Here is a 57671-nt window from a genome sequence, read left to right on the forward strand (position 1 = left end):
AGCTTGTACGGGAGCAGCGAGTGGCCGAACCTACGCAGCCCAAGCCACCCACACCCGAGGCCGAACCTGCCGCGCAGGAGCGTCGGGGATTTCTCGCCAGGCTCGGCCCCGGCCTCGTTACCGGCGCAGCGGATGACGATCCCAGCGGCATCGGCACCTACAGTCAGGTCGGCGCGCAATTCGGCTATGGTCTCGCCTGGGCGTTGTTTCTCAGCACCCCGCTGATGGTCGTCATCCAGCAAATCTCCGCCGAAATCGGTCGCGTGACGGGCGCCGGCATCGCGCAGAACCTGCGCCGCCATTATCCCCGCCCGTTGCTCTTCGCGATGGTGACGCTGCTGCTGCTCGCCAATGTCGTCAATCTCGGCGCCGATCTGAGCGCGATGGGCGCGGCGCTCAAGCTGCTCGTCGGCGGCAACGCCACTTACTACACCATCGGCTTCGGCATCTTATGCGTGGTGCTCGAAATCACGTTGAGCTATCCGCGCTATGCGGCGATCCTCAAATGGACGACGCTGTCGCTGTTCGCTTATGTCGCGGTGGTGGCAGTCGCCGGCGTGCCCTGGCCGCTCGCATTGCGCTCGCTGGTCGTCCCCGGCACGCAATGGACGCAAGCCTATGCGACGTCGCTCGTCGCGATCCTGGGCACCACGATCAGTCCATATCTCTTCTTCTGGCAAGCCGCGCAGGAAATCGAGGAACAGCACCGCCGCTATGCAAAACCCCTGTGCATCGCACCGGGCGATGCGGAAGCCGAGTTCCGCCGGATCAAGACCGATACGCTCGTCGGCATGGTGTTCAGCAATCTCGTCGCGCTGTCGATCATCTTCGCGACGGCCGCGACGCTGAACGCGCATGGCATGACCGACATTGCGACCTCATCCCAAGCTGCCGAGGCACTGCGGCCGATCGCCGGGCAATTCGCCTTCGCCCTGTTCGCGCTCGGCATTATCGGCACGGGGATGCTGGCGGTACCGGTGCTGGCGGGCTCGGCGGCCTATGCCGTCACCGAGATGGTCGGCCTCGCCGGCAGCCTCAACGCCAAGCTCCACGATGCCCGGCTGTTCTACGCGACGATAGCGGTAACGACGCTGGCGGGTGCCTTGCTCGACAATATCGGCATCGATCCGGTGCGCGCGCTCTATTGGGCTGCCGTCGTCAACGGCGTGCTCGCCGTGCCGCTGATGGTGGTGATGATGCTGATCGCCCGCAACGGCCGGGCGATGGGCCGGCTGATTATCGGCTGGCGGACGACGGTGCTTGGCTGGATCGCAACGTTGGTGATGCTGGCGGCAACGGTGATTTTCTTCTGGTTTTCAGCGTAGCGACGCGCGCATGGCAATCGCCGAGCATTGGCGCTAGAGGCTGGCGCCATGCCGCGCCTCACTAAACCGCACCCCTTTTACTCGATCCACCGCCACGGACTCGTCCGCGTGGCAGCTGCCACACCACGGGGCACCGTCGCCGATCCGGCGGCGAACGCAGCCGAGACGATCGAGCTCGCCAAGCAAGCGCATGCCGTTGGCGCCGACCTGATGGTCTTTCCGGAGCTCAACCTCTCGTCCTACGCGATTGACGATCTCCACCTGCAGGCAGCGCAGCATCGTGCGACCGAGGCCGCCATCGCGTCGGTGGTGAAAGCCACCGCCAAGCTGAAGACGGTGCTGGTCGTCGGCGCCGCGCTGCCGCGCAACGGGCGGCTCTATAATTGCGCGCTTGCCATCGCGCGCGGGCGCATCCTAGGTGTGGTCCCCAAGACTTTCCTGCCCAATTATCGCGAATTCTACGAGAAGCGCTATTTCGCGAGCGGCAAGGGCTTGAGTGGCCTGAGCATCGATGTCGCCGGCGAAACCGCGCCTTTCGGCACCGACCTCATCTTCGCCGCCGGCGACCTAGGCCCCTTCATCTTCCATATCGAGATTTGCGAAGATTTCTGGTCGCCGACCCCGCCCTCGATCGACGGTGCGCTGGCGGGCGCGGTCATCCTCTGCAACCTCTCCGCCTCGCCCAGCCTGATCGGCAAGGGTCGCGCCCGCGCCTCGCTCGCCGCCGCTCAGTCCGAGCGTACGATCTCGGCCTATTTGTTCTCGGCGAGCGGCCCCGGCGAGAGTACCACCGATCTGGTGTGGGACGGCCAGAGCCTGATCCACGAGAACGGCCAGCTGCTCGCCGAATCGCAGCGCTTCCGCTGCGAGGCGAACATGATCGTCGCCGATGTCGATGCCGGTCGCTTGATCCAGGAGCGGATGCGCAACGGCACCTTTAACGACGCCGCCGCCTTTGCCGGCCATCCTGAACAGCGCTTCCGCCGCATCGCCTTCGAGCACAAGCCCGATTTCGCCGATATCGGCCTGCGCCGGAGCGTCAGTCGCTTCCCTTTCGTGCCGAGCAATCCCGAGCGGCTCGACGCCGATTGCTACGAGGCTTTCAACATCCAGGTCGAGGCGCTGCTGCAGCGGATTGCCGCGAGCGGGGTTAAACGACTGGTCATTGGCGTGTCGGGCGGGCTCGACTCGACGCATGCGCTCATCGTCGCGAGCAAGGCGATGGACCGGCTCAAGCGACCGCGCACCGACATCCTCGGCTACACCATGCCCGGTTTCGCGACGAGCGACATGACGCGCGGCAATGCCTGGCGGCTGATGCGCGCGCTCGGCGTGACCGGCGACGAAATCGATATCCGCCCGGCCGCCGAGCAGATGCTGCGCGACATCGACCATCCCGTGGCGCGCGGCGAGAAACGCTACGACATCACCTTCGAAAATGTGCAGGCGGGCCTGCGCACCGACTATCTGTTCCGCCTCGCCAATCGCCATGAAGGCATGGTCGTCGGCACGGGCGACTTGTCCGAGCTTGCCTTGGGCTGGGCCACTTATGGCGTCGGCGACCATATGAGCCATTACGGCGTCAACGCCGGCGTTCCCAAGACGCTCATCCAGTATCTCATCCGCTGGACGATTGCCTCGGACGCGTTCGATGCCGAGACCGACCATGTGCTGCAGGCGATCCTCGATACCGAGATTTCCCCGGAGCTGGTGCCAGCGGATGGCGGTGCCGTACAATCGACCGAGAGCATCATCGGGCCGTATGAGCTCCACGATTTCTTCGTGAATTTGGTCGCGCGTTGGGGGCTGGCTCCGTCAAAGGTCGCGTTCCTCGCCTGGCATGCCTGGAAAGACGCCGAAGCCAGTGAATGGCCGGCTGGCTATCCCCTAGCCGCCCGCAAGGCTTATGATTTGCCGACGATCGCCAAATGGCTGGAGGTCTTCGTCACGCGCTTCTTCGCGACCAGCCAGTTCAAACGCTCCGCCTTGCCCAATGGGCCAAAGGTATCCGCCGGCGGCGCCCTTTCGCCGCGCGGCGACTGGCGCGCACCATCGGACGGCACCGCGCAGCCTTGGCTCGATGAGTTGAAGGCGAACCTGCCGGTCTGACGAGCAAGATCAATCCTCATATTGAGTAAGACTGACCGGTCATTAACCCCGTTCAGCGACACCTCATTAGTGATGTTGGCGCATTCCGCGATGATCAATTGCGGGGAACATAGACATGACCGTCCATTGCATCGCGTATCGCAGCATTCCCGTCTTCACCGGCCCAGTCCGTGACTATCTGGTTGAGGTCGATCGCATGCTGGCGACTGCCCGCCGGCGCAACCCGGAAGTCGGTGTAACCGGCGCGCTCCTGTTCAACGAGGATTGGTTCGTCCAGATTCTGGAAGGCGATCGCAACGCAGTCTACGCGACGTATAATCGCATTGCTCAGGATGCGCGGCACGAAGGAGTTGAGCTGCTGGTCGACACGACCAATCCGGCGCGGCTTTTCCCGGAATGGTCGATGGGCTTTGTCGGCGACGCGCCCGCCATCCGCCAGCGCTTCAATCAATCACCGCTCGCGGGCAAGGATGTCGTGCTGCGCGACGAGACGATCATTGATTTCATGGTCGACATCGCGCGCGGCGAGCATCGCGCGGCCTTGGCGGCATGAACGCCTCGGTAACGCCGATCGGCAAGCGCCGCCGGTCGACGAACATCGCCAACCAGGAATTCACGATCGCGGTCAGCGATTGCCGCTTTGCTGCCGTCGAAAATCGCGATTACGTGGTGCTGGACGATATGCTGCGGCTGTGGCGGCGCAATAACATCGAGCTCAGCCTGACCGGCGCGTTGCTGCTGTGCGATGGCGCATTCGTCCATCTGCTCGAGGGGGACAGCAGCGACGTCGAGCGCATGTTCAGCCGCGTGCGCGCCGACCCGCGCCACGAAAATGTTCGCTTGCTGGAGCGGCGCCCCCTGGTGCGACGGCGCTTCGCCAACTGGCCGCTGGCTTATGTGGGACCATCGCGCTGGGTAAGCCGAGCCCTGCACGGGCATGATCTCGCCGAAATCTCGGCGGAAAATGCCGACGAAGCCGGCTATCTGATCGACTTGATCCTGAGCTTCGTTGGCGACGACCCCGGAGAGGCCACCGCGCTGTCGTTGAGCGCGTGACGAGCGGCGGTTGCAGCGGAGGAGTGGCCGCCTAAGCCGCCACCTTCTCCCGCCTCATCACTTGCGCGGCAAAGCGCTCCATTTCCTCGGCCTGCGGGCTCATCTGGAGCAGCAGCAGGTCAAGGCCAGCTGCTTCATATTCCTCGATCCGCTCGCGCAACTGCTCGGGCGTGCCGACCAGATTGGGGCGCAAGCCGCGGTTGGAGACGGCATATTCCTGGATCTTCATCTCGCGTTCGAGCTGCGTGCCCGACAGCCATTGGTCGAAATTGGCGTAACCAGCGGGCAGTTCCTTCACCTCGGTGATGCGCGCCAATTCACGCTGCGCCTCAGCCTCGCTGTCGCGGACGATGGCATAGGCAGCCATGCCATAGTGCATCGGCGGCTTGCCCAGCGCCTCGCGCCGGGCGGCCATATCGGCAATCTTGGGCGCGATCGCCTCGACGGGATCGCCGTGCATCACATAGGCATCGCATTGTTCGGCGATCAGCGCTTTCGCCGCCGGGCTCTCGCCGCCCGCGTAAGTAACGGGCTTGCGCGCCGGCTTGGGCGAGCAGACCGCGTGGTCGGTCTGGTAGAATTGCCCGGAGAAAGTGAATTCCTCCTCGCTCCACAACCCCTCAACGACCTTCAGCCATTCCGACGTGCGGGCATAGCGATCGTCATGCTGGTCGAATTGCAGGCCATAGCGCCGCGCCTCGTCCGCCCACCAGGACGACACGACGTTGAGCGCAAGGCGCCCGCCGGCGATCTGATCGATGTTCGCGGCCGCCTTGGCGAACAAAGCCGGCTGGTGGAAATTGGGGCGCACCGCGACCATCAGCTCGATCGTCTCGGTCACTGCCGCCAGCGCCGCCGCTGTCGACCACGCATCGAGCGTCGGCGCGCCGACACCCTTGATGTCATTCATGTTGAGCTCGGCGATCAGCGTCAGGTCATAGCCCCAGCGCTCGGCATTCACCGTCAAGTCACGGCTATAGGCCCAGCTCGCCGCCATGCCCTCATCGGGCACATTGCGCAGCCAGCCGCCAAACACCGGCATCCAATAGCCGAACCTCATGCAAACTCTCCCTGGCGCGCGGCGCGCGCGATTTCCTGTTCCAGATAGTCGACCAGTTGCTCATGCGGGTCCCAACCCAGCACCTCGAGCGGCTTGGCGACGAAATTCGACAATCCGTTGATATCGTAAAAACGGGGCACGTCGTCGCGATCGTCGATCATCACTTCAACCCCGCCAATATCGAGCCCGGCCGCCTGGGCGATCCGCTCGGCAGCGTCGATCAACTCGGGCGCGGGATCGGCCTTGGTCATGGTGATCGGCTTGCCGTCCGCAAGGCAGGCGTCGGCGGGGCAAAGATCGAACTGGCCGCCGCCATCGATGTCGATCGCGTAGAGATAACGGCCCGCCAGCGTCTCGATACGGGTGATGCGGCCACCGCGCGCCGGCACATATTCCTGGACCAGCAGCACGCCGTCGATGCTGGTCGGCAGGAATTTGTCGGCGACCGCGAGCGCGAGTTCCTCCGCCGTTTCGTAGCGCATGATGCCCGCGCCGGCGCCGCCGATATTGGCTTTGACCACGATCGGGAAGCGCAGCTCTTGCGCCGCGCCGGGAATATCCTCGGCGCGATGCACCACGCGTGTTGCCGGCACCGCCAACCCCAGCGCAGCGATCAACGCCAGCTGTCGCGCCTTGTTGGCATCGACCGCGAGCACATCGGCCCCGTTGATGACCCGCGCGCCCTGCCCCGCCCAATGCGCGAACAAGGCCGGCGCGTAGAAAATCGCATGCTCGGCCGAGCGCAGGAAGCTCGACATCGCCAGCCGGTTGAACACCACCGGCGCTGGCGGCGGCGATCCGGCGGGATCGAAGCTGTGGCCGGCAATGGGCAAGCGGATATAATCGATACCGCGCCGGTCGAGTGCCGCGAACAGCGGTTCAAACCATTGCGGGTGCTCATAGAAAATAGCTAGATCGGGCATTGGCGCTCATTCGTAGGACGAAGCGCGTTGGTTACGCGCAAGCCCCGGCGCTGTGAAGGGGCTTGCGCATCATCGCACCAAAGCTGGCCATTCCCAGCCTCCCACCGCCCCATGTTCCGCGAGCGCCTTGCGGCGCGCCGATCAGAGTTTCTTACTGATCGACGCGCGCAGGGTGCCGGTGCGGGTATTTTGGGCGCCGCTGAAGTCCATTTCGATGTCGAACGCCCAGCCATTGCCGAACCCGAACCGCGAGCCCAGGCCCAGCTGATACTGGTCGCGGGTCCAGCCGATCGGGTTGAGCGCGTAGAACGCCGGGCCCGAGACATCGGCATAATCGAGCGCCTGGATCGAACCGTCCTGGAACTCATGCCGCCACTCGCCGCGCAGGCGCGGGGTCGCGGTGATCCCGCCCCAGGTTGCGGTGTAGCTGATCTTGCCGCCGAGCACGCTCGTCACCGATACCAGCGAGCGCGACAGGAAGCGCAGATTATACCGATCGGCGCCGGTTTCCGCATAAGGGTTGAGCGTCCCGTCGATCCACTCCAGGCGGCCATAGCCCGACCAGTCGATCACCTTCGACGTGCGATCGATGCCGAGTGCTGCCGCGCCGAACCACATATTGCCCGAGCGGCTGCCGAGTGCGGTCAACCCGTTCTCGCGCACCAGTCGCCGGGTCGCGAAGTCGAGGCTGCCATAGCCCACCGTCACGTCGAGGAACGTGTCGGGGAACGGCGACACGCTGCCATAAGCCGCGACCACTGTGCTCTGCGTGCGGACATGCCCCGTATCGCCACCGATCTTGTTGGTCTCGGCGCCATAGCCGCCGCCGATACCGACGGTCGCATTGGGCGCGAGCTTGACGTCGATGCCCGATGACAGACCGGCGGTGCTGATCGTGATCTTGTCGCGACCGGTTTCACGGTCCCGCGTGCCGATCCCGATCGAGCCGCCCGACCAGATCACCAGCGAGCCGACCTGCCGCTCGCCATTGCCGCCGCCATCAGCCTTGGCACCCAGCGCGGGGGCATTGCCCACCGTGCCGCCCGCACCGCGCTGGCCGATGCCGCCGCGCGCACCCAGGCCCGAGCCGGAGCCTGTGCCGCTGCCGGCAAAGCCCTGCGACGGATCGTCATCGCTGATGCCCAGCGTGCTGACGCCGCCACCGCCCAGCCCGCGGCCGAACCGCAAGCCATCACCCTGTGGACCCCGCCAGCTGATGCCATTGTCGTTGCGGTCAGCCAGCGCGCGCGGATCGTTGCTCGGGAAGCGCTGGTTATTGGCAAGCTCGACCCGGCCGCCATTGAGCGAGACAAGCTGGATGCCCTGGACATTATGCGCACTGCCGCCGCCATGGTGGAGCGCTTCGGCGCGGCGCATGAAGTTCTGGATCTGCGCGCGCGCCAGATCGCGCGCCGCTTCCGCCTGGGCATCGCTGATCGCCTGGATGTCCGGGTTGAGCGTCGGATCGGGCCGCGCCGTCACCGTCACCGTCACCGTTGCCGGCTGCGACGCACCGAACTGGTTGCTGACCGTATAGGTCACCACCACCGTGCCGCTGTAATGCGCCGCCGGCGTGACGGTCAGATGGTAGAGATGGTTGCCCACCGCCCCGCTCTCGACCAGCTGCGCGGTCGCCTGGCCCGACGGCGTCACCGATACGATCGCCGCTGTCGTGAACGGCCCGTCGGTCGCGCCCGCCGTTAGGTCGACATCGACGCCCTGGTTGTCGCCGGTATTGGCCGTCTTGGGCTGGATCGTCGGCGGACGGCCGGTCACCGTGATCGTAACGGTCGCCGGCGCCGAGGTGCCGCCCGGCCCCACCGCGACGAACTGGAAGGTGTCACGGCCATAAAAGCCCGCATTGGCGCGGTAGGTCGCGGTGATCCGCGGCACTGCCTGGCTCGTCTGCGTCCCCGGCACAGCGCCGGTCGGCAGATTAAGCGTCACCGTGCCATTCGTCGGCGGCGTGCTGATCTGGATCGTCCCATATACACCCGTCACCAACGACGACAGGTCAACATCAACACTCCCACCGCCAACAACCGTCGCCGACGAGGTCAACGTCGTGCTCGTCGGCTGCGCAACCGGCGCGGGCGGGGTTGCGACCGTCAACGACACCGTCGCTGTGCCCGAGATCCCGCCTGGGCCGGTTGCCGTGTAGGTGAAGCTGTCCGCCCCGAAGTAATTGGCGGCCGGCGTATAGGTGACGGTCGAGCCGCTGATCGTTGCCGTGCCATGCGCGGGTGCCGTGCCGATCGCGATCGACGCATAGACGCCGCTCACATTGCCCGACAGATCGATCGCCGTGCCGGTGCTGTTATACCCGATGCTGACGCCGGTCCTGTCGCTCGCCGTCGGCGCTGGCGGCGTCGCCACCGTTAGGCTGACCGTCGCCGTGTTCGACGTGCCGCCGGTGCCCGACGCGCTATAGGTGAAGCTATCGGTGCCATAATAGCCGGCGGTCGGCGTGTAGGTCACCACATCGCCCGCGATTGCCGTGGTGCCGTGCTGCGGCGCTGTCCCCACGGCAATGCTGCTATGTGGTCCACCGGTGATCGAGCCCGAGAGATCGATCGCCGTGCCGGCGCTGTTATACGCAACCGTAACGCCCGTCTTGTCCGCCGCAATCGGCGTGTCGATGAAGGTGAAGTTTACCCCGCCCGGCGAGGTCTGGCCATTGACCGTGGCCGTCACCGACACCGTGCCCGATCCGGCCGAGGGCGCGGTTACGGTGAGCGTCGTCGCGGTGGCTGCGGTCACCGTCGCCGTCGTGCTGCCGAAGCGCACGATGTTGTTGGCGACGGTGGTGTCGAAGCCGGTACCGGTCAGCGTTACCGTCTGGCTGGGACGGCCCGAAGTCGGGTTGATCGCGGTCACCGTCGGCAGCACCGCAACGCTGCTGCTGCTCACACCCGGTGTTGCCGGATAGCCGGTCGGCGTGAAGCCGCTGAGCGTGAAGCCCGACAAACTGCCAGCGGTCGTGCCTGTATAGTTGAACGTGATCGTGCAGCCACCCGACGGCACCGTCACATTGGTAAGCTGAATCGTGGTTTGCGTCGGGATGCTGGCCGAGCCCACGGCACAGGTCCCCCCGGGGGCGCCGATGACGCGGGTTAGGTTGCTCGGTGAAGTGAGCAGCGTCGAGAACAGCGGTGCGGTCGATGCGTTGCCGTTGGTGAAGCTGATCGTCACAGTGCCGGTGGCGCCGGCGTTGAGCGGGTTCGCGGCGAAGCTGACCGATGCGCCGATCGCTTGCGCCGCGCCGACCGCAAAGCTCTGCTGCAGTTGCGGCGCAGCGTTCCAGTTGCCGTCACCCGCCTGGTTGGCATCGATCCGGCAGGTCCCGGTCGAGGTGAACGTCACCGTGCTGCCCGACAGCGAACAGCCGGTGCTGGCACCATCCAGCGTGAAGGCCACGGTCAGCCCCGAAGTCGCGGTCGCCGTGACGGTATAGCTTGCGCCGCCAACCGCCGCACTGGCAGGCGCGGTCGAGGTAAAGCTGATTGTCTGGTCGCCCTTGTTCGTCGATACCGAATAGGCTTGCGAGCCGGTATACGGGCCAGTGCCGGTCGAACTGTCTGTTGCCGTCACCGTGAAATTGTAGCTCCCCTGCGCCGTCGGTGCGCCCGTTAGCACCCCTGCGGTCGAGAGTGTCAGACCTGCCGGCAGCGCGCCGCTGGTTACCCGGTAGCTAAAGGGCGCGGTGCCACCGGACGCCGTGAACGTCTGGTTCACCGCCGTGCCGACCGCGAGGCTCGTCGCCAGCGTCGATGGCGCTACAACGATCGTCGGTGCGTTGACCGTCAGCGAATAGGCCTGCGCGCCAGCAAAATGATTGCCGTCGGTCGCGGTAATGGTGAAGTTGAACGTACCCCCTGCGGTCGGCGTGCCCGACACGGTGCCGCTGCTCGACAGCGACATGCCTGCCGGCAATGCGCCGGCCGTGATCGAATAGCTATAGCTCCCATTGCCGCCGCTCGCGCTAACCGTCTGGCTGGTCGCGACCCCGACGGTCGCCGCCGTCAGCGACGCCGGCGAAAGCGCGATCGTCGGCGCCGATACCGTCAGGTTGAACGTCTTGCTGCTCGATTGCGACGCGGCATCGGTTGCGGTGACCGTGAAGACGGTGCTCGTGAACGTCACCGTCGGCGTGCCGGACAGCACCCCGGTGGACGTGTTGAAGCTCAGCCCGGTAGGCAACGAACCGCCCGACAACGCATAGCTCACGCTGCCATAGCCGCCGGTCGAAGTAACCGGGGTCACCGACAAGTTGGTGCCCGCAACGCCCGTCACTGACGCAATCGCCTGAGTGGTCGAGGGCCCGGCGACATAGCTGTAGTGGTCAGCCGCTGTGATCGCGCTCGATCCGCTCGGCGTCGTCACCACCACATCGACCGTTCCCGTCCCGCTCGGCGCGGTCACGGTGATCGAGGTTGCGGTGTTGGCGGTGAGCCCCGTCGCAGCCGTGCCGCCAAACGTCACGCCGGTCGCGCCGGACAAAGCCGTGCCGGTGATCGTCACCGACGTGTTGCCATTGCCGGGCCCGGACGTCGGCGAAACCGAGGTAACCGTCGGCGCAAAATCGTCATTGACGATCGTGCCGGTGCCGGACCCGCTGGCCGTCGCGCCACTCACGTTGCTGACGTTCACCGTGAAGGTCTTGTCGGGCTCGACGATCGTGTTGCCAACGACCAAGACCGAGAATGTATAGCTGCTCTGCCCGGCAGGGATCGTCTGCGCGGTCAGGGATTTGGCGATATAGTCGTTGTGAGCCGTCGTCGCGGTGCCGTCTGCAGTCGCGATGTCGAAGGTCACGCCGCCAGCGCCAGCCGGCGTGCTGAGCGACACGGTAAAATCAAAGCTCGTCGTACCCGAATTACCCTCGTTGTGCGACACGTTGCTGATCGACAGCGTCGGGGGAGTGACTGACAATGTCACTTGGCTTCCACCGACACCCGTCAGACTCAGCGCTTGACCATTCGCGCCCGCCGCAGAGGCGGCCGATGGGGTGTAGTTATAAGTGCCAGGCGATTGCCCGCTCGGTATATTGATGACGATCGTGCAGCTGCTGTTGGCATTGATTGTCGCGCCGGCGACGTTGAATGGACCGCTAAACCCGACGGGGCTGCAGGTACCCGAGCCCAGAGAAATGCCAGTCAGGCCATTCAGCATCCCAGCAAACGTCACCGTATTGAGGGGCACGGTATTTGCTGACGGGTTGGTAATCGTCACGGTAAGCGTAGTCGACTGAGCCGTCGTGATAGAACTGGCACCAAATGCAGCCGAAACGGTCGGCGGCGCGACCACATATTGCGAGATCGTGCTCGACGTCGATCCGGCATAGCCGCTCGTCCCGGAATAGACCGCACTGATCGAATAGGTGCCCGCGGTGGCGAAAGACGTCGTGCAGGTCGCGGTGCCCCCGGTCACCGATTGCGTGGCGCAGGTCGAAATGTTGGTACCGCCGCTACGGAACGCGACCGTGCCACCGGTCGGGCTGCCCGAAATCGTCGCGGTGAAGGTCACAGAGCCGCTGACGGCCTGGGTCGCCTGGCCCGAGCTAACCGTCGTGGTGGTCGTGGCGGTGATCGAATCGCTATCCGTCGCCGAATTGTTGCTCGAATTGTTGTCAGTCACTCCGGACGGTGCCGTGACGGTCGCCGTGTTGGACAAGGTGCCCGTCGCCGATGACGAGATCTGCGCCGCGACCGTAAACGTCACCGAACCACCGCTCGGCAGATTGACGGACTCGTTGATATTGCCGGTGCCTGACGCATTACAAGTTCCGCCGCCCGCACCGACGCATGTCCATGATGCCGAGCTGATCGAGCCCGGCAGCGTATCGGCGACGGTGGCGCCCGATGCGTTGCTCGGCCCGCTGTTCGACGCGGTGATGGTGTAGGTTGTTGATCCACCAGCACTGACCGAGGTGACGCCGTCCGTCTTGGTGATGGCAAGATCGGCAACGCGGTTGACCGTCAGCGTCGCTGCCGTTGTCGTCGCGCTGTTGGCACTGTTGGTGAAGACCGCGCGGTATTGATAGTTGTTTTGCGAATAGCTGACGCTGTTCAACGTCAGTGTCGTTGATGTCGCGCCGCTAATATCAGTGAAGGTCGAGCCGCCATTGGTGGATTGCTGCCACTGCACCGTCGGCGTCGGCGAGCCCGAAGCAGCCGCCGTGAACGTCGCGGTCGATCCCTCATTGACCGACTGGTTGGTCGGATTAGTGGTGACCGTCGGCGCTGCGATATTGGTCACGCTGAAGTTGGCCGACGCAGAACCCGATGTCGCCGAGACATTGTAGCTCCCCCCCGTCCCGTTGGCGGTAAAGGTGCTGGCGGTCGCAACGCCCGAGCCGTTGGCGGTCACCGTCTGGCTGTTCGTGCCACCCGTCGCGAACGTACCGCTCGCGCCGGACGCGGGCGCCGTGAACGTAACCGACGTGCTTGGGATCGCCACGCCGCCGGCATCCTTCACGGTCACCTGGAAGGGCATGGTAAAGGCGGTATTGATATTGGCCGACTGGTTATTGCCGGCATTGATGGTGACAGACGCGGCCACCTGATTGACCGTCGTCGGGCTGGACGCGCTGGCGGTTGCAGAGGCTCCCCCGCCTGACAATATGACGCTCGGCGTCAGCGATGTCGCCGCATTGGCCGCAATCGCGGTGATGAGCGTTAGTGGTGGTCCTGGGTTGCTCGGCCCGAAAGTATAGATCGTGCCGCATCGGAATGTGTTGTTGCCGACTGTTCCGTTACACGTCCAGCCCGTGCCGCTGAAACTGCTGAACGTCATGCCGGGCGGCAGCGTGAAATCGGCGAACACGTCTGCCGAAGTGTTGGTAGTCGTCGCGCTCGGGGTGATCGTGTAGGCGAGCGTCTGGCCCTGCGTGCCGTTGCCGCTGTGCGTCATGGTGACGCCGAGGACGGGAGCGTACGGGTTACACGTTGCCGACAGGACTTTGATGGTCCCGCTTGAGGGGGTGACATACCCAGCCTGGAGTATAATTATTCCATACTGGCCATTAGTGTAATCTGCATTATCGTTCGCATCAACAGTATGGCTGATAGTATGAATGGTCGACGAAGTCGATTGGTCATTGCCATTAGGATTGTCTGTGGAGTATGTAGTACTTTCCGCAAAATTTACGCTTCCCGAAGAGCTTCAGAGATCGAAACTTAGACTTAACGAGCCATGACCCGCCGTAACTTGATACGTTACGGTGTACGTATCGCCTATTGTGAAGGGGCCTGTAGCGTTTATCTGCGCCGCACTAAAAGTTGGAACGTCATAATTTCCAATTATATTAGGAACCGTCGAGTTAGCCGTATCTAATGTGTGGTTATTGAAATTTGTGCAGGTTGCCGATGCCATCGCAGCTGACGGCGCGACCATCATCCCGCCAAAAGCGATGGCCGCGACGGCCGAGACGAGCGGACGACGCGTCGGCAGCCGGGAGACAAACCAATTGAGGCTGGAGCGTACGCCCCCGGCCGAAGTTGGCTGCGCCAAGCCTTCGATCGCATTGCGGCTCGGCCGCACAAAGGAAGTGCTCATATCCGGATGGTCGGCGCTCGCGCATGTCGGCAAGCCGCCGCGCGAAGACCCACCAAATGGCAGGCGTCGCAAAGAAAAATGCCGAACCAACCGAGAAACGATGCGCCCCATTAATACCCCCCAAGGCGATCCGCGCGACTCACCCTTGCAGCAGCGGTAGCGCCTATGCGAGTAATCCGTAAACCCGTTTCAGTCGACCAAGCGCTCAAATCCGTTTCGTTATGACCCGGAAGGACACAAAGCCGAAGGAATATTTCCACGCCAGCGGTCAGGTGACATCCTACTGAAATATTAACACCAAACCGGTGTAAAATTCGGCGCGCCGAGCAGATCATTGCTTGCCTGTCTCGACCGATTTCGGCCACTTTGTCTACGCCGCAGCGTATTCCGCGGTGACACAAGCGAGTCGGCGCCGCATGTATCGGTCCGCTTCGCCACCAGGAATGCAGGAGACACAAAATGGCCGATCCCTTTATCGGGCAGATCATGCAAGTCGGGTTCAATTTCGCGCCTAAAGGTTGGGCGCAGTGCGCAGGGCAGATAATGTCCATCCCGCAAAATTCGGCGCTATTCTCGCTGCTCGGTACCACCTTCGGTGGCAATGGCGTGCAGACTTTTGGTTTGCCCGATGCGCGCAGCCGCACTTTTGTCGGAGTCGGGCAGGGCTTGGGCTTGTCCAACTATGTTTGGGGCGAAGTGACCGGCACCGAGAATAATACGATTCTCGTCAGCAATATGCCGGTGCATAACCACCCCGCGACATTCCAGGGTATCCAAGGCGCGACGACGGCGACGGGTTCGCTCGCCGCTTTGTCGAATGCAACCGGCCAACAGGGTGTGCCGGCTTCAACAGCAAACCAGCTCGCCAATATTTCACCTGCTGGAAGCACCGGCGCAAAAATCTACGCGCCTGCCGGAAACGGTGGTACCTCGGTCAATTTAGCCGGCCTCACCATCAACGGCGGCAACTTCACCCCGCAAGGCACTGTAACCGTCGGCCCTTCGGGCGGCAGCGTTCCGCTCAACAACATTCAGCCGGTGCTGGCGGTGCAGACCAATATCTCGTTGCAGGGCATCTACCCCACGCGCAACTAATCTAGCTGAAGTTCGCCTGATACAGCCGGGGTTGACCCGGCCTCGGCTGTATCTGGCTGATATAGATGTCGTGGGGGCCGCCCTTGCCGCAATCCATATTGTAGGTTTCGTCGAGCAGGTAGATTTGCTCGGGCGATTCGAAGATGAGCGTAAAGGGCTCGCGAAATTCGTTGAGCAGATGCGGCTTGCGCTCGATCCTGAGCAGCGTGATCTCGATCGGCTCGGGCACGGTGCTCAACCGTATTTTCTTGCCGACCCAGGGCTCGAAATCTTCGGGCGTCGGCAATTTCATGGGAAAGTCTCCTGGATCGACGGGCACGTCGCGGTTTGATACGCAGCGATGATAACCCGCAAGGCGCAAGACGCAACCATGCCGGCCAAAGTAAAACCAGCAAATAACACGTCCGCCGCCGGTGCGCGGGCCAAGCCCCTGCCCCGCTTCCCCGTGCCGCGCCACGCGCCGCCGGCGCTGTCGCCGGGGCTGGCGGCCGCTGGCGTTCGGCTGCGCGCGGCGACGATGGACGACCTGCCGTTCCTGCGCCAGCTCAACCGCGCGATCCTGGCGCCGGCCTTCGCGCTTGCACCCTGGTCGGCGGCCGAGCGCGACGCGGTGATGACCGAGCAGTTCGATCTCCAGCACCGCCATTATCTCCAGCATTTTCCGCGCGCCGATTATTGGATTATCGAGCGCGCCGGCAACGCGGGCGCCAAGCCGATCGGCCGCTATTATCTAAATCGCCACGGCACATTGTGGCGCGCGCTCGACCTGGGCTTCCTGCCCGGCAAGCGCGGCTTTGGCGCGGCGCTGCTCAATTGGACCAAGACGCTGGCCGCCGCTGCCGGCGCCGATGGCTTCGACTTCCACGTCGCGCACGACAATAGTCGCGCGCATGCGCTATATCTGAAGCTGGGGTTCGAGGATGTCGACGCCCCGCTCGCCACGCACCAGCGGATGATCTGGCGCAATCCGAAGGCGGGATCGCGCGGGCCGTCGAGCCGCTGAGCGCGCTTGCTCGCGCCGCGCCGCGCGGGCATGACCCTGCCCAAACAAAAGGCGGAGGGTAGGCATGGCAGGCGCGCTAGTGGGGCTGAGGATCATCGAATTCGCCGGCATCGGCCCCGGGCCATTCGCGGCGATGATGCTGGCGGACCATGGCGCGGACGTGATCCGCATCGATCGCCCCGGCGCCCGCCTCGACCCGCGCGACGCCTTGTCGCGCAATCGCCGCTCGGTGATCCTCGACATGAAGACGCCCGACGGCATCGCTGCCGCCCGCGCGCTGTGCCGCACCGCCGACGCGCTGATCGAGGGCTATCGGCCCGGCGTGATGGAACGGCTGGGGCTGGGGCCGGAGGTGCTGCTCGCCGACAACCCGGCGCTGGTCTATGGGCGCATGACCGGCTGGGGGCAGACGGGGCCGTACGCGCAAGCCGCCGGCCACGACATTAATTACATCGCGCTATCGGGCGTGTTGCATGGCATCGGTCGCGCGGGCGAAAAGCCGGTGCCGCCGGTCAATTATGTCGGCGATTTTGCTGGCGGCGGCATGATGATGGCGTTCGGCATCCTCGCCGCGCTGATCGCGGTCAGGAACGGCGCGCCCGGCCAGGTGATTGACGCGGCGATGACCGACGGCTCGGCGCTGATCGCGGGGATGAGCTGGCATTTCCTCGCCGCCGGGCTCAACCGCGATCAAGCCGGCGTCAACATGCTCGATGGCGCAGCGCCATTCTACGACACCTATCGCTGCGCGTGCGGCGGCTTTGTCGCGGTGGGCGCGATCGAGCCGCAATTCTACGCATTGCTCCGTGAGCATCTCGGCATCGCCGACGACGACGCCTTTGCCGCACAGCATGACCGCCGCAACTGGCCGCAGCAAAAGGAGAAAATCGCGGCGATTTTCGCACAGCGGACGCGGGCTGAATGGTGCGCGGTGATGGAAGCGACCGACGCGTGCTTCGCGCCCGTGCTGTCGATGACCGACGCGCCCAACCATCCGCACAATCGCGCGCGCGACACCTTCATCGAACTAGGCGGCGCGATCCAGCCGGCGCCCTGCCCGCGCTTTTCGGCGACGCCTGCCCCGGAAGCGCGACCCGCGCCGGAGCCGGGTGCCGATACCGAAGAAGTACTGCGCGCGACCTCGGTTAGCGCTCAGGCGTAGGCGTAAGGCCCGCCTTTGCTAAGCGCCGTCTGATAAGCCGGGCGTGCGTGGATCATCTCGAGCCACGCAATTGTTGCGGGTCGTGACCCGTCGAGGCCTGCGCGCGCGCGCGCCGCTTCGAGCGGGAAGCTCATCATCACATCGGCCGCGCTGATTTCGTCGCCGGCGAACCAGGGGCGGCTCGCCAGTTCGCCTTCGACATAATCGAGATGGACCTGGAACATCGCATTGATGCGCTTGCGGATGCGCTTGCCGAACAGGGGCACACGGCTGGCGACCAGCATCACCAGCAGCGGCGGCATCAGCGAGCCCTCGGCATAATGGAGGAAATGGCGATAGCGCAGCACCGCGTCGCGATGCGCCGGCGGCCCGAAACGGCCATCGGCCTTCTCGACAAGATATTCGACGATCGCGCCGGTCTCGGCAACGACGCTGCCTGTATCGGTATCCTCGATCACCGGTGACTTGCCGAGCGGATGCACCGCGCGAAGCTCTGGCGGCGCGAGCATGGTCTTTTTGTTGCGCGCATAATGCCGGATTTCATAAGGCAGGCCGACCTCTTCGAGCAGCCAGATCACCCGCTGCGATCGCGAATTTTCGAGATGGTGGATGATGATCGTCACACGTGCCTCCCCCGGGTCAATCTGGAATCGCGTACCATAGCCATGCCGCAGCGGGAAAGTCGACTGCATCGCCCGAGCGATGTCGCTCGAGCAACGCGCGAAGGCGCGCGACCATCGCCGGTCGCTCGGCGTCGTCGGCAGTGCGGAACAATCTGGCGGCCGGGCCGATGCGCGCGAAAAATGCCATCGCGTCCGCCACCGGATCGGCACCCGCCCCGGCATGATAGATGTAATCGACTGGCTGGGGCGCCGATGGAGACCAACCGGCCGCGCGGAGAAGGCGCACGACATGATCGGCGTCGGCGAATGCGAAAGGGCCCGGCGCAGTTCCGGCATCGACAGGCGGGGGTCCCCCCGTTGCCGCAGCAATCAATTCGGCGGCCCATGGATTGGCCGCGATCGACCGGAAGCACGAAAACAGCAGCGGCGCGCGCGGCGCGGCGGCGCGACGTAGCTTGGTGAACGCGGCAACCGGATCGTCGAAGAACATCACGCCATGGCGCGACATATAGCCGTCGATCGGCGCCAGCGTCGCCACCGCCTCGTCAGCAGCAGCGATAAGGAAGTCGAGGTTCGCGAGACCTGCGGCGCGCTCGCGCGCGACTTCGACCAGCGGAGCCGACAAGTCGATGCCGGTAATGCGCGTATCGGGCCGCGCCGTCGCGAGCGCGATTGCGGTGCTGCCCGCGCCGCAGCCGATATCGACGACCCGCGCTGCATCAGCCGGCAAATGCGCGAGGATATGCTCGTTCAGCATCGCGCCCAGGTCGGCAAAACTGCGATCGGTGCGCTGCCATTCCGCCGCCCAGGCATCGCCAACCGGGCCGATCCATTCGCTCGCTTCCATGGAGTTCCTCCGCAACGGCGCCGACCGGCGGCAACCGCCGGCGAACGATGTCGGTCCGACATATCGCGCGCGCCAACAATGGCAAAGCGATCGAGGCCCCGGCGAAACAGTGGCCATAGGCACTCCCCCCTAAGCAGAACCCGACCAGATCAAAATGCATGAAAGGCCCGCCAGGGGGGAGTGGCGGGCCTTTCCGAGCGTGCGACGGGAGAAAGCGTCGCGATAAGCTTAAGCCTTACAAGTCCTCGTCGGCATCGCCGTCGGGACCAGTCATCATTTCCTCGGCGACCTTATCCATTCGGTTGCGGATCGCGGTTTCCAGGCGGTTAGCCACATCGGGATTTTCGGTGAGATAAGTCTTGGCGTTCTCACGCCCCTGACCGATGCGGACGCTGTCATAGGAGAACCAGGCGCCCGATTTCTCGACCAGCCCGGCCTTGACGCCGAGATCGAGCACTTCGCCGATCTTGGAGATGCCCTGGCCGTACATGATGTCAAACTCGACCTGCTTGAATGGCGGCGCGACCTTGTTCTTGACGACCTTCACGCGCGTCGTGTTGCCGATGATATCGTCGCGATCCTTGATCTGGCCGGTGCGGCGGATGTCGAGACGAACGCTCGCGTAGAATTTGAGCGCATTGCCGCCGGTCGTGGTTTCGGGATTGCCGTACATCACGCCGATCTTCTGGCGAAGCTGGTTGATGAAAATCACCATGCAGCGCGAGCGGCTGATCGAGCCGGTCAGCTTGCGCAAAGATTGCGACATCAGTCGCGCCTGCAAGCCGACATGGCTGTCGCCCATCTCCCCTTCGATTTCCGCGCGCGGCACCAAAGCCGCGACCGAATCGACCACCAGCACGTCGATCGCGTTGGAGCGCACCAGGGTATCGGTGATTTCGAGCGCCTGTTCGCCGGTATCGGGCTGCGAGACGATCAGCTGATCGATGTCGACGCCGAGCTTGCGCGCATAAACCGGATCGAGCGCGTGCTCGGCATCGACGAACGCCGCCATGCCGCCCTGCTTCTGCGCCTCTGCAATCACGTGCAGCGCCAGCGTCGTCTTACCCGAGCTCTCCGGACCGTAAATCTCGATCACGCGGCCGCGCGGCAGACCGCCGACGCCGAGCGCGATGTCGAGGCCGAGCGATCCGGTCGAAATCGATTCGACCTGCATCGCTTCCTTCTGCCCCAGCCGCATCGCCGAGCCCTTGCCGAAGGCGCGATCGATCTGCGCCAGCGCCGCATCGAGCGCCTTTTGGCGATCGCTCGCCGCCTTGTCGTTGGTTGTTGCCATGGTACCGTCGATGACCTTCAGAGATGTCGCCACAAGAGCCTCCACCGCTAGCCGGTCGGCACGACCGGTTCAATCTGTTGGAAGCGATGTACATGGAATGTTCCACCAGAACAAGAGTGGAACAGTCGATTTTGGATAATTTATTTCCTGGGGCGGCAACTGAGGCGCCGATCGCGCCGCTTACGCCGCCTGGAGATGGTCGAGCGCGCGCGCAATTGCTTCCATGGTGAAGGGCTTGACCAGGATCGGCCGGCCGCGATGCCGCTCGGGGATCACCCCCTCGTCGCCGCCGCTGGCGAAGAGGAACGGCCGTCCCGCATCGCTCAGCGCATCGGCGATCGGCCAGCTTTTCTCACCGCCGCGCAGATTGACGTCGAGGATCGCGGCATCGACGCCCGAACCGACATAGGCAAGCGCCTCGGCAACGGTATCGGCGGTGCCGACATGCTGGTGGCCGAGCTCGACCAGGAAATCCTCGATCATCATGGCGATCAACGGCTCGTCCTCGACGATCAAGATTCGATGCCCCATGGGCGGTCCCCTCCACATCCGCGCAGCGGATTAACTGGTTTAAACGCGGTAGCGCCTATTTGGTTGCAAGCGCGATCCGCGCGGCCTCCGCCAGCTGCTGCACCGAGAAGGGCTTGGCGATGAAGTGCACCTGATCGAGGTCGATCGACTTGCGCAGCGTTTCCTCGGCATAGCCCGACATGAACAGGATCGGCAGATCGGGGTAACGCTCGCGCGCACGGCGCACCATCGTCGGGCCATCCATCAGCGGCATCATCACGTCGGAGATCAACAGATCGGGCCGCGGGCTGTTTGCGAGCAGCTCGAGCGCTACCTCCCCATTCTCGGCGGTCATCACGCTATAGCCCTGGCGCTTGAGCGCGCGTTCGGCGACGCTGCGGACCATATCCTCGTCTTCAACGAGCAGGATGGTGCCCGATCCCCATAGCTCGCCCTGCCGAACCTTGGGCGGGATCGCCTTGGCCTTGCCATTGCCGGCAGCAGCGTGGTGGACCGGGAAGTAGATGGTGAAGGTCGTCCCCTGCCCCATCTTCGAATCCGCGAAGATATAGCCGCCCGATTGCTTGACGATGCCGTAGACCGTCGAGAGCCCCAGCCCGGTACCTTTGCCGACTTCTTTGGTGGTGAAAAACGGCTCGAAAATCTTCGGCAGGATCTCGGGCGGGATGCCGGTGCCCGTGTCGGTGATCTGGAGCGCGGTATAATCATCGACCGGCATCACATCGGCGCCAAGCTTGCGGACCTCGGCCTGCGTTACGGTCAGCGTGCGGATGGTCAGCGTCCCGCCGCCATGGCCGTACCGCACCGCCATCGCATCGCGCGCATTGACCGCGAGGTTCATCACCACAAGCTCGAGCTGAACCGGATCGACGCGGATCGCGCCCAGACCGCGCCCGTGCTGCACCGTGAGCGTGATCGTCTCGCCGAGCAGGCGCTTGAGCAGATACGACACTTCCGAAATGACATCGGGCAGCTGGATCACTTGCGGCCTGAGCGTCTGCTGGCGCGAGAACGCCAACAGCTGCCGCGTCACGCTCGCGGCGCGGTTGGAATTGGCCTTGATCTGCTGGATGTCGTCATAATCGCTGTCGCCGGGTGAGTGGCGCATCAGCATCAAGTCACAATGGCCAATGATCGCGGTCAGGATATTGTTGAAATCGTGCGCGATACCGCCGGCGAGCTGGCCGATCGGCTGCATCTTGCTCGCTTGCGCCACCTCGTGCTGCAACAGCGTGTCGGCGCCATCATCCTTGAGGCTCAGCAGAACCGCCGCATCGCCCATGCCGCGCGCCGCCGCGATGGAGAGCGACACGGGCATTTCGGGCCGGACTGTGAGCCGCACTGCCATATCGGTCGAATGCGACGCGCCATTGGTGAAGCGGCGGATCGCATCGGCCACTGCCGCTTTGTCTTCGCGGACGACGAGGTCGCCCGGGTAGAGCGGCGGGCTCGCCGGGTCGATCTGCGCCGAGCGGGCGAATGCCTCGTTCATGTGGACGAAGCGGCCATCGCGGTCGATCAGCGCCAGGCTGAAAGGGATGAGCGAGACAAGGCTGCGCGCCTGCGTACCGGCATCGACGCCGCCGGCAGGCGCAAGCGCGGCATCCTCATCGAGCAAGGCGATCAGCAACGGCGCCCCCTCGCCGTCGACAAAGGGGATTTGCAGCACCCGCAAGGCGGGCCCCTCAGCGCCCTCGCGCTCGAAATGAACGCGGCCGGCGGTGTCGGTGATGAGGAAGCGCGCGAAATCGCGGCCGCCGACATCGGTCGCTTCGTCCCCCGCCGCGCGCAGGCGGAAGACGCGATTGGTCGACTTGATGCGCCCCTCCGCGCTGATCAGTGCGAGCATGATCCCCGCCGCCGCCAGCCGATCCCCCGTCGCGCCGCTGATCAGCGAGGTCGCGGTGGCGACCAGATCCATGCTCTGCGCGGGCCGGAAGCGCCATACCAGCATATCCTCCGCATCGCCGCCGCGCGACACGCTGACATCCATCATCGCCCCGCGACACTGGAAGCGCGTGAGCGATCCCGCGCCGTCGCGCCAGGCGGCACGGCCCAGCGCGGCGAGCGTCGCAATCGTCGCATCATCGACGGGCAGATTGGGGGGCGTCGGGAAGCCGCCGAACAGCCGCTCATAGGCCTGATTGGCGCACACCAGCCGGCCGGCGCGATCGGTTATGCCGATTGCGTGGTCGCTCATATCGGCGACGAGCCGCGCGATCGTCCAGTCGATCAACGGCTCGGATTCGGTCGCTTCGGGGAACAGGCGGCGGAACGCGAGCAATCCCCCCGTCAGCACCAGGCCACTGCCGAAGAAGGCAGCGGCGACGACCGGATCGCGCACCAGCGCCAGCACCAGCGCAGCGGCCAGCGCCCCGCAACCAATCGCCACCGCCGCCGCCACGCGGCGAGGGCTCAGCCAGGAAGTTGGCGGTACGGGAACACTGGCCATGGCGTTTCCATCAACCGCGCCATGGCCAGCGTCAAGCGGTTAGCGACCGGCGCTTGCCGCCCCGGCCGCGACCCGCGACAATCGGCTTACCAGACCTTCACGCGATCCTCCGGCGCGAGATACATCGCATCGCCCGGCAACACGCCGAACGCCTTGTACCACGCGTCGATATTGCGCACCTCGGCGGTACGGAACTTGCCCGGCGAGTGCGGATCGCTCAGCAGCTGCGAGCGCAGCGCCGGCTCGCGGAACTTGCTGCGCCATACCTGCGCATAGCCGAGATAGAAGCGCTGATCGCCGGTCAGCCCGTCGATCACGGGTGCCGGCTTGCCGTTGAGCGAGCGGTGATAGGCGTCATACGCCACCGCCAACCCGGCAAGATCGGCCATATTCTCGCCCAGGGTCAGGCCGCCCTGGATGTGCTGGCCGGGGATCGGCTCATACGCGTCATATTGCTTGACGAGCTTGTCGGTGAGCGCGGTGAAGCGCGCGACGTCTTCCTTGGTCCACCACTCGGTCAGCTTGCCGGTCTTGTCGTACTTGCGGCCCTGATCGTCGAAATGGTGGCTGAGCTCATGGCCGATCACCACGCCGATGCCGCCATAGTTGACCGCCGGGTCGGCCTTGGCGTCGAAGAAGGGCGCCTGCAGGATCGCGGCCGGGAAGACGATCTCGTTCAACACCGGATTGGCGTAGGCGTTGATCGTCATGGGCGTCATGCCCCATTCGGTGCGATCGATCGGGTGGCCGAGCTTGTGCAGGTTGCGGAGATACTCAAACTCGCTGGATGCCGCGACATTGCCGACCAGATCGCCGCGCTTCACCGTCAGCGTCGAATAATCGCGCCACACCGACGGATAACCGATCTTGGGGGTGAACGACGCCAGCTTTTCATGCGCCTTCACCTTGGTTTCGGGCGCCATCCACTGGAGATTGTCGAGCCGCACGCCCATCGCGGCGATGATGTTCTTGACGAGCTGGTCGATCGCCGCCTTCGATTCCGGCGGGAAATAACGCGCGACATAGACCTTGCCGATCTCTTCGCCCAACGCCGCGCTGGTCACGGCAACGCCGCGCTTCCAGCGCACCTGCTGCTGCGGCTGACCGCTCAGCACCGTGCCGGTAAAGGCGAAATTGGCATCGACGATCTGCTTCGAGAGGTATGGCGCATAGGCGCGGATCACCCGAAGCGTCAGATAGTCCTTCAGCACCGGCAGCGGCGTGTCGGCGAACAGCTTGGCCTCGCCGGCAATCGCTTCGGGCTGGGCGACGATGTAATAGGGCTGGCCCTGCATGCCCTCCTGGGTGACATATTCGGTCCACGGGAAGCCCGGCGCCTGGCTCTGAATGTCGGCAAAGGTCCGCTTGTTATAGCGCTTGTCGGCATCGCGGCTCTGGATGCGCGTCCAATGGACCTGAGCGATCGACTTTTCGAAATCGAAGATTGCGCCCGCGCGCGCGGTGGCATCGGGCGTGCCGGCAAAGCCGAGCATCGTCGCGATATAGGCCTTATACTTGTCGCGAACGTCGGCGAGCTTGGGATCGTCCTTCAGATAATAGTCGCGGTCCGGCAGGCCGAGCCCGGACTGGCCGAGATTGACGACATAGGTCTGCGGGTCCTTGGCATCCTGCCCGACGCCGATGCCGAAAATGCCGCCGACGCCATAATGGCCGAGCTTGGCCATCTCGACCGCAAACGCCGTCTTGTCCTGGATCGCCGCGATTTCGGCGAGCCAGGGCTTGATCGGCTCGATGCCTTTCGCGTCGGCAGCGGCCTCGTCCATGAAGGTTGCGTAGAAATCGCCGATCTTGCTGCCCGGAGTTTTGGCGGCTTCCTCCAGGATCGTGCGCGTCTGCTCGTTCGACACGTCCTGCAGCACGTTGAACATGCCCCAGGTCGCGCGATCCGCCGGAATTTCCGTCTTTTTGTCCCAGGTCCCGCCTGCGAACGCGGCGAAATCGTCACCGGGCTTTACGGTCTTGTCCATCCCCGCCGTATCGAAGCCGAAATTACCGATTTTCGGCTTGGCTGCCGCGGCATGGGCGGGCGCGGGATGCTTGGGCGCGGCAGGGCGCGCGAGCGACACTCCGGTGAGCGCGACGCTGGCAAGCAGCGCGGCGGTAACGATTGTACGACGCATGGGCATGGTTCCTCTCTGACCTGGGTTCAGCTTTTCGTGTTGCCGTGGTTTATTGCGCTGACACGGCTAGTCAACGCGATTGTTGGGTTGGCGGAACCGATCGCGCAAAATTGCCGGCGTGTGGCGCTTCAGCCCCGGTCGCGCATCAGCCGCGCCTGTTCGCGCTTCCAGTCGCGTTCCTTGATCGTCTCGCGCTTGTCGTGCGCTTTCTTGCCCTTGGCGAGGGCGAGCTCGACCTTGGCGCGGCCGCGTGCGTTGAAATAGACGGTCAGTGGCACCAACGTCATTCCCTCGCGCGCCACCGCGCCGTGGAGCTTGTTGATCTCGCGCTCGTGGAGCAGCAATTTGCGCGGGCGGCGCGGCTCGTGGTTGAAGCGGTTGCCGTGACTGAATTCGGGGACATTGGCGTTGACCAGCCAGACCTGGCCATCCTTCACCTCGGCATAGCTTTCCGCGATCGATCCCTGCCCGAATCGCAGCGACTTCACCTCGGTACCGGTGAGCGCAATGCCCGCCTCGAACACATCGTCGATGGCATATTCAAACCGCGCTCGCCGGTTCTCGGCGACGATCTTGGTTTTCTGGAAAACAGGGGGCTTGGGGCGGGCCATAAGGGGAGCGCGTTTACTCAGTCGACCGGGGCAGCGAAAGGGCCATGGCGCAACCTTCTCCGAAACGGTCGAAAATAAGCGGCATCTTCACGATCAGCTAACCAAGATATGGATAATTTCCATCTACTATGCAGGCGCGCATCGTTATCTCGGTTCACCGCGTTCACCGCATGCTGCACGTGCGGCTGGCGGGCTTTTTCACGATTGCCGATGTCGCGCAGTACGAAACGGCGTTCCGTCGGGCGGTGATCGATCTCGGCGCCGGGCCCAACCAACATTTGACGTTATGCGATGCGACGGAAGCAGCGCTGTCCACGGCCGAAGTCACCGCTGCCTTTCAACGCGTGATTGCCAAGCCCGAGAACCGCTCCCGGCGATGCGCGCTCGTCGTCGAGGGCGCATTGGCGCGCATTCAAGCGCGGCGAACCGCGGATCGCGAGGACGTGATGGTGTTCGACAACGTCCCCGCTGCCCAGAAGTGGCTGCTGAGCACGGTCCGCGACGCCGCTTGATCGGGATGCCGGCGCTACAGGCCGGCAACCACCCCTGCCAACGCCGCATCCACCGCGCGCTGGCTCGCCTCGCCCGGCCACGTCATCGGCAGGCGCAAGCCATGGGGGAAGTCGGGCTTCACCTTGCTCAACGCGTATTTGACCGGGCCGGGTGAGGCATCGGTGAACATGGCGACATGGAGCGGGTAGAGCTTGTCGTGGAGCGCCAGCGCCTTCGCCCGGTCGCCTGCTGCCCAAGCCGCCTGAAACTCGGCGCACAGGCGTGGCGCGACATTGGCCGTCACCGAGATGCAGCCCACCCCACCATGCGCGTTGAAGGCCAGCGCCGTTTCGTCATTGCCCGACAGCTGGACGATGCCCTCGCCGCAGCCCAGCCGCTGCTCGGTGACGCGGCCCAGATTGCCGGTCGCATCCTTCACGCCGATGAACACGCCCGGAAACGCCTTGACGATCCGCGCCATTGTCGCGGGCTGGATGTCGGTCACGGTGCGGCCGGGCACGTTGTAGAGCACCACCGGCAGCGGACTTTCCTTCGCCACCGCTTCGAAATGGCGGAAAATGCCTTCCTGGCTCGGCCGATTGTAATAAGGCGGCACCATCAACGCCGCGTCGGCACCCGCAGCCTTGGCCGCTTTCACATTGGCGATCGCGACGCGCGTATCGTTCGAGCCCGCGCCCGCCAGCACCGGCACGCGCCCGCGCACCTGATCGACACAGACCTTCACGACGTGGAAATGCTCGTCCGCCGTCAGCGTCGCTGCCTCGCCAGTGGTGCCGCACGGTACGAGCCCCGCCGATCCTTCGGCGATCTGCCACTCGATGAAATCGCGATACGCCGCTTCGACAAAGCCCCCGCTGTTGTCAAAAGGCGTCACCAGCGCCGGAATCGATCCCGAAAACATTGCATCCTGCCCTTCTGCGGGACTTGACGACCCGGTTAAGCGTGTTTTTCAATGGTGTTGATAGGGGGCAATATCGTATCATGTCCACATGTTGAGCACTGCGCTTCGAACCGGAATGCTCGCCACCGCGTCGTGGCTATCGACGGCGTCGACCGATGTGCAGGATCAGCTCAACCAATTGCGCGGGCAATTGCAGCAGATCCAGGTTGCCCCGGATGCCAACGCCGCGTTGGCGCAATCGATCGCCCAGTGGAAGCAGCTGCAGCAGACGCCGAACCTGCCGTTCGACAGCTATGCGAGCTTTCTACTCGCCCATCCCGGCTGGCCCAACGAGGCCGCGCTGCGCAAGTCGGCCGAGCATGCGCTTGACAGCTATGCCTGGTCGCCGGCGACCGTTGTCGGCTATTTCCAGCGCTTCCCGCCGCTGACCACCAGCGGGCAAGTCCGCTTTGCCGAGGCGCTGTCGGCGGTCGGGCAGAATGATGCCGCCAGTCAGGCTGCGCGCGCTGCCTGGGTTCAGGGCAACCTGGCGCCGGCCGACGAGACCAAGATTATCACGCGCTTCGCCGGGGCACTGACCAGCGACGACCAGGACATGCGGATGGACCGCCTGCTGTGGGCGGGGTCGATTACGGCGGCGCAGCGGCAATTGTCGCTGACGAGCGCGGCCAAGCGCGATCTGTTCGCAACCCGCCTCGCGTTCCGCACCAATGCGCCCGACGCCGCCGAGCGCGCAACCGCGACGCTCACCCAATATGCGAGCGACCCCGGCTATGTAGCCGATCGCACCACATGGCTGAAGCTCAGCGGCCAGAACGATGCCGCGCGCGCCTGGCTTGCTCAGCCGCGGACCCTGGCGCACCCGCCCGCCAATGCGCAGGCCTGGTTCGATACGTTGCTCGGCACGGCGCGCGGCGCGCAGGGCGAGGCGCAGTACAGCGTCGCGTTCGATATCGCGCGGCAAGTCGATGGCGCTTATGCCCCGGGCACAGACATCAGCGCCCGGCCCTATGGCGAGCGCGATGCTTATACGGACCTGACCTGGCTCGCCGCCCAGCTCGCGATGAAGACGCTGGCGCGGCCAGCCCAGGCTGTGGGGATGTTCGATCGCTATGCCGGCGGCTCGGCGTCGCCCGCGCTCCACGCCAAGGGCTGGTATTGGGCGGGGCGCGCGGCGGAAGCGGCTGGTCAGAAGGACCAAGCCGCAAGCTATTTCGCCCGCGCGGCGCAATTGCCCGATCAATTCTACGGCCAGCTCGCCAACGAGCATCTCGGCCAGCCGCTGCGCCCGCCGCCCGATGTCGTGCCGCACCCGATCGCGCAGGCCGACCGCGATGCCTTTTATAACAGCGAGTTGGTCCGCGCCGCACGCTACCTCGGCACCACGGGCCAACATGAAGATCAGACCGCGTTCGTCCGCCAAATTGCGACCAACGCCAAAACCGACGCCGATCATGCCTTGGCGATCGAGCTGTCGCGCACGCTTGGCCGGCCCGATCTTGGCGTGATGGTCGGCCGTTCGGCGCTCAAAAACGGCCTGACCGATTATGCCGCGACCGGTTTCCCCAGCGTCAGCGTGCCGGCGGGTCAGGTCGATAGCTGGACGATGATCCACGCCATCGCCCGCCAGGAAAGCCAGTTCGATCGCGCCGCGATCAGCCACGCAGGCGCGCGCGGGCTGATGCAGCTGATGCCCGGCACCGCGCGCTCGACCGCCGAGAAGATCGGCCTATCCTACGACGCCGCCGCGCTGACCCAGGACCCGCAGTACAATATCCAGATCGGCTCGGCCTATTTCCAGAAGCTGTTCGACTTTTACGGCAGCTACCCGCTCGCGGTCGCGGCCTATAATGCCGGGCCAGGCAACGTGAACAAATGGCTCGCCGCCAATGGCGATCCGCGCATGGGCCAGGTCGACATGGTCGACTGGATCGAAGCGATCCCGATCTACGAAACGCGCAATTATGTACAGCGCGTGCTGGAGAATGCGGTGGTCTATGACCTGCTCAACCCCGCACATTCACGCTCAACCGGCAATAACCGGCTGAGCTGGTATCTCGGGCGCAAGCCGGGCTAAGGCCCGCGGCGATGGATCAGCGCCCCAATTACATCACGCCCGCCGGCTTTGCCGCGCTGCGATCGGAATATGACCAGCTGCTGGGGGACGAGCGACCCAAGCTCGTCGACGTGATCGCCTGGGCAGCGGGCAATGGCGATCGGTCCGAAAATGGCGACTATATCTATGGCCGCAAACGCCTGCGCGAGATCGACCGGCGGCTAGGCTGGCTCGCCAAGCGGATGAAAGCGGCAAAGGTCGTCGATCCCGCCCAGGCGCCCGACCAGAGCCGCGTCTGGTTCGGCTGCACGGTGACGATTGCGGACGAGGACGACAATCACCGCGCGCTGACGCTTGTCGGCGATGACGAGGCCGATGCCGGCGCGGGCAAAGTCGGCTGGAATGCGCCAATCGCGCGAGCGCTGCGCGGCGCTGCGGTAGGCGATGTGCGCCGCGTTACGCTACCGGCGGGCGAGCGCGACTATGAAGTGATGGCGATCGACTATCCGGCTGCCTAACGCGCGCGCCAATAATCGAAGACCTGCTCCTGCAAGGCGCGAACATGCGCGGTTGCCTGTGTGCCAGTCCATGCCCCCGAATAGCCGCGCGCGTCCGATCCGACCCACCAGCCTTGCCCCGGCAAGCGATCACTCTCGCGCACGACCAGCACCGCCAGTCCGGGTTCGCTAGCTGCGGCGCCGGCCTCGTCAATCGCATCGAGCGTCCGGCACAGCGCCCGCATCTTGGGCCGCGTGAAGCGCACGCCCAGCAGGCCCAACGCTTCCGAATAGCTGAGCGCTCGCCCCTCCCGCGCCGCCGCGATCAGCATGGCACGGACGCGCGGCACATCGGCGATGGCCGCCCGTCCGTCATCCCCGGCAAATCCTTCGGCTTCCAGCCACGCCGTAAGCGCTGCATCCGATGGCGCCGATGCGCGCGCAGGCGGTAGCTTTGGCATCTCAACGCTCTGTGTTAAAAGCGCCGTGATGACCGCACAACACGCCATTGCCGCGCCGCAACGCGCAAAGCTGACCGTGAAGGATTTCCTGCTGCTGTCGGAATCGGGCGCGTTTGACGATTATGCACGCGCTGAGTTGATCGAGGGGGGCGTCTGGGTCGTGAACGCCATCCACCGCCGCCACGCCCGTGCTCATGCAGCGCTGACCGGGGAATTGTTCGTAGCGCTGAAAGCGATCGGCTCGCCGCTCGACCTGTTCTCCAATCCCTCGACCGAACTGTCGAATACGTCGCTGCCTGAGCCCGACATCGTCATCGCTGAACCTGAAGAGACCAAGATGCTGGCCGGGCCTGAGGTACGCCTAGCGGTGGAAATCTCAGACTCGACACTCGACATGGATTTGAGCCGCAAGGCGCAGCTTTATGCCAAGCACCAAGTCCCCGAATATTGGGTGGTCGATGTTGAGGCGCGGCTGATCCACCAGTTATGGGCGCCGGTCGAGGAAGCCTATAGTAAGCATCAGCAAATCGCGTTCGGCGATGATTTGGCCGCGATGACGATTGTCGGGCTCAAGGTAGCAACGGCAGGTTTGTAAACCCCGACCGTCGCTTCCTACAGCTAATCCGAGCTCACCGAGTCAGCTTCTTGTACGCCAACCGCGTCGGCCGATCGGCCGCATCGCCCAAGCGGCGGCGCTTATCTTCCTCATACGCTTCGAAGTTCCCTTCGAACCACTCGACATGGCTGTTGCCTTCGAACGCCAGGATGTGCGTCGCCAGGCGGTCGAGGAAGAAGCGATCGTGGCTGATCACCACCGCGCAGCCGGCGAAACTTTCCAACGCCTCTTCGAGCGCGCGCAGTGTTTCGACGTCAAGGTCGTTGGTCGGCTCGTCAAGCAGCAGCACGTTGCCGCCTTCCTTCAGCATCTTGGCCATGTGGACGCGGTTGCGCTCACCGCCCGATAGCTGGCCGACCTTCTTCTGCTGGTCCTGACCCTTGAAATTGAACGCGCCGACATAGGCGCGCGTGCCGACTTCCTGCTTGCCGAAGCGGAACACGTCCGATCCATCGGAAATCTCTTCCCAGACATTCTTATTGGCGTCGAGATCGTCGCGCGATTGGTCGACATAGCCCAGCCGCACCGTTTGCCCGACCTCGATCGTGCCTGCGTCGGGCTGGTCCTGCCCCGTGATCAGCTTGAACAGCGTCGACTTGCCGGCGCCGTTGGGGCCGATCACGCCGACGATGCCGCCCGGCGGTAGGTTGAACGACAAATCCTCGAACAGCAATTTGTCGCCATAAGCCTTGGTCAGGCCCTTGGCCTCGATCACCTTGCCGCCCAGCCGCTCCGGAATCTGGATCAGGATCTGCGCCTTGCCGACCGCGCGGTTCTCCTGCTTTTCCATCAGCTCGTCGAACGCGCGGATACGCGCCTTGGACTTGGTCTGGCGGGCCTTGGGCGTCTGCCGGATCCAGGCCAGTTCGTCCTGAATCGCCTTCTGCTTGCCGGCTTCTTCGCGCTCTTCCTGTTCGAGCCGCTTGGCCTTCTTTTCGAGATAGCCCGAATAATTGGACTCGTAGACGTAATAGCGGCCGCGATCGAGCTCGAGCACCCAATTGACAACGTTATCGAGGAAATAGCGGTCGTGGGTGACGAGGATAACGTTGCCGGTATATTCCTTGAGGAAATTCTCCAGCCACGCGACGCTTTCGGCGTCGAGATGGTTGGTCGGCTCGTCGAGCAGCAGGATGTCGGGCTTTTCGAGAAGCAGGCGGCAAAGCGCTACACGGCGCTTCTCGCCACCCGACAAATTGGTGACCGGGCTGTCACCCGGCGGGCAGCGCAGCGCTTCCATCGCCTGCTCGAGCTGGCTGTCGAGCGCCCAGCCGTCGACCGCGTCGATCTTGGTCTGGAGCTCGCCCATTTCCTCCATCAGCGCGTCGAAATCGGTGCCGTCCTTGGGATCGCCCATCTCCGCCGAAATGGCGTTGAACCGCTCTACCATCGCCGCGACTGGCCCCGCCCCTTGGCGGACGTTTTCGAGCACCGTCTTGGTCGGGTCGAGCTGCGGCTCCTGCGCCAGATAGCCGACCTTGATGCCCTCGGCCGCCCACGCCTCGCCGGTGAAATCGGGGTCCATGCCCGCCATGATCTTCATCAGCGTCGACTTGCCCGAGCCGTTGGGCCCGATAATCGCGATCTTGGCGGTCGGCAGGAATTGCAGGTGGATGTCTTTGAGCACCGGCTTGGCAGCACCGGGGAAGGTCTTGGTCAGACCCTTCATGACGTAAGTGTACTGGACGGCCATGGTGGGCACGCGCTCCGTGGGTTTAGCTGGCGGGAAATGTCGATCGCGCATGTAGCGATGGCGGCCGGGATTGGCAAATCCCCGCGGGCGCTTTAACCCGCCCGATGATGACGAAATTCCCGCTCGCCGTAATCGGCCTCCTCGCTTTTTCCGCCCCCGTGCTGGCGCAGCGCGTGCCGCCGCCGCAGGTGCCGGTCGACCCGCACGTCGTGGCGCTGCGCGACGCGGCACTGAAGGACGATGTCGCTTATGACATTGTCGAGGGGCTGACGACCGAAGTCGGCCCGCGCCTCGCCGGGACGGAAGCGGAGGCGCGGGCGCGTGCCTGGGCCGTCGCCAAGCTGACCGCGCTCGGCTTCAAGAACGTCCGTATCGAGCCCGCGCGCATGCAGACCTGGGTACGCGGCGACGAGGCGGCGGAAGTGATGAGCCCCTTCCCCCAGAAATTGCGCGTGGCCGCGCTTGGCAATTCGGGCGCGACGCCGGCAAGCGGCATCACCGCACCGATCGTCTATTTCGCCAGCTTCAACGATCTCGTCGCCGCGCCTGACGGCAGTCTGAAAGGCAAGATCGCTTTCGTATCCAACGCGATGGCGGCAACGCAGGACGGCTCGACCTACGGCACGTTCGGCGCGGCGCGCTTCGTCGGGCCGGCGATTGCTTCGCGCAAGGGCGCGCTTGCCATCCTCATCAAATCGATCGGCAGCGACCATAGCCGCGCGCCGCACACCGGGGTGACCAGCTTCCCGGCGGGCGCACAGGCGATCCCCGCCGCCGCGCTGTCGGTCGCCGATGCCGAGAATCTCGAGCGGATGGTCAAGCGCGGCCAGCCGATCAACCTCCATTTGACCCTCACGCCCCACCAAGTGGGCGAGACCGACACCGGAAACGTCATCGCCGAAGTGCCGGGTACCGATCCCGCCGCCGGCATCGTCGTGATCGGCGGGCATCTCGACAGCTGGGACTTGGGCACCGGCGCGATCGACGATGGCGCCGGCGTCGCGATCACCACGGCTGCAGCGAAGCGCCTGCTGGATGGCCCTGCGCCGCGCCGCACGATCCGCGTCGTGTGGTTCGGCGATGAGGAGACCGGCGGCGCGGGCTCCAAGGCTTATTTCGCCGCACACAAGGGCGATCACCACGTCCTTGCGGCGGAGTCCGATTTCGGCGCCGATCATGTCTGGCGGCTCGCCACCAATTTCGCGCCCGATAACGCGGCGATTGCCGATCGCCTTGCCGCCGCGCTCGCACCGCTCGGTATCGTCCGGTCGCGCGACAAGGGCGGTGATGGAGCCGACATCGCACCGCTGGTCGGAGCAGGCGTCGCCGCGGTCGACCTCAATCAGGATGGCACGCGCTATTTCGATTATCATCATACGCCCGAGGATGTGCTCGACCGTATCGATCCCGCCCAGCTCGCGCAGAATGTCGCCGCGTGGACGACGATGCTGGCAGTTGTCGCCAATGCGTCCGAAGACATCGCGCCGGTCGCGGCCGCCGATGGCAAGGCGCGCTGACATGCGCCGCGCGCTGTTCCCCATGCTCATATTAACCGCCGCGCTGTCGGCCTGCTCCGGCAACGATCGTAGCGAAGGCGGCGCGATGGACGCCAATATGGCCGCCCGCGCCGACGCGATGGAATCGAGCGCGAACGATCGCGCCAATCAGATGGCCGGCGACATGATGACCAACGCGCCCGAGCCTGCTGCCGACAATCAGGCGAATGTGCTAAGCCCTTGAAGAGCTTAGTCGGTCACTCGCACCGAAATTCGTCGTCACCCCGGCCTTGAGCCGGGGTCCAGCTTCTTCCTCCAACGCTGATCGAGGCAAGCGGGACCCCGGCTCAAGGCCGGGTGACGCACGCTATCGGCCGGGTTCAGGCCGCCTCGGCCACGCCGAGCCGGGCAAGCGCTGCGTCATGCCCCAGAAAATTCGCGGCGCAGCGGGCGATGAAATCATCGATCGCCGCCATGTCGTACCCCGCGCCGTCGGGCGGCGCGCGCAGCCGGCTATCATCGGGAAAGGTGCCATAGCCCGCCAGCAGGCAATGCCATGAGAGCGGCGGGTAATAGCGCGCGATATTCTGCCGCGCGATCTCGGCAAGCATGTCGCCGCCAGTGAACCAGCATGTCATCAGCGCCTTCAGCGATTCTGAAAGGGCATCGTTGCGCGCATTGTCGCGCCAATACTCGCTGTCGGTGCGCTGGTTCACCCGATAATGGCAGACGATATAGTCGCGAATGCCTTCGTAGCGCGCGGCGATAGTGGCGTTGAACGCGTCGCGGTGATGCGGCGTGAAATTGCCCGCCTGCCAAGCGTCGATAAACCCCTCGACCGTCGCCTGCACGATGTGGAGCGCGGTCGCCTCAAGCGGCTCGATAAACCCCTGGCTCAACCCGACCGCCAGGCAATTGCCGGTCCAGCTCTGCTCAAGCCGGCCGACTTTCATCGACAAGCGCCGCGTCGGCGTGTCGCTGTCGAGCAAGCCTAAATGCCGGCGCAACTCGGTTTCGGCAGCATCGTGATCGATATAGCGCGACGAATAGACATAGCCGTTGCCGGTGCGGTGGGTGAGCGGGATGTCCCACGCCCAGCCCGCCGACAACACCGTCGCCTTGGTGTGGCAATTGGTGCCGGTGGGGTCGGCCGGGGTCGGCATCACCACGGCGGAATCGTTGAACAGATTGTCGGCGAAGGGGAGGAAGCGCGCGCCGAGTGCTTCCTGCGCGATCACCCCGCGAAAACCGCTGCAATCGACGAAGATATCGGCGGTGATGCGCTCGCCATCCTCCGCAACTAGCGCCTCGACCAGGCCGCCCTCGCCCACCGCGACATTGACGACCTTGACCGGCAGATGCCGCACCCCCTGCCACACCGCGTGATCGCGCAGCACCGCGCCAACCAGATGCGCGTCGAAATGATAGCCGTAAGTGATGTCGAACGGAAAGCTCGCCACCGGCAGCGGTGCCAGCCGATGCTTGGCGAGATAGGCCGGCAGGAAGAAGCGATCGGGATCCGCCGGCAAATCCACCCCGGCCCGTCGCGCGGCGCAATGCTGGAAAAATTTGCCCTCGGTATGGACGTCGAGCTCGCTCACGAAGGGATGGAAATAGTGCGCATAACCCGGCCGCTCCGACCAGCCATGAAAGCTGATGCCGGTCTTGTAGGTTGCATTACAACGCGGCATCCAATCGGCTTCAGCAAGCCCGAGCTTTTTGAAAAACGCGCGCAGCTGCGGCGTCGAGCCCTCGCCCACCCCGATGATGCCGATATCGGGCGACTCGATCACCGTCACCTCGGCGCGCCGCCTGCCGCCTTCACCGCCCCAGGCTTGCGCGAACAGATTGGCCGCCATCCACCCCGCCGTGCCGCCGCCGAGGACGGCGATCCGCAGCGGCGCGTCGGTCATCGGCGCGGACCCAGCAGCCAAGCGAAGATGTCGTCCATCCGCGCCGCCCAGGCATTCTCCTCATGCGCGGCGCCGGGATAGGTGCGGCTTTCGAAATCGCGGCCCTTCTTCCAGCCCAAACCGGTCAGGTCCGCGTCTATCAACGACTGGAACGGCGGATAAGCGGCATCGAGCGTTTGGTCGCCATGGTCCATCCAAAGGCGTCGACCGCCGGGCTTGCCGAGCTTTTGCGTCAGATAGGCTTTCCACAAGGCGGGCCGCGTGTCGTCGGGCTGGAGCGCCAGGTTGAAGGTCAGCGGCCAATGCGTCGACACACAACCGGCGCGCCCGAAGACGTCAGGCCGCTCGGCAAAGGCATAGCAGGAGATAAGCCCACCCATGCTCGATCCGACAACGGCGGTGTGATTGCGATCGCGCAAGGTGCGATACTCTCGGTCGATCCGAGGCTTCAACTCAGCGGCCAGGAAGCGCAGATAAGCATCGCCGAACAACGGGCCCTTGGCCGTCGTATCGATATCGGCGCGCAGCTTGGCATCGGCCATGCCGTACAGCCGTTGCGGGAAATATTGCCGATAGCGCGCCTCGCCCGGCTGATCGACGCCGACAATGATGAAGGGCGCCACGCGCTTCGCCGCGATCAGCCGCAGCGCCGATTTGTCCGCCGCCCATACTTTGTCGAAATTGGAGCGCTTGCGGTCGAAGAGGTTCTGCCCGTCGTGCATATAGACGACAGCATAGTGCCGCTTGGTCTGATCATAGCCCGGCGGCAGCCAGATCACGACCTTGACCGGCGCGATATTGGCGGACGGCATCGCGTCGATCGTGACGAAGCGCCCGGTGTCCTCTGCGATCGCCGGAGCCGCCCCGAGGCAGAGCAGCACAGCTGCAACAAGCTGCAGCACGATGATTCTGACCAGCGCCACCGTCACTTCCTCCTCGAACCCGGCGCGACAAACCGGATCGCCTGCCCACCACCTGGCGCCAGCACCAGGCTGAGCGTATCGGTCGAGCGCACCTTGCGGCTTTCGATCACGATCGAATGGCGCTTGTCGGTGCGATAATCGGCATCGTCGCCGTCGCGATAAATCTGCGCGGTGTAGCTCTTGCCGGGGTCGAGAAAGTCGAGCTTTACCGCGAGCGTCCGCGCATTTTCGTCGGTGATCGCGCCCAGATACCAGTCGTTACCGCCCTTTTCGTGCCGCGCGATGGTGACATAATCCCCGACCTCGCCATTCAGCACGCGGGTGTCGACCCAGTCTGTCGGGACGTCCTTGATGAACTGGAACGCGCCCAGGTGCTGCGCGTAATTCTCGGGCGTGTCGGCCGCCATCTCGACCGGGGAATAGAGCACCACGTACAGCGCAAGCTGCTTCGCCTCGGTCGAGAAGATCGGGCTACCGCCCTGCCCGGTCAGGCTCAGCACGCCGGGGGTGAAGTCCATCGGCCCTTCGAGCATGCGGGTGAAGACCAGATTGGCTTCATGCTCGGGCGGGTTCTTGCCGAGGAAATTGGCCTCGGTGCCGCCGATCCAGCTATTATATTCCATCCCGCGCGAGCCCTCGCGCGCGACCCAATTGGGATAAGTGCGCTGGAGGCCAGTGCCCTTGATCGGCTCATGGCTGTCGATCGCGACATGATATTTCGCCGCTGCCTTCACCACATTGAGATAGTGGTTCGCCATCCACTGCCCCTCATGCCACTCGCGGTGGACGCTGCCATCGGCATCGACGCGCTCGATCTGGCCGGCGTCGGTGACATAGCCGGTCTTGTCGACCATCTCGTTGTGGTCAGCCGCGAATTTGAACGCCTTGTCGAACTGCGCTTCGTAATGGCTCGCCGAGCCGCCGGTTTCGTTGTGATCGATCAGCCGCACGCCTTTCGACTTGGCATAAGCCGCCAGCGCATCGGCATCGAAATCCTCGGTCGGCTTGGCAAAGTCCATGTCGTTGCCATTGCCAAACCAGTCGCCGTCCCAGCCGATATTCCAGCCCTCGACGAGCACGTTGGGAATGTGATTGGCAGCGGCAAAATCGATATATTGCTTCACATGCTCGGTGGTCGCGCCGTGCTTCGGCCCGCGCGCCCAGCTCCACTCGCCCTTGATCATGTTCCACCACACGCCGACGAACTTGCCGGGGTGAAACCAGCTCATATCGCCCAATTTATTGGGCTCGTTCAGGTTGAGCATCAGGTGGCTCATATAGAGGCCCGGCGCATCATCGGCGATGATGAGCGTGCGCCAGGGCGTGAACCACGCGCCATGCTTGACCACCTTGGGCGCGCCCGACCCCGGGGTCAGCGCCGCGCGCAGCGTATTCCCCTCGGTCCGCGCGACGGCCATGCCCGAATAATCGACCAAAGCCGCCTCGTGCAGCGCGACATGCGTGCCATCGGCGAGCTTGATCGTCACCGGTGTGTCCGCCGTGCCGACCGCCGACAGCGGCGTCTTGTTGTAGAGATATTCCTCGCGATTCCAGAGGAAAGCCGGCTTCCACCACGCCGTGCCGCCCTGCGCAAAGGCGAACTCAGTCAGCTCGTCGGCGACGTTGGCATTCTGCAGATTGGGCTGGTCAGGGAATTCGTAGCGAAAGCCGACGCCATCATCATAGACGCGGAAAACGACATCCATGATGCGATGGAGCGCCGACTTTTCCTGAAAACGCAGCCGCAATTCGCGGAAATGATTGCGGATCGTCTGCCACTCGCCCCAGGGCTGGTCCCATGTCCCATCCTCGTCGCGCGCGCTCTGGCTGACATAAGCTAGGTTGCGCTCGATCTTGGGGGCATCGGTGAACAGAAAGCCAAGCCGCGAGGGCGCAATGATCGGCGTGCCCTTGCGCGCCACGGTATAGAGCACGCGCCCGTCATTATCGACTTCGACGCCGACCGAAACGACATTGCCCGGCGAGCTGATGCCAGCCACCGGCGCCGCATGTGCCGTGCCGATCCCGATCAGAGCCAGCGCCATCATCACCAGCGCGCGCACCATCATGCCACCAACTCCGCTACATATGCGGCATAACCGCCCAATTCCTCGGGACCGACATCGCCTGTCTCGATCAATATCTGCCAGCGCCCGGTCTGGTCGCTGCGCCAGCGGACCGGTTCGGCGCCCAGATTGAACGCGCAGATCATCCGGTTCTCAGCCGTCGCCCGCTCGAAAACGAGGAGCGTGTCATCCGCCACCAGCACGCGCATCTCGCCGAGCAGCAGCGCATCGCTGTGGTTGCGCAGCGCCAGCGCGCGCCGGGTGAAGGCGAGCAGCGACTGATCATCGGCCGCCTGTAGCTTCACTGCCTTGTCGGCATGGTCTTTGCCCAAAGGCAGCCACGGCTTGGCGATCGAGAAGCCGAGATTGGCACTGTCTCCACACCAGGGCATCGGCGTGCGCGCGCCATCACGCCCCAGCGTCAGCGGCCAATTGGCGATTGCCTCGGGGTCTTTCAGGTCCTCAAAGCCGATCTCGACCTGAGTCAGCCCCAATTCCTCGCCATAATAGAGGAAGATATTGCCGCGCAGGCTCGCGAGTAGCAGCATCTTCATCCGCGCGAACAGGCCGGCATGCTCCGGCGTCGTCCAGCGCGACACCGCGCGCGGCGCGTCGTGGTTCTCGAACGCCCAGCTTGGCCAGCCCAGCCCCGGCTTGTCGGGCCACGCCTCGATCGCTTCGCGCACCAGGGCCGGGGTCAGCGCGTCGGCATAGAGGAAATTAAAGCCGTACGCCGTGTTCAGCCGATCGTCGCCCGCCGTGAACGCCTTCATCTCAGCTTCGGCATTCGCCCCGCCCACCTCGGCGACGGTGAACGCGCCATAATCGTCGGTCAGCGCGCGCAGCCGCTCGAGGAACACCGGGATATCGGGGTGCGACTGGTTGTGGATATGTTGTTGATAATCGAACGGCCGCGTCCGCACGCCGTTGGACGCCGGCGCCGGCGGATTGTCGCGCAGCTCAGGGTCGTGCATCGCAAAGTTGATCGCATCGACGCGGAAGCCATCAACGCCGCGATCGAGCCAGAAGCGCGCGACCGCCAGCAGCGCATCCCGCACCGCCGGGTTATGGACGTTGAGCTGCGGCTGGCTCGTCAGGAAATTATGCATGTAATATTGCTGGCGACGCGCGTCCCAGGTCCAGGCCGGGCCGCCGAATACCGATTGCCAATTATTGGGCGGGCTGCCGTCTGCCTTGGCGTCGGCCCAGACATACCAGTCAGCCTTGGCGTTATCGCGGCTCGCGCGGCTTTCGGCGAACCAGGCGTGAAGGTCGGAAGTATGCGAATAGACCTGATCGATGATCACGCGCAGCTCACGCCGATGCGCCTCAGTGACGAGCGCGTCGAAATCAGCGAGCGTACCGAAGATGGGATCGACATCGCAATAATCGGCAACGTCATAGCCGAAGTCCTTCATCGGTGATGTGAAGAAGGGCGACAGCCAGATGCCGGTCACGCCGAGCGAGGCGACATAATCGAGATGCGCGGTGATCCCCGGCAGATCACCTATGCCGTCGCCATTCGAATCGGCGAAACTACGCGGATAGATCTGGTAGATCGCCGCACCGCGCCACCATTCGCGCGCCATCCGGCCTTGCGCCACCGCCGCAGGTCTCGACGCCGTCAACGTCACGGCTGCGCTCTCCCCCGGCAGACCGCATAGCCGAACGCGGGCAAGGTGATTGTTACGCTGCCGGGCGCGCTGACGGTAACGGGGCAAGCACCCGCCAGCGCCTCAAAGCCGACAACATCAGCGGCAATCGCGACGTGCCGCGCGATCGGCTGCGCCGAGGTGTTGAAGGCGAGCAATACCCGGTCGCCACTGGCCGCATCGCGGCGGGTGACGGCAAACAGACCGGGCTTGTCCTCGGCGGCGCGCACGATCGTCTCACCACGCCGCAGCGCCGGATGCGCCGTGCGCAGGCGCGCGAGCTTGGCGATTTCCTGGAACAGCGGGTGGCTCTCGTCGAAGCGCGGCGTCGCGGTCGTGGCGCTCGTGCCGAGCAGCGCTTCCTGATTATAGCTCGCCACTTTCGAGCCGAACATGTCCTGCCGCGAATCCTGATCACCGCCCTTGCCGACAAGGCCCTGCTCATCGCCCGAATAGATCGTCGGGATGCCACGCAGGGTCAGCAGCATGGCATAGCCCAGCTCGACCCGTGCCAATTGCTCCGCCGCGCTGGCCTTGGGATTGGCCTGACGGACGAACATCGCAAAGCGGCCAGCGTCATGATTGCCGAGGAAGGTCGGCAATCGTCGCGCCGCTGCCGCCCCGCCTTCATAGAGCGCATCGTCCTCGAACAATTCGGCGAGCACGCCATTGCCCTTGTTACCCGCCACCGCATCGACCACCGCACGGGCAAAGGCGAAGTCAAGCACCGCGGGCAGCTTGTCGATGCGGGTATGGCGGGCGAGCAGCGCGGGATCGAAATCGCCGGTCGCGACTTCGCCGAACATGTGGAAATTGGGGATGCCGTCAGCCCGCGCGCGCGCCTGTATTGCCGGCACGAATTGCTGCCAGAATTCGGGGTTCACGTGCTTGGCGGTATCGATGCGGAACCCATCGATGCCGAAGCTGTCGATCCAGCCATCGAAAATGTCGATCATCCCGGCAACGACCTTGGGGTTTTCGGTCATCACATCGTCGAGGCCGGAGAAATCGCCGAGCTGCGCGCTCTCGCCCGTCCAATTGGTGTCGCCGCGATTATGATAGAGCGTGATGTCGTTGAGCCAGTCGGGCGTCTTGGCGTGCTCCTCACCCTTGGGGATATAGGGCGTATAGGCATAGGTCGGATCGACAAGGTTGACGAAATTGGCGGTCGATCCGTCCTGATCGCCGGCGAAACCGGGGTTGATCGGCACGCCATTCACCCCGCCGTGGCGCTGATAGGGATAATCGGCACGGCTGCGATAAGGGCAATTCTGGTCGGGCACGCACTCGCGATATTTGATGACATCGGCGGTGTGGTTGACCACGATGTCCATATAGACCTTCATGCCCCGCGCGTGCGCCGCGTCGACCAGCGCCTTGAAATCGGCATTGGTGCCGAAATGCGGGTCGACCTGGGTAAAATCGGTGATCCAATAGCCGTGATAGCCGGCCGATTCCTGGCCCGGCGCGCCCTGAACCGGCTTGTTCTTGAAAATCGGCGCCACCCAGATCGCGGTAACGCCCAGGTGCTGGATATAGTCGAGCCGCTTGAGCACGCCCTTCAAATCGCCGCCATGGTAAAAGCCCTTGGCGCTGGGGTCGTAACCGGTCTTCAGGCGGTCGCCGGTTAGGCCGCCTTTGTCATTGGCGGGATCGCCATTGTCGAAGCGGTCGGGCAGCAGAAAATAGATGACGTCGTCTTCGGGCAGACGATCGCGATAAGCGGGCAGTTGCTTGGAAGCCTGAGGGACCACGGCTGCCGGCGGCGGTGGCGCGGCGGCGATGAGCAACGCGGCAAGAAGCGGCAAACGGATCATTCGATGGTTCCCGGGGAGGAAGATGTTGGCATGACAGCGCGCTAGGCACGTTGCACGGCAGGCTCGCCGAGCATGCCGGCGATGAATTGGCGATGATGAGGCAGCGCCTCAGCCTTTACCCGGCACGCGCGCGCCAGCGTCTCGAGAAACAGCCCGATCTCGTCGGCTGCGACGTTATCGGCGAGCGGCGACCAAGTCTGCGGCAACACCCCCTGACCGATCATGACCTGCGCCCAGCTGTCATCGAGGAACAGCTCATCCTCTTCGCGCATGAACAGCCCCGCCTCGCGGAACAGCGCTAGTTTCTCGACCAGCGTCGCCGGCAGCTCGATCGACCGGCAATGATCCCAGAACGGCTCGCCGACGCGCTCATTGGCGACATAGTGGAGCACCAGAAAATCGCGAATGCGCTCCCACTCGATCGTCGACAAGCGATTGAACACGCTCCGCGCCGCGTCAAGCTTGCCAAGATCGCCCGACAAGACATTGAGCAAGCGCCCTATTCCTGATTGCACTAAGTGAATGCTGGTCGATTCCAGCGGCTCCATGAACCCTGCCGCCAAGCCCAGCGCGACGCAGTTGTGCGACCAGTATTCGCGGCGATGCCCGGTGGTGAAGCGGATCGGTCGCGGATCGGCGAGCGCTTTGCCCTCCAGGTTAGCGAGCAGCAGCGCACTCGCCTTGTCCACCGACGTAAAAGCCGAGCAGAAGACATGGCCGTTGCCGGTGCGATGCTGGAGGGGAATCCGCCATTGCCAGCCGGCGTCGCGGGCCATCGCCTGGGTGTAAGGCCGCATCCGCGCCCCGGTTTCACTCGGCACGGCGAGCGCGGTGTCGCAAGGAAGCCAACGCGTCCAATCGATGAACGGCACTTCCAGCGTCTGGCCTAGCAGCAGGCTGCGGAATCCGGTGCAATCGATGAAGAAATTACCGCTGATACGGCGCTCGCCGTCCAGCATCAGCGCCGCAATGTCGCCGGTTCCGCCATCGCGCTCGACATGACCGATAATGCCCTCAACCCGGCGAACGCCACGTTCCTCGGCATAGTCGCGCAGCATCGCCGCCAGCAACGCAGCATCGAAATGATAGGCATAGGCAAGGTCGGGCAGCGAGCCACCGCGCCCCTCGCCGATCGCGAACCGATCGCGTTCGGCGGCGGCCACGTTCAAACTATAGCTACCGTAATCGTCCGCCACGCCGAGCCCCCTCCCGCGCAGCCACAATTGCCGAAACGGGATCAGCCCGACGCCGCGACCGACCTGGCCAAAGCTGTGGATATAGCTGTGCCCGACTCGCTGCCAGTCGACGAACTCGATGCCGAGCTTGAAGCTGGCATTGGTGCGGCGCAGAAATTCGGCCTGATCGATCCCGAGCCCGATAATCAGATTGTGGATTTGCGGGATCGTCGCTTCACCGACGCCGACCGTGCCGATCGCATCCGATTCGACCAGCGTGATGCTGGCATGCCGCCCCAGAAAGCGCGCGAAGGTGGCCGCCGCCATCCATCCCGCAGTCCCGCCACCGGCAATCACGATGTCGAGGGGCGCGGAGGTGCTCATAGCCGGCCTTTTTTGGAAACAATGGCCCTGCCGGGTCAACCGGCAGGGCCAGTTAAGCGATCAGAACTTGTAGGTAAACCCGGCCACGAACCGGCGGCCATAGGTCTGGTATTTCAGGTAAGCGAGCGGATCGTTGGCGCCCAGCGTGGCCGAGCGCGTATTCGTCAGGTTCTGGCCCTGCACATAAAGCGACAGCCCCTTGAGCGGCGATGATCCGCTGAAATCATAACCGATCTGCGCGTCATAGATCGTTTCAGCCAACACCTTCTGTCGATCAAGACCACCGCTGTAGAGCGAGAAGTCGCCAAGGTAGGATGAGCGATACCGCAGGCTGCCGCGGACGTTGAAGCCGTGCTTCTCGTAGAACGCCGTCAAGCTGCCGACCCAGTCCGAATAGCCGGGGATCGTTGTAATCTTGCCATTGAAGTCAGTGACGGCAGAGAAGGTGTATCCCGCGCCGCCTGTCAGACCAAAGCCCGAGAGCTTGGTCGAGAAAATATCGAACGGCACGGTGCCGGCGAATTCCGCACCATAAACTTCGCCACCATGCGTGTTCACGTTGCTGAACAGGTAGCCGATCGTCGATGGCGGCGTCGGGCCCGAGACGGGCGGGAAACCGGCATAGTCGAAAGTCGATGTGAAGCCACCAGCGATGTAGGTGTCGATCTTCTTGTAGAAGAGCTGGAGCGCGACATAGCCCTTGGTCGCGAAATACTTCTCGAAGTTCAGGTCAAAGGCCCAGGCTTGGTAAGGCCGCAACCGCGGGTTGCCGCCGCCGCCGGAATAGACGATCGGCGTTCTCGTCGTATCGACGCCATAGCTGATCACGTTATTCAAGTCAGGCAAGCGCGGCCGCATCATTTCCTTCGACACGGCAAGCCGGATTACGAAGTCGTCCGCCGTCCGCAAATTGATGTTCGCGCTCGGCAACACCATCCAATAATGGTCGGTCACCGTCGGGAAAGCCTGACCGCGCGACGTGACATCGGTGTGGATGGCTTGGACGCCAACGTTACCCGTCAATTCGCTCGACCCGACATGGCCGTTGAGGTTGGCCATGACAAAAGGCGTAACGACATCTTCCTTGACGCCATAACCTTTTGACGAACCGTAGGTATTCGCCGTGTAAACCAGGATGCCCTTGCCGACCAGCTGGCGCGGATCATACGCAATAATCGGGCCGAGGCCGCGATCCAGCGGAACCGGGGTGAGCAGAATGCTGCTCGGGATCGCCGCCGTGGAAGCGCCGCCGGGCGGGCTCAGATAGCCTTCTTGCGCCGTCAGGCTCTTGGTATGGGTCGTATAGTCGACACCGACCTTGATCGACTTCAGGAAGCCACCGATGTCGCGCTCGATTTCCCCGCGCGCTTCGACAAGGTCATCCTTCGTCTTGCGCAAATTGTCATAACCGGCCTGCACCGGCGACCCGCTCCAGCCCTCGACGTCGGTCAAGACGAGCGCCGAATTGGTGCCGTTGTAATTGCTCGTGAACTGCGGCCCCGTGGGCGTCGCCTTATACGACACAACCGCCGTCGCCGTGGGCAGGGCGCGCCCGAGGCCGGCCGTCGTCTGGAGCGATTCATCGGAACGGGTGGTGCGCGACCAGCTGACGTCGGCGACTGCCCGCCAGCCATTATGGTTGTCCCAAGCGCCATTCCACGCCAGCGAATATTGGTCGGCAACGCGATCGTTGGCGTAATTCTCGATCAAAGGGGTACCGGCGATCGTTGCTGCGGTCACCAAACCGAGGGAATCGGTGGTGACGTTCGAGATCGAATCGTGTCCGCAGAACCCGCCGCAGTTGAACGGCATTTCAAAGCCGCGCTGATTGATGCGATCGATATAGTGCGAATAGAAGCCATCGATCGACATCGTCAGGTCGTCGGTCACCCGCGCCTGAATCGTGCCGTTGGTTCCGATGCGCTTCAGCGTATCGGTCTCAACCCAGGTCTTGATGCCGTTCATGCCCTGGCCGCCACCGGGATAGCCGCCGAAGCCCCAGGCATTGAAGTCGTCGTTCGAATAGGGTTCTTCGGTATAGGCGGCCGACAAGGCGACGCCGATGCGATCATCGGCGAACTTGTCGACGAAGGTCGCATAGGCACGATAGCCAAGATTGCTGCCGTTGGGATCGAGCTTGTTGCCCGTGTAGGTGCCGCGCGCGCCGATCGCGAGCACACGGTGGCTCACATCGAGCGGGCGGATCGTCCGCAGATCGATGCTGCCGACCAGGCCGCCGGCGGTGTGATCAGCCTCGGCGGTCTTGTAGACATCGACGCCCGCCAGAATTTCCGACGGATACTGATCGAACTCGACGGCCCGGCTGTCGTTGGTGGTCGTCTGCTGGCGACCGTTCAACGTGGTGGTCGAAAAGTCCGGACCGAAACCGCGGATCGAAATGATGTTCGCGCGACCGGCGTTGCGCTGCGCCGAGATGCCCGGGAGGCGCGCGATCGATTCGCCGATGCCGTTATCGGGCAGCTTGCCGATGTCTTCCGCCGATACGGATTCGACGACGGTTTCCGACTTCTTCTTTTTCGCGGTCGCACTCTGCAGCGCGGCTTTGAACCCGGTGACGACGATGTCGTTGCCCTGATCGGCTCCTGGCGCCGCATCCGCCGCGGGCGCCTTCTGGCTCTGCGCCGCTGCCGGAACACCCCAAGCTGCGCCCAGCGCGATCACACTGGCGCCAAGAGCCAGCCGCTTGAAGCGAAGATTCGTCGAACGATTAGTCATTTGCCCCTCCTCAAGGCCCGTCCCGTCTTGCGCGGGTTAGGGCGGTTTAACTGTGGCCATTATGGCCATGTCATAAAATCTTCGCTTTGATGCGGGCCAACGCGTGGATTGTGAATAACTGCACATACGTATTCACTTGGCCCTTTCGCCGCTGCTGGCAGGGCTGTAGGTTGCGCGCCAAGCCCGATACAGGGCGGCGGAAGGGACCTGAACCAGGCCAATGAAAGAAAGGCCGACGTCGTTCGACATCGCGGCGCTCGCGGGTGTCTCGCAACCGACTGTCTCGCGTGCCTTGTCGGGCAGCCCGGCGGTGAGCGAGGCGACGCGCAAGCGGATCGAAGCGATTGCGCGCCAACTCAATTACACGGTCGACAAGAACGCCTCGAGCCTGCGTAAGCGCCAGTCGAAAACGCTCGCGCTGCTGTTCTTCGAGGATCCAACGGCGGATGACTCGCTCATCAACCCGTTCTTCCTGTCGATGCTCGGCTCGCTCACGCGCACTTGCGCGCTTAGGGGTTATGATCTGTTGACGTCGTTCCAGCAGATGTCCGCCAACTGGCACGTCGATTATGAAGACAGCCACAAGGCCGACGGCATCATCCTGCTCGGCTATGGCGATTATGAGCTTTATCGGGCGCGGCTTGAGGCGCTGGTGGCGCAGGGCACGCATTTCGTCCGCTGGGGATCGGTGCAAGCGGGTCAGCCCGGCGTCACCATCGGCTGCGACAATTTCGGCGGCGGGCTGATGGCGGGCGAGCATTTGATCGCCGATGGTCGGCGCCACATTGCGTTTCTGGGCGAAGCTTCGAGTCATTATCCCGAGTTCAATGATCGCTATCTCGGGCTCGCCGCCGCGCTCCGTGACGCCGGCCTCACGCCCGATCCTGCGCTGCGGGTTGACGCGCTGTCGACCGAGCAATCGGGCTATGAGGCTGCTGACATGCTGCTTGCCGCGAGCGAACGGTTCGACGCGATCTTCGCGGCGAGCGACCTGATCGCGATCGGCGCGATGCGCGCGCTGGAGGAAGCGGGGCGATCAGTGCCCGGCGATGTCGCGATCATCGGCTTTGACGACATTCCCGCCGCCAGCCTGACTCACCCGCCGCTGACCACCGTCGCCCAGGATTATCGTGCGGCCGGCGAGATGCTGGTCGATACGCTGCTCCAGCAGATCAGGGGCGATCCGGTCGAGAGCGTTTCGCTGCCCGCGCGCCTTATCGTCCGCCGATCGAGCGGTGTCGTCTCCGCGTGATGCGGACGACGCCGCGAAGACGGGCCGCGCAGCGCACCAAACGCCCCTGGCGCGCCGATCCGCGCTTGCATGGCGCCCCTGCCCCCGCCACCCTCGCGCGCGAGAAGGGCTCCCAAGCCCCCGCACCTGTTGGGAAGGACAAAATGCAGGAACGGCCGCGCCAGCCCTGGACCGGGCTTTGGAATATCTCGTTCGGATTCTTCGGTATTCAGATCGGCTTTGCGCTGCAGAACGCGAATATGAGCCGCGTCTTCCAGACGCTGGGATCGAGCCTCGATGACCTGCCGGCTTTGTGGGTCGCGGCCCCGCTGACCGGGCTGCTCGTCCAGCCGATCATCGGCCATATGTCGGACCGCACCTGGCTTGGCCGGCTGGGGCGGCGGCGGCCCTATTTCCTTACCGGCGCGATCCTGGCGACGCTAGCGCTGCTGGTGATGCCGCTTGCCCCTGCCCTGCTGTTCGCAGCGATGATGCTGTGGCTGCTCGATGCGTCGCTCAATATTTCGATGGAGCCGTTCCGCGCGTTCGTGGGCGATATGCTGCGCAAGGATCAGCACGCCGCCGGCTATGCGGTGCAGACCGCGTTCATTGGCGCGGGCGCCGTGGTCGGGTCGATCTTCCCGAAGCTGCTCGAACACTGGGGCGTCGCCAACACCGCCGCGCCAGGGGTTATTCCCGACACTGTCCGTTATGCCTTTTGGTTCGGCGGCGTCGCCTTGTTTGCTTCGGTCGCGTGGACGGTGCTGACGACGCGCGAATACAGCCCGGAGGAAATGGCCGCGTTCGACGGCGCTGCGGCGGAGGAAGCGCACGATACCATTCGCTTGCTTGCGGCAAGGACTTATAGCGCGAGCCTTGCCTGGATCGCAGCCGGCGCGGTGGTGATCGCCGCCGTGGCGGCCTTCGCGCTCAAAAAGGAAGTCTACCTGCTCGGCGCGCTGCTGATCGGCTATGGCCTTGCCAGCATCGTCGCCATTTCGCGCGCCAAGCGCGGCTCGGCGCCCTCGATCCTTGGCCATATCGTCGGCGATTTTTCGGGCATGCCGCCGCTGATGAAGCGGCTGGCGCTGGTCCAGTTCTTCAGCTGGTCGGCTTTGTTCATCATGTGGATCAACACCACGCCGGTGGTCGCGCAATATGCGTTCGGCGCGCCTGATCCCACCAGCGCGCGCTACCAGGAAGGCGCGAGCTGGGTCGATGTGATGTTCGGCACGTATAACGGTGTCGCCGCCATCGCCGCGCTCACCTTGCTGCCCTGGCTGTCCCGCCGCATCGGGCAAGCGCGCACCCATGTCGTCGGGCTGCTGTGCGGGGCAGCGGGCTATGCCAGCTTCTTGTTCATCCGCGACCCGCAGATGCTGCTGGCGAGCGAGATCGGCATCGGCATCGCCTGGGCGTCGATCCTCGCCATGCCCTACGCAATCCTCGCCTCCAGCCTGCCGCAGAAAAAACTCGGTATTTACATGGGGCTATTCAACGTCTTTGTCGTCATTCCACAGCTCCTGGTGGCAACCGTGATGGGGTCGATCATGAAGGCGTTCTTCCCGACCGAACCGATCTGGACGATGGCCTTTGCCGCCGGGGTGATGACGCTGGCCGCGCTCGCCATGTTGCGCGTCGACAACCGCGCGGCGGCCGTGGAATAAGCCGCACATGAGCCTCTCCCCCGTCGCGCGCTACGTCACGCTCGTCCTGTGTTTCGGCTTGTTGTGGCTCAGCGTTGACATGACGCATGGCGGCTTCTGGGGCACAGTCGCGGTCAGCATTCCCGTCCTGCTGATCATGCTCGGCCTGTGGGATCTGGCGCAGCGCCACCACGCCATCCTGCGCAATTACCCGGTGATCGGCCATGTCCGCTGGATGGTCGAGTTCATCCGGCCCGAAATCCGCCAATATCTGCTCGAAGCGGAAGACGAAGCGACGCCCTATTCGCGCGCGCAACGCAGTCTCGTCTATCGCCGCGCTAAGGGCGTCTCGTCGGATCACCCGTTCGGCACGTTGATGGATGTCTACGCGCCCGATTACGAATTCATCCAGCATTCGACGCGACCGATCGACGAAGCTGACCCCAAAAGCTTCCGCATCACCATCGGCAATGATCAATGCGGCCAGCCTTATTCCGCCAGCATCTTCAACATCTCGGCGATGAGCTTCGGCTCGTTGAGCGCCAACGCGATCCGCGCGCTCAACAAGGGCGCGAAGATGGGGAACTTCTACCACGACACCGGCGAAGGCTCGATCAGCCCCTATCACCGTGAGGCGGGCGGCGATCTCGTCTGGGAATTGGGCAGCGGCTATTTCGGCTGCCGCGATGAAGTCGGCCGCTTCGATCCCGACAAATTCGCGCGCCAGGCCACTGATCCCCAGGTCAAGATGATCGAGATCAAGCTGAGCCAGGGCGCCAAGCCCGGCCATGGCGGCATATTGCCGGCGGGAAAGGTGACGCGCGAAATCGCTGAAACGCGCGGCGTACCGCTGGGCCAGGATTGCATCAGCCCGGCGCGCCATTCCGCTTTCTCGACCCCGCTCGAGATGATGACGTTCATCAGCGACCTCAGGCGCTTGTCGCTCGGCAAGCCGGTGGGCTTCAAGCTCTGCATTGGCCACCCCTGGGAATTCATGGCGATCGTCAAGGCGATGCTGGCAACCGGCGTGACGCCCGATTTCGTCGTCGTCGATGGCGGCGAAGGCGGCACAGGCGCGGCACCCGTTGAGTTCAGCGACCATATCGGCACGCCGCTGCGCGAGGGCTTGTTGTTCGTCCATAATACGCTGGTCGGCGCGGGGCTGCGCGACAAGATCAGGGTGGGCGCGGCGGGGCGGATCGTCAGCGCGTTCGACATCGTCCGCGTGCTCGCGATCGGCGCGGATTGGGCGAATGCGGCGCGCGGCTATATGTTCGCGCTCGGCTGCATCCAGTCGCTGTCGTGCCACACCAACCAATGCCCGACCGGCGTCGCGACGCAGGACAAGCTCCGCCAGCGCGCGCTGGTCGTGCCCGACAAGGCCGAGCGCGTCCGCCGCTTCCATGACCGCACCGTGCAAGTGCTTGCCGACATGCTGGCGGCGGGCGGCATCGTCCATCCTGACGATCTGCAGCCGCACCACGTCTTCCGCCGCGTCACCGACACCCAAGTGCTGCCGCTCGCCGATGTGCTGGTGCTGCTCAAGCCCGGCTCGCTGCTCGACGGCAGCGCGACCGACCCCTCCTACCTCACCAACTGGAACCGCGCGCGTGCGGAGAGCTTCGATCCGGTGATGTGAGGCAGGTGGTCGGGGAGACAGGATTGCGCCTTTTCGCCCAACATTTTCTAATGATTTTAGAAGGTTAGCGACCGTTTTTCGGGTTACCTGCACCCTTACCAACACTCGCTTCACCACAGTTTCTGAACGGTTTGCCGTACCTCTGTGGTTGCAGGCAGTTCCGTGCTGTTCCAGCGCGTCATTATCATAACAAGCGCCGCGCACGTTGCAATCCCGAGCAGAAACGCCCCCAAAACCCACTTGTTTTGCCGGTCGGCAGTGCGCGCTGATTCGACAAATCCGGTCAGCTCGCGGGCGATCGCGACGAAGCTGTTTTCGGCATTTTGCAAGGACTGACGCTCGCTTGCCCTGGCCGTCGCACTCGCCGCATTAATTTGGGCTGCCAACTGGTCGGGCGTCACCATCAACGCCGGTGCCTCGCGCAGCTTGCGATAATGGCTTGCAAGCGCCTGGGTCGCGCCACGAATTTCAGCGAGTGTTTCGGTATAGTCGGGAATGTCGATCGTCGTAGGTGCCGCCGCAAGCTGCTGAACGGCAAGCCGCAGGGTCGTCACCTCCAATCGCAACGTATCGAACGCCATCGCCGCTGGATCGATCGTGCCGGTCGTCACACGCTCCTTTTCCATCGTCTGTCTCCTTTACATACCGATGCCGATGCCGAGGTCGCGTCCGCGACCAAGGCCGAGTTTTTCCTGAAGCTGATGGGCGATGCTGCCCGCGCCGCTGGCGCGAAGCCCAAGCTCGATCTTGCGATTGCGCAGCAGGGAATCGACCTGCGGGTCGCGCTCCAGGCTCCTGGCCATTGCTCCCATGCTGGCGGAAACGGCATCGGCGCGGCTGCGATTGCCGATCTGGAACGCCTGATCGCGCTGGCGGTGCAGCCGCTGCCAGTTCTCGACAAAGCGGTCCGCACGCAGGGCCGGGTTGGTGCGGATTTCACCCTCAAGCTGCATCGCGCGAATGGCGTTGGCGGTGCGCCCGCTTGCTGCTTGCCCGACAAGTTCGGGCTGGCGGCTGAACGCTGCGGACAGGTCTCTGCCCGCCTCGGGCCGGATTTCGTTCAATCCGGCGAACGCTTTCTCCCGCGCCGCAATCTGATGCGGCATGGGTTCGTGGCCCCTTTCGGTCGTGCGCTCAATCTCCGCCACTGCACGGGCATAGCGTTCAACACCGCGCCCAATGTCGAGCGGTCCAGCCTTCGGCCTGTGCTCAACGACAATGGCATGCTGCGGCTCGGGCGCGGGCCGAAAGCCCGCAAAAATACTCCTCGCCTTTTCCGGCACAATCTTGCGAACGATCTCCGTCACCCGCTCGCGGAACGAAATGCCGCGCCGCTCGGCAAAGACGCGTGCCGGATCAACCTCGCGCTCGCGGGCATAATCGAGCGCCATATCCTTGGTCCGTTCGCGCGACAGACTGCGGGCCAGCTTGCCAGCATCGGCAAAATCATTCTGGCCATAGTGCAGCGACACGGACTCCCGGTGGCGGGAAAGCGCCACATAGCTGCTGTGCTGGTCCATGCCCGGCGTCGCCAGAACGTAAGCGCGATCGACGGTGACGCCCTGCGATTTGTGGATCGTCGCGGCATAGCCGTGGTCGATATGGGCATAGGCCTTGATGTCGAACGCGACCCGGCGGCCATCATCCAGCGCCACGGCCATGCTCTGCCTGCTGACCGATTGCAGCGTGCCGAGGCTGCCGTTCTTCACGCCAAGCTCGCGGTCGTTGCGAAGGAACATCACGCGGTCGCCTTGGCCAAAGCTGCGCTCGCCACGCTCAACCTCGATGGCGATGTCTGAACCGAGTTCGCCACTGGCACGCAGCCGCTCACGCGCTGCCACATTGAGTTCGCGCACTTCATTATTGGTGTGGGTGAGGATGATGCGGCTGTCGCTGGGCGCGGCGATGCGCTCGGCATCCCAAGTGTCGATCAACGCGCCCCGCGCCGCTTCGCGCGTTTCGGCGGCGTGAACCATACCGCGCTCGGCATAGTCACGGAGCGCTTCCCCCGTCCGGCCGGTTGCGAGCTGGCGCGTGGCTTCACGCTGCCAATCCTGTTTCTGCCGCCTGATTTCGGTGATCTCGACTCCGCCCTGCCGCTCCGCAATCGAACGGAAGGCTGCGCCCGCTTCAATCGCCTGCAACTGCTGCGGGTCGCCAACCAGCACCAGTTTGGCTCCGGCCTGATTGGCCGCTGACAACAGGCTTTCCATCTGACGGGAGCCGATCATCCCCGCCTCGTCGATGACCAGCACATCACGCGACGTGAGCAATTCGCGGCCCTGCGCCCATTGATGCTCCAGGCTGGCGATGGTCCGCGACGGGATGGCCGAACCGGCTTCCAGGCCCTCGGCAGCGATACCGGACAGCGCCGCGCCGCGAACCTGATAGCCTCCCGCTTCCCACGCCTCGCGGGCGACACCCAGCATCGCCGACTTCCCCGTCCCGGCATAGCCAATGATGACAACCAGGTCTTTGCTGCCTGTAACGTGATCGAATGCCGCGCGCTGCTCGCCAGACAGGGCAAGGCCGCGCGCTTCCGCTGCTGCCAAAGCTCGGCTTTTGTCATGCTCACCAACGCGGTGGTGCTCACGATCAGCCATCGCCCGCGATGCGCGTTCAAGCCGCGTCTCGACCTCAATCATGCCGCGCGATGTGAAGCGGTCTTCGCCGCGCCCGTCCTTCCCCAGCGCGATCAAGTCGGGCGAAGCCTGCACCGCGCTCAAAGCACTATCGAACTGCTCTTTCCCCTCCGAATGACGATGCACGAACATCGCCAGATCGCGCTTGGTAAAGGTCGCCTGCTGCCGGGTGATCGCGTCCACCGCGATGCCGGGATTAGCGATGATCCGCTCGCCATTATGCCGGGCGATCTCGGCATGGTCGGCGATGCGCTCAAGCTCAAGGCCATCGCTCACCATGCGCGATGCGGCAGGGCCAATCTTGTTCTGCGGGGCAAGGTCGATGCCTTGTGCCTTGAGACTGCGGTGGTCGATGCTGGCATCGATGTCGAGCGTGGCTAGCCGTTCGTTGGCATGGCTCGCCCAGCGTTCGCGCCATTGCTCAAGCAGCTCGGTCTTGTTCCAGTCGCGGACCTTCGCGCCGAACTCGTCTTCCTTCACCTCGCGCATAGTGAGCATGACATGGGCGTGCGGCTTCGCCAGTCCGTCCACGCCCATATCCCAATGCACATTGACGTCGGCGATCATGCCCCGTTCGACAAATTCCGACTGCACAAAATCGCGGGCCAGCGCGATCCCCTGCTGCTGGTTCAATTCGCGCGGAATGGCGAACTCGATCTCGCGGGCCAGTTGCGCGTCCTTGCGCAGTTCGGTCGCTTCGACCTCATTCCATAAGGCTGATCGGTCGCCCATCCGTTCGGGCGCGCCATCGGGCAACATCACTTCGGAATGCACGACGCCCGATTTGTTGGTGAAGTCATGGTCGCGGTCGAGCCGGTGATCGTGCAGCCGCTCCGCCGAACGATAGGCAGCGGACGCCACTGCGCTCGATCCGTTGGCGCGGGAAATGACTCTGGCCGAGAAATGGTAGATCGCCATAACGGCAATCCAGTTACATCACTCAAGCAACGTCGGCACGACGTATAAGCGCGCCCTCACCGGATAAAATCCTGTTCGGGACCGCCGCGTGCCAGCGTGTTCCGGCAACAGGGAAGCCATTCCCACGGCTGCGATTTATGATGGCCCTATCACGAACCGATGGAGCCAAATATGCGCAAACCAAGAGATTTCGATTCGGAACTGCAAGCCCTGACCGAAAAGGCCAAGCAGCTCAAAAGCCGCAAGGTCCTGCAGCTTGGCGAGCTGGTCATCGCCACCGGAGCCGATGCGCTCGATCCCGAAACGCTGACCGGTGCGCTGCTCGGCCTGGTCAAATCCAAGGACACGAAAGAGCGGGAGGCGTGGCGGGCAAGCGGCGCGGCCTTCTTTCAAAGGCAGTCGCGCAAGGCTGGTGGTGGAATTTCGCCAGACAATAGCGGCAATCAAGCGAGCCAGGGCAATGACGAACCGCGTTGAAACCAGCCAGCGCCGCACCGACACCCGCCAATGGGTCGTCGATCGCCGCGAACGGACCCGCCATCTGATCGAACTTGGCGGGCTGGTGCAAAAGGCTGGGCTGGTGGAACTGACCGACGACGACCGCGCGGTGATGCTGGGCGCGTTCCTGGCGATTGCCGATAAGCTGCAAGGCGACAAACGGGACCATGCGCTCATGCTATGGCGGCGTCGCGGCAAACGGACATTTGACAGTGCTGACCAATAGCAATGCCTTATTACCCCACATCGCTTGGCTCAGTTTCCCTTTACGATTTCGACGATGACTTCGCGCGCAGATGGTCGCCCACCGTAAGATTTGCCCATAGCCTTCTGGGTCAACGCCAATGCGTCGAAAAGTTTTGGCGTGAAATCGCGGGAGCGTCCGAATCGTTCGGCTTTCAAGAACGCATTCAAATCACCGAAATGAGTATTCCGAAGAGCAGGCTCCTCATGAACACTGTCCTCGCTACCTTGGGTGAAATAGCCCTCGATAAGCTCCACGGCCTGGGTAATGAGTTCATTCTTGGCAGCTTCGTCATTCAGCACTTTTGCAAGCGCAAGTGACAATGACCGACTCGCAGTGGACATCTGCGCTCGGTTGAGGGTGTCCTTCAGCAAGGTTATGACAATCATATAGAATATGAAGCGGCTTTGACGCCGTGCTGGCGGGCCGCCGCGCCCAAATTTCAGCTGATCGGCTGCCTCTTGCAGAAGGTAGCATGCATACAAATCCTCGACGCCGAAAGTGTCCTCCCCGTCCTCCGGTAAAGCCGTGATGCGTTTGAAGACTGACCCTCCCGGGAGGAACGGCGGATTTTTGCCGAATGCCAAGCCGACTTCGCCAAACCAACCGGCCCCGTAAACCTTAATCAAGTCAGCCGCGTTGACATGGCGCTCGAACTGACGTGTTGCCGGATTTGCATTTTGCAATGCCTTCTGAGAATCCCAGCCACCGCGCTGAACTTCCAGATAGATGTCATAGTTCTCAGCCATGCCCTGTTTCCAGCCGCTGAAGTCACTCGACAGCGCCAAAAAGTCCTTCTCCCGGACGGCGTTCTGGCTATTGGTGTAGCGCGTAATTGCCTGTAGCAGCGGCTCCCCGGCAGACCCAACCTTGACGATTTTTGTGACTACGGCACCGTCATTGGCCCGAGCCTTCCATGCTTCGATTTCCGGGTTCACCCCGGTTCCACCGGCCCGGTAATGACGATGAAACACCTCCCAGATTGTTCGCGACGTCTGACATCCGTTCACGATGTAAGGTGCAACAAGCTCAACGGTGCCGTCCGCTTCGGTCCAATCCGAAGCGACAATAGTGATACCATTGTTGTAGAGGCCAAACCGCTCAGGCGCGTCTCGCAATGTCTCTTGCATCCCCTTGTTGACCTTGCCACGACCGCCAAGAAAGCGGCGAACATTCTTTTCGTAAATGCCGTCGAGATCCCCGGTCGTGTCGCGGTAATCGACCAGGAACTGGTAAAGATCAGTTAGCCGCGTCGAACCAACGAGGAGGTCAGTGCCGGACGGCACAAGGTGTGATCGAAGGGGAACGCGTAGCCCAACTTCCGGCGTTTCTTCGGCTAGGCGACTGTAGATCGTTTCAACTGAAATTGCTTCAACATCAAACATGCCACCGATATGTTCCCGGCCCATCGTGCGGATGTCGCCAAGGATAACTCGTTGGTCGTCCGTGAGCGCGCGCTCAGTGGCGAACACCATGATCAGTCGATCGTTCGGGCCTGCCTGAGAACGGAATACCGCGAGCCGTTCCCGCAGTCCTTCGGCCATCGAGTTAAGCCCGCTGCGCCGACCATCGAGCGTTTCGATGACCTTTTGTGCCTCAACCAGCAGGGTTCGCGTTCCCGCGAATGCGGTGCCGTGCTTGCTTTGGATCAGATACCAAGTGTGGCCTGGCTGCCCTTCGGCCTCGTCCTCGGGACCGACATCGAGAACCGCAAGGTCGATCCCTCCATCGCCCGCCCCGTCGCAATACACGATCTCCAACCCACTTTCAGGCGCGTCGAGCCATTGGCTCACGATCTTTTGGGCAAAGCGGCGGCCAAGTTCAGTTGTTGTTGGCGTCCCCTCCGTAACGCTTTCTCGCCATGACATCAGGAAAGAATCAAAGTCTGGCAGCGTCATCAAAAACAACTCCTATTGCATTGCAGCGGGTAGCGGTAACGTTGTCTAAACAATAGGCTAATTGGCGCCATGTGTTTCTTCAATTGCCACCACCGTGTCATACCCTCCGATGTGGGTCAGTCCCTCGTGGCTGTCGATGCCGGTATAGCGCAACGAGGCATCTTCGTAGCGGCGGAAGGCGAATACGGCCTCGTTCATCCGTTCGGTATTGAACACACGCAGCCGGACCAACAGGTTGAAGTCTTCCACCGTCAGGCCGGTCACGGT

General features: G+C 63.8%; 44 protein-coding genes (1 of these 44 running past the window's edge). 19 read left to right on the forward strand and 25 right to left on the reverse strand.

All coding sequences use genetic code 11. From position 1 onward, the window contains the following. Positions 1 to 20: 20 nt before the first annotated feature. The 4 genes from ACLB0R_RS09540 to ACLB0R_RS09555 all read left to right on the forward strand — a co-directional run bounded on the left by ACLB0R_RS09540 (position 21) and on the right by ACLB0R_RS09555 (position 4490). The gene (locus ACLB0R_RS09540; RefSeq protein WP_416643914.1) at positions 21 to 1325 is read left to right on the forward strand and encodes an NRAMP family divalent metal transporter; all 1305 of its coding nucleotides are present in this window, start codon (positions 21 to 23) and stop codon (positions 1323 to 1325) included. Between the two features lie 48 nt (positions 1326 to 1373). Then, positions 1374 to 3434 (forward strand): NAD(+) synthase, encoded by a 2061-nt coding sequence (locus tag ACLB0R_RS09545; RefSeq protein ID WP_416643913.1) that lies wholly within the window; start codon positions 1374 to 1376, stop codon positions 3432 to 3434. A 115-nt stretch (positions 3435 to 3549) separates the two neighbouring features. After that, complete coding sequence (locus tag ACLB0R_RS09550) at positions 3550 to 3987, forward strand: BLUF domain-containing protein (protein ID WP_416643912.1); 438 nt, start codon at positions 3550 to 3552, stop codon at positions 3985 to 3987. Then, the gene (locus ACLB0R_RS09555) at positions 3984 to 4490 is read left to right on the forward strand and encodes a BLUF domain-containing protein (protein WP_416643911.1); all 507 of its coding nucleotides are present in this window, start codon (positions 3984 to 3986) and stop codon (positions 4488 to 4490) included. Before ACLB0R_RS09550 ends, ACLB0R_RS09555 begins: the two co-directional genes overlap by 4 nt. 31 nt (positions 4491 to 4521) lie before the next feature. Here ACLB0R_RS09555 and ACLB0R_RS09560 read toward each other — a convergent pair whose 3' ends face one another. From ACLB0R_RS09560 to ACLB0R_RS09570, 3 genes are all read right to left on the reverse strand, one after another. Next, positions 4522 to 5550 (reverse strand): LLM class flavin-dependent oxidoreductase, encoded by a 1029-nt coding sequence (locus ACLB0R_RS09560; RefSeq protein ID WP_416643910.1) that lies wholly within the window; start codon positions 5548 to 5550, stop codon positions 4522 to 4524. Further along, a complete protein-coding gene (locus ACLB0R_RS09565) occupies positions 5547 to 6473 on the reverse strand; it encodes an ATP-grasp domain-containing protein (RefSeq protein WP_416643909.1) in 927 nt (308 codons plus the stop codon). The genes ACLB0R_RS09560 and ACLB0R_RS09565 overlap by 4 nt, the downstream gene beginning before the upstream one ends. Positions 6474 to 6614: 141 nt before the next feature. Further along, positions 6615 to 13385, reverse strand: a complete 6771-nt coding sequence (locus ACLB0R_RS09570; protein ID WP_416643908.1) for a putative Ig domain-containing protein — start codon at positions 13383 to 13385, stop codon at positions 6615 to 6617. Positions 13386 to 13818: 433 nt separating this feature from the next. Between ACLB0R_RS09570 and ACLB0R_RS09575 the strand changes: the two genes are divergently transcribed. Continuing rightward, positions 13819 to 14190 carry a hypothetical protein gene (locus tag ACLB0R_RS09575; RefSeq protein WP_416643907.1) on the forward strand — a complete coding sequence of 124 codons (372 nt, stop codon included), beginning with the start codon at positions 13819 to 13821 and terminating at the stop codon, positions 14188 to 14190. A gap of 299 nt (positions 14191 to 14489) precedes the next feature. Beyond that, entirely contained in the window at positions 14490 to 15125 is a 636-nt protein-coding gene (locus tag ACLB0R_RS09580) for a phage tail protein (RefSeq protein ID WP_416643906.1), read from the forward strand. A gap of 1 nt (position 15126) precedes the next feature. Here ACLB0R_RS09580 and ACLB0R_RS09585 read toward each other — a convergent pair whose 3' ends face one another. Continuing rightward, complete coding sequence (locus tag ACLB0R_RS09585) at positions 15127 to 15417, reverse strand: DUF6916 family protein (protein ID WP_416643905.1); 291 nt, start codon at positions 15415 to 15417, stop codon at positions 15127 to 15129. Between the two features lie 78 nt (positions 15418 to 15495). Here ACLB0R_RS09585 and ACLB0R_RS09590 point away from each other — a divergent pair, with 78 nt between their 5' ends. Together ACLB0R_RS09590 and ACLB0R_RS09595 are read left to right on the forward strand one after the other, a co-directional pair. Further along, on the forward strand, positions 15496 to 16128 hold the full coding sequence (locus ACLB0R_RS09590; RefSeq protein ID WP_416643904.1) for a GNAT family N-acetyltransferase: 633 nt from the start codon (positions 15496 to 15498) through the stop codon (positions 16126 to 16128). A 64-nt stretch (positions 16129 to 16192) separates the two neighbouring features. Beyond that, positions 16193 to 17290 carry a CaiB/BaiF CoA transferase family protein gene (locus tag ACLB0R_RS09595; protein WP_416643903.1) on the forward strand — a complete coding sequence of 366 codons (1098 nt, stop codon included), beginning with the start codon at positions 16193 to 16195 and terminating at the stop codon, positions 17288 to 17290. Here ACLB0R_RS09595 and ACLB0R_RS09600 read toward each other — a convergent pair. The 7 genes from ACLB0R_RS09600 to smpB form a co-directional block, all read right to left on the reverse strand. Then, positions 17281 to 17913, reverse strand: a complete 633-nt coding sequence (locus tag ACLB0R_RS09600; RefSeq protein ID WP_416643902.1) for a glutathione S-transferase family protein — start codon at positions 17911 to 17913, stop codon at positions 17281 to 17283. The two genes, ACLB0R_RS09595 and ACLB0R_RS09600, sit on opposite strands and share 10 nt — an antisense overlap. Positions 17914 to 17929: 16 nt before the next feature. Further along, positions 17930 to 18760 carry a class I SAM-dependent methyltransferase gene (locus ACLB0R_RS09605; protein WP_416643901.1) on the reverse strand — a complete coding sequence of 277 codons (831 nt, stop codon included), beginning with the start codon at positions 18758 to 18760 and terminating at the stop codon, positions 17930 to 17932. 235 nt (positions 18761 to 18995) lie between these two features. Next, positions 18996 to 20087: a recombinase RecA gene (gene recA, locus ACLB0R_RS09610; protein WP_416643900.1), complete on the reverse strand. Its 1092-nt coding sequence runs from the start codon at positions 20085 to 20087 to the stop codon at positions 18996 to 18998. A 147-nt stretch (positions 20088 to 20234) separates the two neighbouring features. Next, entirely contained in the window at positions 20235 to 20585 is a 351-nt protein-coding gene (locus ACLB0R_RS09615) for a response regulator (protein WP_416643899.1), read from the reverse strand. Between the two features lie 55 nt (positions 20586 to 20640). Beyond that, positions 20641 to 23037 (reverse strand): hybrid sensor histidine kinase/response regulator, encoded by a 2397-nt coding sequence (locus ACLB0R_RS09620; protein ID WP_416643898.1) that lies wholly within the window; start codon positions 23035 to 23037, stop codon positions 20641 to 20643. 86 nt (positions 23038 to 23123) lie between these two features. Beyond that, positions 23124 to 25178, reverse strand: coding sequence for a M13 family metallopeptidase (locus tag ACLB0R_RS09625; protein WP_416643897.1), 2055 nt, complete (start codon positions 25176 to 25178; stop codon positions 23124 to 23126). 128 nt (positions 25179 to 25306) lie between these two features. Continuing rightward, positions 25307 to 25789, reverse strand: a complete 483-nt coding sequence (gene smpB, locus ACLB0R_RS09630) for an SsrA-binding protein SmpB (protein WP_416643896.1) — start codon at positions 25787 to 25789, stop codon at positions 25307 to 25309. A 128-nt stretch (positions 25790 to 25917) separates the two neighbouring features. Here smpB and ACLB0R_RS09635 point away from each other — a divergent pair, with 128 nt between their 5' ends. Continuing rightward, entirely contained in the window at positions 25918 to 26301 is a 384-nt protein-coding gene (locus ACLB0R_RS09635) for a hypothetical protein (RefSeq protein WP_416643895.1), read from the forward strand. Between the two features lie 14 nt (positions 26302 to 26315). On the opposite strand, the gene dapA is transcribed toward ACLB0R_RS09635, so the two are convergent. Beyond that, entirely contained in the window at positions 26316 to 27203 is an 888-nt protein-coding gene (gene dapA / locus ACLB0R_RS09640; RefSeq protein ID WP_416643894.1) for a 4-hydroxy-tetrahydrodipicolinate synthase, read from the reverse strand. An 88-nt stretch (positions 27204 to 27291) separates the two neighbouring features. Between dapA and ACLB0R_RS09645 the strand changes: the two genes are divergently transcribed. Next, a complete protein-coding gene (locus tag ACLB0R_RS09645) occupies positions 27292 to 29280 on the forward strand; it encodes a lytic transglycosylase domain-containing protein (protein ID WP_416643893.1) in 1989 nt (662 codons plus the stop codon). 11 nt (positions 29281 to 29291) lie between these two features. Beyond that, entirely contained in the window at positions 29292 to 29777 is a 486-nt protein-coding gene (locus ACLB0R_RS09650) for a GreA/GreB family elongation factor (protein ID WP_416643892.1), read from the forward strand. Here the strand turns inward: ACLB0R_RS09650 and ACLB0R_RS09655 are convergent. Further along, entirely contained in the window at positions 29774 to 30217 is a 444-nt protein-coding gene (locus ACLB0R_RS09655) for a ribose-phosphate pyrophosphokinase (RefSeq protein ID WP_416643891.1), read from the reverse strand. The genes ACLB0R_RS09650 and ACLB0R_RS09655 overlap by 4 nt on opposite strands. Positions 30218 to 30245: 28 nt before the next feature. Here ACLB0R_RS09655 and ACLB0R_RS09660 point away from each other — a divergent pair, with 28 nt between their 5' ends. After that, positions 30246 to 30812, forward strand: a complete 567-nt coding sequence (locus ACLB0R_RS09660; protein ID WP_416643890.1) for a Uma2 family endonuclease — start codon at positions 30246 to 30248, stop codon at positions 30810 to 30812. Positions 30813 to 30846: 34 nt separating this feature from the next. Here ACLB0R_RS09660 and ettA read toward each other — a convergent pair whose 3' ends face one another. Then, positions 30847 to 32526 (reverse strand): energy-dependent translational throttle protein EttA, encoded by a 1680-nt coding sequence (gene ettA, locus ACLB0R_RS09665; RefSeq protein WP_416643889.1) that lies wholly within the window; start codon positions 32524 to 32526, stop codon positions 30847 to 30849. Between the two features lie 107 nt (positions 32527 to 32633). Between ettA and ACLB0R_RS09670 the strand changes: the two genes are divergently transcribed. Beyond that, entirely contained in the window at positions 32634 to 34043 is a 1410-nt protein-coding gene (locus ACLB0R_RS09670; RefSeq protein ID WP_416643888.1) for a M20/M25/M40 family metallo-hydrolase, read from the forward strand. Between the two features lies 1 nt (position 34044). Beyond that, on the forward strand, positions 34045 to 34266 hold the full coding sequence (locus ACLB0R_RS09675; protein ID WP_416643887.1) for a hypothetical protein: 222 nt from the start codon (positions 34045 to 34047) through the stop codon (positions 34264 to 34266). Between the two features lie 136 nt (positions 34267 to 34402). Here ACLB0R_RS09675 and ACLB0R_RS09680 read toward each other — a convergent pair whose 3' ends face one another. The 7 genes from ACLB0R_RS09680 to ACLB0R_RS09710 are packed head-to-tail and all read right to left on the reverse strand — an operon-like array spanning position 34403 to position 46688. Continuing rightward, positions 34403 to 35935, reverse strand: coding sequence for a tryptophan halogenase family protein (locus tag ACLB0R_RS09680; protein WP_416643886.1), 1533 nt, complete (start codon positions 35933 to 35935; stop codon positions 34403 to 34405). Beyond that, complete coding sequence (locus tag ACLB0R_RS09685) at positions 35932 to 36858, reverse strand: alpha/beta hydrolase (protein ID WP_416643885.1); 927 nt, start codon at positions 36856 to 36858, stop codon at positions 35932 to 35934. Before ACLB0R_RS09685 ends, ACLB0R_RS09680 begins: the two co-directional genes overlap by 4 nt. A 2-nt stretch (positions 36859 to 36860) precedes the next feature. Continuing rightward, on the reverse strand, positions 36861 to 38927 hold the full coding sequence (locus tag ACLB0R_RS09690) for a glycoside hydrolase family 97 protein (RefSeq protein ID WP_416643884.1): 2067 nt from the start codon (positions 38925 to 38927) through the stop codon (positions 36861 to 36863). Beyond that, entirely contained in the window at positions 38924 to 40513 is a 1590-nt protein-coding gene (locus tag ACLB0R_RS09695) for an alpha-glucosidase (RefSeq protein ID WP_416643932.1), read from the reverse strand. The genes ACLB0R_RS09690 and ACLB0R_RS09695 overlap by 4 nt, the downstream gene beginning before the upstream one ends. Positions 40514 to 40554: 41 nt before the next feature. Then, the gene (locus ACLB0R_RS09700) at positions 40555 to 42393 is read right to left on the reverse strand and encodes an alpha-amylase family glycosyl hydrolase (protein WP_416643883.1); all 1839 of its coding nucleotides are present in this window, start codon (positions 42391 to 42393) and stop codon (positions 40555 to 40557) included. 41 nt (positions 42394 to 42434) lie between these two features. After that, complete coding sequence (locus tag ACLB0R_RS09705; RefSeq protein WP_416643882.1) at positions 42435 to 43952, reverse strand: tryptophan halogenase family protein; 1518 nt, start codon at positions 43950 to 43952, stop codon at positions 42435 to 42437. Positions 43953 to 44012: 60 nt separating this feature from the next. Further along, positions 44013 to 46688, reverse strand: coding sequence for a TonB-dependent receptor (locus tag ACLB0R_RS09710; RefSeq protein WP_416643881.1), 2676 nt, complete (start codon positions 46686 to 46688; stop codon positions 44013 to 44015). Positions 46689 to 46908: 220 nt separating this feature from the next. Between ACLB0R_RS09710 and ACLB0R_RS09715 the strand changes: the two genes are divergently transcribed. The 3 genes from ACLB0R_RS09715 (at position 46909) to ACLB0R_RS09725 (ending at position 51204) form a co-directional block, all read left to right on the forward strand. Continuing rightward, entirely contained in the window at positions 46909 to 47940 is a 1032-nt protein-coding gene (locus tag ACLB0R_RS09715; protein WP_416643880.1) for a LacI family DNA-binding transcriptional regulator, read from the forward strand. 143 nt (positions 47941 to 48083) lie between these two features. Next, a complete protein-coding gene (locus tag ACLB0R_RS09720; RefSeq protein ID WP_416643879.1) occupies positions 48084 to 49586 on the forward strand; it encodes an MFS transporter in 1503 nt (500 codons plus the stop codon). 7 nt (positions 49587 to 49593) lie between these two features. Further along, positions 49594 to 51204, forward strand: a complete 1611-nt coding sequence (locus ACLB0R_RS09725) for an FMN-binding glutamate synthase family protein (protein ID WP_416643878.1) — start codon at positions 49594 to 49596, stop codon at positions 51202 to 51204. 110 nt (positions 51205 to 51314) lie between these two features. Here the strand turns inward: ACLB0R_RS09725 and ACLB0R_RS09730 are convergent, their stop codons facing one another. Both ACLB0R_RS09730 and traA read right to left on the reverse strand, forming a co-directional pair. After that, positions 51315 to 51830, reverse strand: coding sequence for a hypothetical protein (locus tag ACLB0R_RS09730; RefSeq protein ID WP_416643877.1), 516 nt, complete (start codon positions 51828 to 51830; stop codon positions 51315 to 51317). A gap of 12 nt (positions 51831 to 51842) precedes the next feature. Continuing rightward, entirely contained in the window at positions 51843 to 54764 is a 2922-nt protein-coding gene (gene traA / locus ACLB0R_RS09735; protein WP_416643876.1) for a Ti-type conjugative transfer relaxase TraA, read from the reverse strand. A gap of 171 nt (positions 54765 to 54935) precedes the next feature. Between traA and ACLB0R_RS09740 the strand changes: the two genes are divergently transcribed. Both ACLB0R_RS09740 and ACLB0R_RS09745 read left to right on the forward strand, forming a co-directional pair. Further along, positions 54936 to 55241, forward strand: coding sequence for a conjugal transfer protein TraD (locus tag ACLB0R_RS09740; RefSeq protein ID WP_416643875.1), 306 nt, complete (start codon positions 54936 to 54938; stop codon positions 55239 to 55241). Beyond that, positions 55225 to 55488 (forward strand): conjugal transfer protein TraD, encoded by a 264-nt coding sequence (locus tag ACLB0R_RS09745; RefSeq protein ID WP_416643874.1) that lies wholly within the window; start codon positions 55225 to 55227, stop codon positions 55486 to 55488. The genes ACLB0R_RS09740 and ACLB0R_RS09745 overlap by 17 nt, the downstream gene beginning before the upstream one ends. A gap of 29 nt (positions 55489 to 55517) precedes the next feature. Here ACLB0R_RS09745 and ACLB0R_RS09750 read toward each other — a convergent pair whose 3' ends face one another. Then, a complete protein-coding gene (locus ACLB0R_RS09750; RefSeq protein ID WP_416643873.1) occupies positions 55518 to 57404 on the reverse strand; it encodes an AIPR family protein in 1887 nt (628 codons plus the stop codon). A 57-nt stretch (positions 57405 to 57461) separates the two neighbouring features. Then, a protein-coding gene (locus ACLB0R_RS09755) for a DEAD/DEAH box helicase family protein (RefSeq protein ID WP_416643872.1) crosses the window boundary here: on the reverse strand, positions 57462 to 57671 show its end. The gene runs 2370 nt beyond the window's last position; the window shows 210 of its 2580 coding nt (coding positions 2371-2580); its start codon lies beyond the right edge, outside the window — the gene reads right to left on this strand; its stop codon occupies positions 57462 to 57464.

The organism is Sphingomonas sp. GlSt437 (assembly GCF_048015635.2).
In the GTDB taxonomy this organism is placed as follows: Bacteria; Pseudomonadota; Alphaproteobacteria; order Sphingomonadales; family Sphingomonadaceae; genus Sphingomonas.

Bases quoted from the DNA above. Each gene is read 5' to 3' on its own strand.
- ACLB0R_RS09545 (WP_416643913.1), top strand. From the start codon at position 1,374: ATGCCGCGCCTCACTAAACCGCACCCCTTTTACTCGATCCACCGCCAC.
- ACLB0R_RS09550 (WP_416643912.1), top strand. From the start codon at position 3,550: ATGACCGTCCATTGCATCGCGTATCGCAGCATTCCCGTCTTCACCGGC.
- ACLB0R_RS09555 (WP_416643911.1), top strand. From the start codon at position 3,984: ATGAACGCCTCGGTAACGCCGATCGGCAAGCGCCGCCGGTCGACGAAC.
- ACLB0R_RS09560 (WP_416643910.1), bottom strand. From the start codon at position 5,550: ATGAGGTTCGGCTATTGGATGCCGGTGTTTGGCGGCTGGCTGCGCAAT.
- ACLB0R_RS09565 (WP_416643909.1), bottom strand. From the start codon at position 6,473: ATGCCCGATCTAGCTATTTTCTATGAGCACCCGCAATGGTTTGAACCG.
- ACLB0R_RS09570 (WP_416643908.1), bottom strand. From the start codon at position 13,385: ATGACGCACAGCGGCAACGGCACGCAGGGCCAGACGCTCGCCTACACG.
- ACLB0R_RS09580 (WP_416643906.1), top strand. From the start codon at position 14,490: ATGGCCGATCCCTTTATCGGGCAGATCATGCAAGTCGGGTTCAATTTC.
- ACLB0R_RS09585 (WP_416643905.1), bottom strand. From the start codon at position 15,417: ATGAAATTGCCGACGCCCGAAGATTTCGAGCCCTGGGTCGGCAAGAAA.
- ACLB0R_RS09590 (WP_416643904.1), top strand. From the start codon at position 15,496: ATGCCGGCCAAAGTAAAACCAGCAAATAACACGTCCGCCGCCGGTGCG.
- ACLB0R_RS09595 (WP_416643903.1), top strand. From the start codon at position 16,193: ATGGCAGGCGCGCTAGTGGGGCTGAGGATCATCGAATTCGCCGGCATC.
- ACLB0R_RS09605 (WP_416643901.1), bottom strand. From the start codon at position 18,760: ATGGAAGCGAGCGAATGGATCGGCCCGGTTGGCGATGCCTGGGCGGCG.
- ACLB0R_RS09615 (WP_416643899.1), bottom strand. From the start codon at position 20,585: ATGGGGCATCGAATCTTGATCGTCGAGGACGAGCCGTTGATCGCCATG.
- ACLB0R_RS09620 (WP_416643898.1), bottom strand. From the start codon at position 23,037: ATGGCCAGTGTTCCCGTACCGCCAACTTCCTGGCTGAGCCCTCGCCGC.
- ACLB0R_RS09625 (WP_416643897.1), bottom strand. From the start codon at position 25,178: ATGCGTCGTACAATCGTTACCGCCGCGCTGCTTGCCAGCGTCGCGCTC.
- smpB (WP_416643896.1), bottom strand. From the start codon at position 25,789: ATGGCCCGCCCCAAGCCCCCTGTTTTCCAGAAAACCAAGATCGTCGCC.
- ACLB0R_RS09635 (WP_416643895.1), top strand. From the start codon at position 25,918: ATGCAGGCGCGCATCGTTATCTCGGTTCACCGCGTTCACCGCATGCTG.
- dapA (WP_416643894.1), bottom strand. From the start codon at position 27,203: ATGTTTTCGGGATCGATTCCGGCGCTGGTGACGCCTTTTGACAACAGC.
- ACLB0R_RS09645 (WP_416643893.1), top strand. From the start codon at position 27,292: ATGTTGAGCACTGCGCTTCGAACCGGAATGCTCGCCACCGCGTCGTGG.
- ACLB0R_RS09650 (WP_416643892.1), top strand. From the start codon at position 29,292: ATGGATCAGCGCCCCAATTACATCACGCCCGCCGGCTTTGCCGCGCTG.
- ACLB0R_RS09655 (WP_416643891.1), bottom strand. From the start codon at position 30,217: ATGCCAAAGCTACCGCCTGCGCGCGCATCGGCGCCATCGGATGCAGCG.
- ACLB0R_RS09660 (WP_416643890.1), top strand. From the start codon at position 30,246: ATGACCGCACAACACGCCATTGCCGCGCCGCAACGCGCAAAGCTGACC.
- ettA (WP_416643889.1), bottom strand. From the start codon at position 32,526: ATGGCCGTCCAGTACACTTACGTCATGAAGGGTCTGACCAAGACCTTC.
- ACLB0R_RS09670 (WP_416643888.1), top strand. From the start codon at position 32,634: ATGACGAAATTCCCGCTCGCCGTAATCGGCCTCCTCGCTTTTTCCGCC.
- ACLB0R_RS09675 (WP_416643887.1), top strand. From the start codon at position 34,045: ATGCGCCGCGCGCTGTTCCCCATGCTCATATTAACCGCCGCGCTGTCG.
- ACLB0R_RS09680 (WP_416643886.1), bottom strand. From the start codon at position 35,935: ATGACCGACGCGCCGCTGCGGATCGCCGTCCTCGGCGGCGGCACGGCG.
- ACLB0R_RS09690 (WP_416643884.1), bottom strand. From the start codon at position 38,927: ATGATGGTGCGCGCGCTGGTGATGATGGCGCTGGCTCTGATCGGGATC.
- ACLB0R_RS09695 (WP_416643932.1), bottom strand. From the start codon at position 40,513: ATGGCGCGCGAATGGTGGCGCGGTGCGGCGATCTACCAGATCTATCCG.
- ACLB0R_RS09700 (WP_416643883.1), bottom strand. From the start codon at position 42,393: ATGATCCGTTTGCCGCTTCTTGCCGCGTTGCTCATCGCCGCCGCGCCA.
- ACLB0R_RS09705 (WP_416643882.1), bottom strand. From the start codon at position 43,952: ATGAGCACCTCCGCGCCCCTCGACATCGTGATTGCCGGTGGCGGGACT.
- ACLB0R_RS09710 (WP_416643881.1), bottom strand. From the start codon at position 46,688: ATGACTAATCGTTCGACGAATCTTCGCTTCAAGCGGCTGGCTCTTGGC.
- ACLB0R_RS09715 (WP_416643880.1), top strand. From the start codon at position 46,909: ATGAAAGAAAGGCCGACGTCGTTCGACATCGCGGCGCTCGCGGGTGTC.
- ACLB0R_RS09720 (WP_416643879.1), top strand. From the start codon at position 48,084: ATGCAGGAACGGCCGCGCCAGCCCTGGACCGGGCTTTGGAATATCTCG.
- ACLB0R_RS09725 (WP_416643878.1), top strand. From the start codon at position 49,594: ATGAGCCTCTCCCCCGTCGCGCGCTACGTCACGCTCGTCCTGTGTTTC.
- ACLB0R_RS09730 (WP_416643877.1), bottom strand. From the start codon at position 51,830: ATGGAAAAGGAGCGTGTGACGACCGGCACGATCGATCCAGCGGCGATG.
- traA (WP_416643876.1), bottom strand. From the start codon at position 54,764: ATGGCGATCTACCATTTCTCGGCCAGAGTCATTTCCCGCGCCAACGGA.
- ACLB0R_RS09740 (WP_416643875.1), top strand. From the start codon at position 54,936: ATGCGCAAACCAAGAGATTTCGATTCGGAACTGCAAGCCCTGACCGAA.
- ACLB0R_RS09745 (WP_416643874.1), top strand. From the start codon at position 55,225: ATGACGAACCGCGTTGAAACCAGCCAGCGCCGCACCGACACCCGCCAA.
- ACLB0R_RS09750 (WP_416643873.1), bottom strand. From the start codon at position 57,404: ATGACGCTGCCAGACTTTGATTCTTTCCTGATGTCATGGCGAGAAAGC.